A 57,536-nucleotide genomic window follows, 5' to 3' on the forward strand; every position below is an offset into this window, starting at 1 on the left:
GGTGCCGGCGGCCGCGGCGCGGCAAGCCAGGACCGTCATCGAGCAAGCCGGCGGCCAAGTTCGATCGGAAGCCCCTTGAGTTTGAAGCGCCGGGCCGCAGGGCCCAGGCGTTTTTTTGCGTCCTCTTCCGCGAAGCGTGTATAATGAAGGTCAATGAACCGTCAATCGGAGTGCCGTTTGAATCAGGGAGGAAAAGCTGTGCGTTGGTTTGAAGTGACCGTCTTCGCGGCGGAGGATTCGCAGGATATTATCGCCAATTATCTTCACGAGCTGGGGGCGGGAGGCGTATCGATCGAGGAATCGTGGACGCCCGACAAGCCGAGGGATACGTCTTACGGCCAATGGTACGACAAGCCGCTCAACGACATCCCTGCGGGCTACGCTTATATTAAAGGTTATTTTTCGGAGGACACCGATGCGAACGGGGTCGCCGCGGAGCTTGAGAGGCTGCTGCCCGGATTGCCCGAATTCGGCTTCGACGCGGGACAATTCCGGATCGGCGTAGCCGAGGTGGACGAGGAAGACTGGGCGCATGCGTGGAAGAAATATTTCAAGCCGATCGCGGTAACCGATCGTTTGACGATCAAGCCGACGTGGGAGGAGTACGAAGCGCGGCCCGGCGAGCTGATCATCGAGCTCGATCCGGGCATGGCGTTCGGCACGGGAACGCATCCGACGACCGCGCTTTGCCTGCGCACGCTCGAAGGCGCCATTTCCGGCGGGGAGACGGTGATCGACGTCGGCACGGGGTCCGGCATCCTCGCGATCGGCGCCATCCGGCTCGGGGCCGAGCGGGTGCTGGCCGTCGACCTCGATCCGGTGGCGGTGACGAGCGCGGAGCAAAACGCGGCGCTGAACGGCCTGGAAGGCGCAATCGAAGTCAGGAAAAGCGATCTTCTCGGCGTGCTCCGATCGGCGGAGAGGGAGGAGACGCGGGAGAGCGGCTCCGTTCGCCCGCCCGTCGATATCGTCGTGGCGAACATTCTCGCCGAGATCATTCTTTTGTTCGTTTCCGACGTGATGGACGTGCTGAAGCCGGGCGGGATTTACATTGCCAGCGGCATTTACAAAAACAAGGAAGCCGACGTGGAAGCCGCGCTGCTCGCCGCAGGCTTCGAAATCGTCGACCGGGTCCGCCAGGACGACTGGATCGCGTTCGTGGCGGGCAAGCCGAAGGGAGACGCGGAATGAATTTTCTCTGGTACCCGCTCGAGCATCTGCCGTTCATCGTCCTGACGATGCTGCTTGCTTTTACGGTGCACGAATTCGCGCATGCGTGGACGGCCTGGAAGTTCGGCGATCCGACCGCCTACGAGCAAGGCCGGGTCACGCTCAATCCGATGGCCCATCTGGATTTGTTCGGCATCTTGTTTTTGCTCATTGCGGGGTTCGGCTGGGCGAAGCCGGTTCCGGTCCGCAGAAGCCGGTTTCGCCGTCCGAGGCTGATGAGCGTCGCCGTGACGGCCGCGGGACCCGTCAGCAATTTGCTGCTCGCCTTTCTGGGACTTCTCGTCCTTTATGTTCTGGTTGCGGTCGGGGCGCTGGAAGCCCCGTCGCAGGCGATGCTGGAAACGGTGTCGACTTTCATGTCCTACTGGCTTCATATTAACGTCATCCTTTTTTTGTTTAATCTGATCCCGCTGCCGCCGCTGGACGGCTACCGGATCGTCGAGGAGTTCGCGCCGCTTAACGTACGTCTTAAAATGAGCCAGAACGAGCAGTGGGGGATGTTCGTCTTCTTGCTGCTCGTGTTCATTCCGCCGCTGCGCAACGCCACAATCACGCCGTTGTTTTCGCTGGCCGCGCCGATTCAGGAGGCAATGAACGGGCTGCTCTCGAGCCTGTTCGGAAACGCCGGAAATTCGGTCATCGTCCGGACGCTGGGCTATATGCTCGGCTGGGCGCTCTAATCGAAGGTGGCGCCATATCGGCAAACGAGGTATGATGAAGGGTAGAAAAAAGCGGGGGGCTTGAGACATGCAGCGCTATTTCGTCGCTCCCGGCCAATTCGGCGAAGCCGGCGTGACGCTGGCGGGCGAGGATGCCCGTCATTTGAGCGCGGTGATGCGGGCGAAGCCGGGGGACGTTTTTATCGCTTGCGACGGTGCCGGACGGGAAGCGAAGGTTCGGATCGATACGATCGGGACGGGCGCCGTTGCCGGCACGTTGCTCGAATGGATCGATTCGGGCTCGGAAATGGCGTGGCGCGTCGCCGTCGCCCAAAGCTTGCCGAAAGGAGACAAGCTGGAAACCGTCATTCAGAAGGGAACCGAGGCGGGCGCCGCCCGGTTTCAGCCGTTCGTTTCCAGAAGGACGATCGTCCAGTACGACGAGCGCAAGGAAGGGAAGCGGCTCGCGCGTTGGCGCACGATCGCCAAGGAGGCGGCCGAGCAATCGCACCGCTCGATCGTGCCGGAGGTTAAGCCCGTCATCTCGTGGAAGGAGCTGCTGGCTTCGTTCCGCGAATTCGATTCGGTGCTGCTCTGCTACGAAGAGGAAGGGCGAAGCGGTGCGGGACTTCAGCCTGCGCTAGCCGCTTTGAAGAACCGGTTCGCCGCGGACGGCCGGAACGATCCGAGCGTTCTGCTCGTCGTCGGTCCCGAGGGCGGCTTCGACCCCAGGGAGGCGGAGGAAGCAGAGGCCAACGGGGCGACGGCGGTCGGTCTGGGCCGCCGCATATTAAGGACGGAGACGGCCGCGCTTGTGGCGCTTGCTTGCATCGCGTACGAATCCGGAGAAATGGGAGGATGATCCGCCATGCCTAGCGTGGCATTTTATACTTTGGGCTGCAAAGTCAATTTCTACGATACGGAAGCGATGTGGCAGCTGTTCAAAAACGAAGGCTACGAGCAGGTCGATTTCGAAACGAAGACCGCGGACGTCTACGTGATCAACACCTGCACCGTAACGAACACCGGCGACAAAAAAAGCCGGCAAATTATCCGGCGGGCGGTGCGCCGCAATCCGGACGCCGTCATTGCCGTCACCGGCTGCTACGCGCAGACGTCGCCCGCGGAGATCATGGATATCGAGGGCGTCGATCTCGTCATCGGGACACAGGATCGCGACAAGCTGATGACGCTTATCGCGGACATTCAGAAGGAGCGCAAGCCGGTCAACGCGGTCCGCAACATAATGAAGACGCGCGAATTCGAGGAGCTTGACGTGCCGGCCTTCGCCGACAAGACGCGGGCATTCCTGAAAATCCAGGAGGGCTGCAACAATTTTTGCACCTTCTGCATCATTCCGTGGTCGCGCGGCCTTTCGCGCAGCCGGGATTCCGCAAGCGTGCTCAAGCAGGCGCGGCAGCTCGTCGCCGCTGGCTACAAGGAAATCGTGCTGACCGGCATCCATACCGGCGGCTACGGCGACGACCTGGAAAACTACCGGCTAGCCGATTTGCTGGCCGACCTCGACAAGGTCGAAGGGCTGGAACGGATCCGCATCAGCTCGATCGAAGCGAGCCAGATCGACGACAAGATGATCGCCGTGCTCAATTCGTCCCCGAAAATGTGCCGGCATTTGCACATCCCGCTGCAAGCCGGCGACGACGCGATTTTGAAGCGGATGCGGCGCAAATATACGACCGCCGAATTCGCGGACAAAATCGCCCGCATCAAGGAAGCGATGCCGGACGTCGCGATCACGACCGACGTGATCGTCGGGTTTCCCGGAGAGACGGACGAGCAATTCGAGAACGGCTACCGGTTCATGAAGGAAATCGGATTTGCCGAAATGCATGTGTTTCCGTATTCGAAGCGGACGGGAACGCCGGCGGCGCGCATGGATGACCAGGTCGACGAGGAGCTGAAGCACGAGAGGGTGCACAAGCTGATCGACCTGTCCGAGTCGATGCAGGCGGAATACGCGCGCAAATGGGCCGGACGCGAGCTTGAGGTTATCCCCGAGCGAACCGGCAAAGCGCGCGAAGGCTCCGGCTTCATTGCCGGGCACGCGGACAATTATTTGCTCGTGGCGTTCGAAGGCGACGAGTCGCTCGTCGGCAAACTGTGCCGCGTGCGCGTCACGGAAACGGGCGTCAACGAGTGCAAGGGCGAGCTGCTCGAGGTGCTGGAAGACAGCTTTCCGATGGCGATGCGGGCTTGAGGTTTAAGTCGAAGGAGAAGAAAGATTTCAACCCGGCGATGGGCGGACGGCAGCGGCTGCCGCGTTGCCGGGATGGAATCTTTTGTCGTACATAAGTTGCAGATTCGGATATTTGGCAGGGGGAGTCGAAAGTGAAGGAAATTTCCGCGGGGGGCGTCGTCTACCGGAATCGGAACGGGAGCCTGGAAATTCAGTTGATTAAAGACCGATTCGGAAAAACGACGCTGGCTAAGGGGAAGATGGAGGAAGGCGAGTCGATCGAGCAGACGGCGCTCCGCGAAATTTCGGAGGAAACGGGCATTTCCGGCCGAATCGTGGCGCCGCTGTCGGTCATTCGCTACCAGTACGAATCCGCCGATCGGGAAGCCGTTCAGAAGGAAGTGCATTACTTCCTGGTCGAAGCCGGGGACGGCTCCTTGAAAGCGCAAACGGAAGAAATCGCGGGCGTCGCCTGGCATACGCCGGAAGAAAGCTGGCGGCTTCAGCGCGAAGGCGGTTACGACACGAACGACGAGGTGCTGCGCGCGGCGCTTCGCAAGCTGGGGTTCGAGCCGGCCGATACCGAGCCGGCGCCGCCGGGCGGCCGCTTTCCGATCTGGCTGCCGGGCCAGTCGATGGCGCCGTTTATCGACCATACGCTGCTGAAGGCGGACGCGCGCGCGGACGATTTCGCGAAGCTTTGCGACGAGGCGCTTGAATACGGGTTTTACAGCGTATGCGTGAACGGGCGCTGGGTTCGGATGTGCCGGGAGAAGCTGTCCGGAACCCCCGTCAAAGTGTGCGCCGTCGTCGGCTTTCCCCTCGGCGCCATGGCGACGCGGGCCAAAGCGTTCGAAGCCGCGGCCGCCGTCGAGGACGGCGCTTCGGAAATCGATATGGTGCTGCCGATCGGCAGGCTGCTCGACCGGGATTTCGACGCCGTGGAACGGGATATCGCGTCGGTCGTGCAGGCGGTGCAGGGAGGCGCGCTCGTCAAGGTCATTCTGGAAACGGGAGCGCTGCCTTCGGAAGAGCTGAAGCGGGAAGCGTGCAAGCTGACGGAGGCGGCGGGCGCCGACTACGTGAAGACGTCGACCGGATTCGGGCCGGGCGGCGCGACGGAAGCGGATATACGGCTAATGCGCGAAGCGGTGTCTCCGCGCCTGGGCGTGAAAGCTTCGGGAGGCGTGCGGAGCGCGGAAACGGCCGCCGCGATGCTGCTGGCCGGCGCGAGCCGGATCGGCACGAGCTCCGGCGTCGCCATTGCCGGGGGATCGGCCGCCGCTTCCGGCGGGTATTAAGCGAACCGAGCCGGCGAGCGGCGCTCGGCGGACGTTACTTGCCACGCGCGAGAGGCGACTGCGGAGGTTCGAGCGCGCGGACGCCCAAATACGCGATCGGCAGGGCGAGCACGGAACAGGCGACGTTGAACAGCGTCTGGGCATGCGCGATTTGGGCGGCCGGGTGGCCCGGGGCGATCGCGGCGGAAACGGCGAGCAGCTCCCCCTTCAACGGGTAGAACAGCATCGTCCCGCCCACGTTCAGCGCGATTTGCGACAGCGCGACGAACCGGCCGCCCCTGCCGCCGGCAAGCGAGGCAAGCAATCCGGTAAAGCACGTGCCGACGTTCGCGCCCAGCACGACGGCGACGCCGGTTACGGCCGGCAGCGTTCCTGTATCGGCGAGACTCATCGCCATGCCGATGACCGCCGAGCTCGAATGGACGAGCGCGGACAGCGCCGCTCCTCCGAGCAGCCCCCATACCGGCCTTTGCTCGGCGAACGCCATCCATTCCGCGAACGTGCCGTTTTGCTGAAGGGCGGGGCCGATCGACTGCAGCGAAGCGAACCCGACCAGCATGAGCGCGAAGCCCGCCGTCGCCGCCGAGCCGTAGCGCAACGCTTCCGCGGCATGGCGGGGAAGAGGAGGCGCCAGGCGGGCTTCCAGCGACAGAAACGTCCATAGCCAGACGACGAGAGAAGCACCGAGCAGGGGCAGGCCGAAGCGGTGAATGCGGAGGCCGATCAATTCGGTCGTCAGGGTCGTGCCGACGTTGGTCCCGAGCAAAATGCCGAAGCTGTTGGCGAGCGGCAGCATGCCGGCGTTGACGAGGCCGATCGTCAGCAGCGTCACCGCGGTTCCGCTTTGCAGCAGCCCGGAAGTCACGGTTCCGGATACGAAGCCGCGCAAGGGGGTCGAAGTCGTTCGTTCAAGCGCGGCGTTCAGCCGGTCCCCGGCCCAGACGCGAAGCGCCGTTTCCGTCATTTTCATGCCGCCGAGCAGCAAGGCCAGTCCGAAAATCGAAGCGGCGACGAGCGGAACCCACATCGTCTCATTCCTCCCGTCATCCCATGAGAAATTTACATATCATTTTATGCTCAGACCGGACAAGTAATGTCCTTAAAGAAAGGCGTGATCGACATGTCCAATGAGGTTCAAGCCCGCGTCGTCCTGAACCGCTCCCGCCGTCCGAGGCTGGAGCAAGGCCATCCGTGGGTGTTTCGGAACGAAATCGAAAAGCTGGAGGGAGAAGCCGAACCCGGAGCCCTCGTTCAGGTGTTCAACCACCGTGGCCAATTTCAGGCCGTCGGGTACTGGAACCCGGCTTCCCAAATTTCCGTCCGGATCGTCTCCTACAAGCCGCTTGAGCGGTGGGATACGGAATGGTTCAAGGCTCGATTCCAAACGTGCGCCGACCACCGCCGCCGGTTTTCCGGCTCCGAGCCGTCCTGCCGGCTCGTGTTCGGCGAAGCGGATTTTCTCCCTGGACTCGTCGTCGACCGGTATGCCGACGTACTTGTCGTGCAGGTGCTGACGCTCGGGATGGACAAGGCCCGCGAGCTTTGGCTGCCGGCTTTGATCGACGTGTTCGCGCCGCGCGGCATTTACGAGCGCAGCGACGTCGGCGTCCGCACGCTCGAAGGGCTGGAGGAGCGCATCGGCGTTTTGTACGGCGAATGTCCCCGCTACGTCGTCATCGAGGAAAACGGCCTGAAAGTCGAAGTCGATATCGAAGGCGGGCAAAAAACGGGATACTTTTTCGACCAACGGGAAAATCGCGCCGCCATCGCGCCGCTGATGACCGGATGGGGCGCAAGGAGCGGCATCGTCGTGGAGCGCAGAGAAACGGAGGAAGGCATCCGGGACGTTCCCGTCAATGCCAACGGAAATCCGGTCACGTTCCCTTATTGGGACGGGGCGACCGTGCTCGAATGTTTCGCGCATACCGGCAGCTTTTCTCTGCATGCCTGCAAATACGGCGCGAAAAAAGCGACCTGTCTCGATATTTCGGCGCATGCGATCGAAACCGCAAAGCGCAACGTCGAGCGGAACGGCTTTTCCGACCGGGTCGAATTCGTGACGGCCGACGCTTTCGAATATTTGCGGCAGCAGGTCAAGGGCCGGGAAGAACGCCTGCAAAGAGCGGCCGGAGGCAAGGCGGATACGTCGAAGCCGCTCGTTTCGGAAGGCCGGACGTGGGACGTCGTCATTCTCGATCCGCCGGCGTTCGCCAAGACGAAGCGGGCCGTGCCCAGCGCCATACGCGGCTATAAGGACATCAATTTGCACGCGATGAAGTTGGTCAACGAAGGCGGCTATTTGGTCACGGCGAGCTGCTCTTATCATGTGCGGCCGGAGCTGTTCATGGAGACGCTTCTGGAGGCCGCCGCCGACGCCGGCAAAATTCTTCGCTGCATCGAATGGCGAGGGCGGGCAAAGATCATCCGCAGCTCGGCGGTGTCGAAGAAGGTCATTATTTGAAATTCGGCATCTTCGAGGTCCGCACCCGAAAAGCGCTTTGAGGACGGGCTTCTGGGTCTTCGGACAGGAAGCGGACTGGGTTTTTTAGACTAATTGTTAAGAAAGTATGAGTCGCGCAACCTGTAACTTTTCTAAAATCTCTCCTGTAATCTGTAAACATAGATAAAGGAGAGAGGAAGTGAATGATGATGGATGTGCTGCGATTCGGAAGGCGCTCCGTGCCGCTGCGAAACAAGGCGAAACGGCTCGAAAGCCGTCAGCGATTGAACAAACGCATGCGCGAAATGGCGCTCGATCTGGAATTCCGCCGCAAATGGAAGCAAGTGATCGATGTCGAACTGTGGTCGGACGCGGCGATATTCTGGTTCGAGGACGGCACGAAGCTTTATTTGAATATTTCGTGAATCTTTCCCGATGCGCCCGTTCGCAGCGTTGGGGGAAATTCGGACCTATAAGGGCCTTGGGGCGTTTTCCCCGCGGTCCTTTTTTGCATATCGGATGGCAGATTCCGAATCTGCGAACGCCTGTGCGCCCTTGTCCGCGATATGGTACAATGAATCGGAAGATGAGAAGTTTCGGAGATTTTCCGCGTATTTTCGGAGCAACGGAAGGAGGCGGCAGCAAATGGCGCTTCGTTTGATAACGGGACGATCGGGCAGCGGCAAAACGCGTTTCTGCCTCGATGAAATCAGGCAGCGGCTGCGGGAAGACCCGCTGGGTCCGCCGATGATTTTGCTTGTGCCGGAGCAGGCGACGTTTCAGATGGAGTACGCGATGGTATCCACGCCGGGGCTGAACGGGTTCATGCGCGCCCAAGTGCTCAGCTTTCGGCGCCTCGCCTTTCGCGTCATGCAGGAGACGGGCGGGACCGCCGCCGTTCCGATCGATGAAACCGGCAAAGCGATGCTCATCCACAAATCGCTCGAAACCCGAAAAGGTCAATGGAAGCTGCTGCTCGGCGAAACCGCGGGCCAAGGACTGGTCGGCAAGCTGAGCGAGCTGTTGACCGAATGGAAACGGTACGGGGTCGACGGGGCAAAGGCGGAGGAGCTGGCGGAAAGCGCCGCGCGATCGGATCCGGGAGCGGCGCTGCTTGCCGACAAGCTGCACGATTTATCGCTGTTAAGCCGCGACCTGGATCGGGAAATGGCGGGAAAATGGCTGGACGGCGAAGACGCGCTCCGCTGGCTCGTCGGCGGGGCCGCCGAATCGGCGCTGCTCGCCGACGCGGAAATTTGGCTCGACGGCTTTCACGGCTTTACGCCGAACGAGTACGAAGCGATCGAGGCGCTGCTGCGCCGCTGCCCCCGAGTGTCGGTCGCGCTTTGCCTCGACCGGCCGAGAGGCGCGGGCGAGCGTCCGGACGAGCTGGAGCTGTTCCATCCGACGGCGGAAACGTCCGCCCGGCTCTGCGAACTGGCCGAAGCCGCCGGCGTCGCGATCGAGCGGCCCGTGACGCTCGATCGCGACGTTTTGCCGCGATACAAGGCGAGCCCGATGCTCGCGCACCTGGAGCGCTCGTTCGATGCGCGTTTGCGGTGGAACGGGGAGGCCGCATCGCTCTCGCCCGATCACCCGTTATGCGGCCTGTCGCTTCACGAGGCGGCCAACCGCCGGGCCGAAGCCGAAGGAGCGGCGCGCGACATGCTGCGCCGGGCGCGAGAAGGCGAATGCCGCTGGCGGGACATGGCGGTCTTCGTCCGCAAGGTGGAAGACTACGCCGATCTGCTCGCGGAAGTGTTCGACGATTACGACATCCCCTACTTTCTCGACGGCAAGGTGACGGCGGCGCATCATCCGCTGGCGGAGTTCGTCCGCTCGGCTTTGGAGGCGGTGGCGGGCGGCTGGAAATCCGACGCCGTCTTCCGCTGCGCGAAAACGGATCTGCTGCATCCGGGCGATAAGGAGCTCCTGAGGGCGGAAGTGGATATGTTGGAGAACTATGCCCTGGCCGCGGGAATCGAGGGCTGGCGGTGGCACGACGATCGGGCCTGGCAGCCGTTGTTCCGCGGGGATCTGGAGGACGAAACGGAGCCGTCCCGCTACGAACGAGGGATGGAGGAAATCCGGCGCATCCGCGATGCCGCGCTGGAGCCGTTGCTCCGGCTGGAGCAACGGGTCAAAAAGGCGAAAACGATGCGCGATTTGGGCTCGGCGCTGTTTTCGCTGCTGGAGGAAACGCGGGCAGCCGACCGGCTGGAGCGCTGGAGCGCGGAAGACGAGGCCGCGGGCGATCCCGGCAAGGCGCGTCTTCACCGGCCGCTTTGGGACGGCGTGCTCGGGCTGCTGGACCAGCTCGTCGAATTAATGGGGGACGAGCCGGCCAACCTTCCCCTGTTCGCGGGAATGATCGATGCCGGAATCGAAGAGATGAAGCTCGGCGCGGTGCCGCCCTCCCTGGATGCGGTGCTCGTCGGCAGTCCGGAGCGGACGAGGTCGGACCGGGTAGCCGTGCTGTATATGCTCGGAGTCGGCGACGGCGTCATGCCGATGGCCGTCCGCGAGAACGGGCTGCTGTCGGAACCCGAACGGGAGCGCCTGGCGGAGGCCGGGCTGCAGCTCGCGCCGGGAGCGCGGCGAAGGCTGCTGGACGAACGTTTTTTGGCTTATTTGGCCTTGACGACGCCATCCCGGCATTTGTGGGTCAGCTACCCCGCGTCGGATGAAGAGGGGAAAGGCCTGCTGCCGTCGGAGTACATTCGCCGCATCCGGCAGCGCTTCCCCGGTCTGTCCGTCGGGACGTTGCAGGCCGAACCGCAGGAAAGCGAAGACGAGGAGCGTCAGCTGCGTTACGCCGTCCATCCCGGCAAGGCGCTTACGTTTTTGACGGCGAGGCTGCGGCGCTGGCGGCAGGGCGGCGAGCTTGCCGGGGGCTGGTGGTCGGTCTACCGCTTTTTCGCGGAGCGGGACGAGTGGCGGCCGAAGCTGCAAAAAATGCTGTCCTCGCTCCATTACCGCAACGACGAACCGCCGCTGGGCGCGGCCACGAGCAGGCTGCTTTACGGCGATCGCCTGATCGCCAGCGTCTCGAGAATGGAGCGTTTCGTCGCCTGCCCGTTCCGGCATTTCGCTTCGCACGGATTGAAGCTTCGCGAGCGCATGCTGTATCGGGTGGAAGCTCCCGATATCGGCCAGCTGTTTCACGCCGCGCTTCGCCAGACGACGGAAAAGCTGCTTGCCGAAGGGCCGGCCGGCCAATCGATGGCCCGCTGGCAGCAGGAAGCGGCCGCGGCCGTCGAGCGGCTGCTGCCCAAGGTGCAGTCCCGGATTTTGCTGTCATCCCTCCGTCATCAAGCGATGGCCCGCAAGCTGACGGACATCGTCGCCAGGGCTTCGGCCATGCTGGGCGAGCACGCGAGGCTGTCCCGGTTTCATCCCGTCGGGCTGGAGGTGACGTTCGGCCCCGACGGCATGTTGCCGCCGCTCTCCCTTGACCTCGGAGGCGGACGCTGGATGGACATCGTCGGGCGGATCGACCGCGTCGATGCCGCGCAGACGGAAGACGGGCTGCTGCTGCGCATTATGGATTACAAATCGAGCCCGACGAAGCTGAAGCTGGAAGAGGTCGCGCACGGATTGTCGCTGCAAATGCTGACCTATCTCGACGTTGTCGTCTCGCATGCGCCGAGCTGGCTTGGACGGCCTGCGGAGCCTGCCGGCGTTCTGTACTTTCACGTACATAATCCGCTTCTGCACAGCTTGAACGGCATGTCCCTCCAGGAAGCGGAACGCGCGATGAAAAAAGAGTTCCGCATGCAGGGTCTGGTGCTGGCCAACGGGGAAACGGTCCAGCTGATGGACGAGTCGCTGGCGACCGAAGGCAAGTCGGCCGTCATTCCGGTCGACTTCAAAAAGGACGGCACGTTTTCGGCGCGATCGCAGGTAGCGGATCCGGGGCAGTGGAACGTGCTCCGCAAATCCGTCCGCGGCAGCATACGGACCATCGGCCGCCGGATCGCGGACGGGGACGTATCGATCGCCCCATACCGGATGGACAAGCGAAGCCCGTGCGAACGGTGCGAATACCGCCCGGTGTGCCAATTCGACATGCTGATCGAAGGCAGCGGGCATCGCCCGCTGCCCAAGCCGTCCAGCCGGGATCAGCTGTGGCAATGGCTGGAAAACGGATCGGAAGGGGGAGAAAAGACGTGAGCGTATCCGGGCGGTTTTTGCAGGCTACCTACGCGAAGCCCGAAGGCGGCCGCTGGACGGACGAGCAATGGGCGGCCATCGCCGCGCGGGGGACCGACATTCTCGTCGCCGCGGCCGCGGGTTCGGGCAAAACCGCCGTGTTGGTCGAGCGCATCATTTCCCGCATAACGGACGAAACGGACCCTTTGGACGTGGACGCCCTGCTCGTGGCGACCTTTACGAAAGCCGCCGCCGCGGAGATGAAGGAACGGATCCGAATCGCGCTGGAGGACGAACTGGAGCAAAAGCCGGAATCCGCGCATTTGAAGCGGCAGCTCGCCCTGCTCCCCCGGGCGTCGGTCACGACGCTGCACTCCTTTTGCCTGGAGGTGGTCGAGCGGTACGCCCCGCTCATCGGCCTCGATCCGGGGTTTCGCATCGCAAACGAGACGGAAGCGGAATTGCTCCGGATGGATACGCTCGACGAATTGTTCGAGGAGCGGTACGGGGCCGAAGGCGAGCGGGGAGCGCTCGCGCGGCTTGCCGATCTGTTCGGCGGAGAACGCAGCGACGAGCCGCTGCACCGGCTCGTGCTCGAATTGCACGAATTCGCCCGAAGCCACCCTTGGCCGGAGCGATGGCTGCGGGAGGCCGCGGCTTTCATCCGCGAAGCCGGCGAAAACGGCATCGAGGGCGCCCCCTGGATGGAAACCGTGCGCGAAGACGCTTCGCTCGCGCTGCGGGGCGCGCTCAGCCAGCTCGAGGCCGCCCTTCGGGTCGCGGAGAGCCCCGGCGGGCCGCTGCCTTACGCGGCCGCGCTCCGGGAGGATGCGGCGGTCGTCGGCCGCTTGCTGGACGCGATCGCGCATGAACCGCCGGAAGCCTGGAACGAGGCGTATTCGGCCTGCGCGTTCGGACGCCTGAAGGCGATTCGCAAGGATGAGTGCGACCCCGATTTGCAGGAACGCGCGAAGAAGCTTCGGGAAGAGGCGAAAAAGGCGGTGTCGAAGCTCGGAGACGAGTGGTTTGTCCGTTCGCCGGACCAGTATGCGGAGGAACTGCGCAAGCTCGCCCCGGACATGGAGGCGCTGGCCGAGCTCGCGATCGAATTCGGCCGCAATTACGAGGCAGCCAAGCGGGCGAAAGGCTTGCTCGATTTCGGCGATCTGGAGCATTACGCGCTGGCCGTTTTGCGGGATCCGGGTTCGAAGCCCGGCGAATCGCTGCCCTCCGCAGCGGCGCTCGACTACCGGGAACGGTTCGCGGAAATATTGCTGGACGAGTATCAGGATACGAACGAGGTGCAGGAAGCGATCGTGTCGCTGATTGCCCGCAAGTCGCCCGGCAACGTGTTTATGGTCGGAGACGTGAAGCAAAGCATTTACCGGTTCCGTCTTGCGGAGCCGGGCCTGTTTCTGGCCAAATACAAATCGTTCGGCGTCTGGAAGCCCCTCGGCGACGGGGAGGCGGAGGAGGCCGCCTTCCCGGAAGGCGGCGCAAGCCTCCGGGGCTTGCGCATCGACCTGGCGCGGAATTTCCGCAGCCGTTCGCGGGTTATCGAAGCGGTGAACCACGTTTTTCGCCTGATCATGCGCGAGCCGGCGGGGGAAATGAATTACGATCGGCGGGCCGAGTTGATTTACGGTGAAGGCTATCCCGAAGAGGGCGGCGAAGCATCCGGCGGCGCATATGCCGTGGAAATGATTCTGCTCCAGCCGGGAAGCCCGGAGGCCGGGAGCGCGGCGGCCGGGCGCGAAAGCGGAGAGGCGCCGGAGCCGGCCGGGGACGACGAAGAGGGAGCGAGGCAGAGGCAAGAAGAGGAAGAGCTGGAAACCGCGCAGCTCGAAGCCCGCTGCATCGCGGACGAAATCCGGCGGCTGACGGGGACGGACGGCAGCGGCCGGCTCCCGTTTGCCGTCTACGACGGCAAAAGCAAGCTGCACAGGCCCCTCCGGTTTCGCGATATCGTCATTTTGCTGCGAGCGACGTCGGCGGCCGCGCCGGTCGTGCTGGAGGAATTGAAGGCGGCCGGAATACCGGCCTTCGCCGACATGTCCTCCGGCTATTTTGCCGCGACGGAAGTCGACGTCATGCTGTCCTTGCTGCAACTGATCGACAACCCGGACCAGGACATTCCGCTGGCCGGCGTTCTCCGCTCGCCGCTGGTCGGCTTTACGGCCGAAGAGCTCGCGCAGATCCGGCTGCGCGATCGGTCCGGCTCGTTCTGGCAAGCCGTTCGGGCCGAGGCCGGCGAAGCGGCCGAATCGGCGGCGGCGTCCCGGGAGGGAGGACCCGACTCCTTGCCGGGCCGGCCGGCGGGCGGGGACGCGCAAGCCGACGGCCGGCGATCCCGGCTTCGCGCCTTTTTGGCTTCGCTTGATCGCTGGAGAACGCTGGCGAGACGGGAGCCGCTCGCGCGGCTGCTGCTGGCGCTTTACCGGGAAACGGGCTACTACGACTTTGTCGGCGGGTTGCCCGGAGGCGCGCAGCGGCAGGCGAACTTGCGGGCTCTCGTCGACAGGGCCCGGCAGTACGAGCAAAATTCGAGCTACAGGGGGCTGTACCGTTTTCTCCGTTTTTTGGGCAGAATGCGGGACACCGGAGCCGATCTCGGCGCCGCCCGGGCGCTCGGGGAACAGGACGACGTTGTCCGGCTCGTGTCCATCCACCGCAGCAAAGGCCTGGAGTTTCCCGTCGTCTTTGTCGCCGGTCTGGGCAAGACTTTCAACCGCCAGGACTTGAACGGGCTGTTTTTGAAGCATAAGCGGCTCGGCTTCGGTCCGAAATTCGTCGATCTCGACACGCGCGCGGCGTATCCGACGCTCCCGCAGCTCGCGATACGCAGAAGGCTGCGGGCGGAGCTGCTCGCCGAAGAAATGCGCGTGCTATATGTCGCGCTGACGAGACCGAAGGAAAAGCTCTATCTGATCGGCACGACGAAAGACGCGGCCAAGGATGTCGAAAAATGGCGCGAGCTGGCCGCCTTGTCCGGCGGAGGCATGCCCGATTACGCGATCGCCGCGGCAAGCCGGTACTTGGACTGGCTCGGTCCGGCGGCGGTTTTGGCCGGGGCGGACTGGAGCGCGGAAGGGACCGGCGGCGAGCGCTCGGGCCGGCCGAACGGCGGGACTCCGCCGTGGTCTTGCCGGATCGTGTCCGGATCGGCTTATACGCGGAGTCCGGCGTCCCCCGAACCGCTTTCGGGGGACGAGACGCTGTGGAACCGGGTTCAGCGGCTCGAGCCCGTTCCGGTTCCCGCGACGGCCGCCGGGCTTGCGGCTTACGAGGCGCTGTCGTGGTCCGATCCCCATGCGGGAGCGTCCCGTCTTGCGGCCAAAACGTCCGTATCCGCCCTGAAGGCGAAACCCGGCTTCCGCCCGGACGCCGAAACGGCCGAATCGACGCCTGCAACGGCGGAGCCGGGCGGCCGCGAGCCGTTGGAAGATTCCGACGAAGACCGGCTTTCCGTTTACGGCTCCGGGGACGGAACGGACGGGACGTCGGCGGCATCTCCGACGTTCAGGCTCCGGAGGCCGCGTTTTTTGTCGGACAGGCGGCTGACGCCCGCGGAGCGGGGAACGGCGGTTCATTTGGTCATGCAGCATTTGCCGCTGCGCCTCGGAACGAACGAGGCCGATATCGCGGAGCTGCTGTCCCGGATGGAGGCGTTGCGGATGATGACCCCGCAGACGAGACAGGCCGTCGACGCGGAGGCGATCGCGGCCTTTTGCCGGACGCCGCTGTACGAGCGGATTTGCCGGGCGGACCGGGTATGGCGGGAGCTGCCGTTCAGCTACGGGCTCCCGGCCCGAAAAGCCCACGCGGAGCTGGCAGCTTCCGATTCGGAAGATACCGTTCTGCTGCAAGGCGTGATCGACTGCCTTTTTTCCGAAGGCGACGGTTTCGTGCTGGTCGATTACAAAACCGATTACGTGCCGGACGGCAGCTTTGCACCGGCGGCCGAAAAACACCGGTTTCAGATGGAGCAATACGCCGAAGCGATCGAAGCGATCGCCGGCCGGCCCGTAACGGAAGGGTACGTTTATTTCGTGTACGGCGGCGGCGAAGCGGTCCGGCTCATTTGAACGGTGCCGAGCAGGCGCTGTTCCCGCAAGGAATGAGCCGGCATCCGCGGGCGAAAGCTTCGGAACGGAAAGGAGTACGAATATGGCCAAAAGATCGTATATGGCGCCGATCGTCGTCATTTTGCTGACGGTCATGGGGATATTGCTCGTGCTGCTGTATTCCCGGGTCCTGCTGGACGACCAAAGCCGCAAAACCGAGCAGGGAAAACGACTGGCATCCAATTATACGTATTGTCAGTATTATTCTTCGCTGTTGCAGGAAGGAGCGGAGGCGATGCTCGCCGCGGCCGAGCCGTGGGAGAGGCTGCCGGCGGCCCAATCGTTCGGCAAGCTGACGGTCGTCGGGGCGGAATGCTCCCCCGCGCTAATCCAGTCCGGAACGCTCTCCGGGCAGGATCAGGCCGCGGCAACGGATGCGGTGACCGTCCCGATTCAAAAAATAAACGAAACGGCCGCTTCCATAGGCGGCCACGACGGCCCGCTTGCCGAAGCCGAAACGACGATGCTGCGGCGTCTAGCCGAAGCGGGAGCGAAGCTCGAAGAGACGCTGGCGTCTTATTCCGTCCCGACGAAGGACGCGAGCTTTCGGCTGATGGCTTCGGGAGCCGATTGGACCGAACCGGCGCAGGAAGCGGCGAAGCAGTTGAAGGAGCTGGCGGATTCCTTGCCTTGACGAAACGGAGGGGTCGCAAGCCGCACGCCGAAAGGCTGACCGCGCCGGCATTTCCCGGCGGATTCCGGGTTCGGGGCCGGCGGGGCGGCATGCCTTCCGCCAGGTTGGACGAGCCCCCGGTTTTTCATGTATGATAGTACCATATCCCGTCTTGCATGGAGGTTGTACATACCCATGGATTGCCTTTTTTGTAAAATCGTCGAAGGCACGATTCCTTCCGCCAAAGTGTACGAGGACGAGCACGTGCTCGCCTTTCGGGACATTCAGCCTCAAGCGCCCGTTCATACGCTGATCATTCCCAAAAAGCACATCCCGACGATGAACGACGCTGCGCCGGAAGACATGGAGCTGCTCGGCCGGATCTTGCTCGCCGCCCAGAAAGTCGCTCGCGACGCCGGGCTGGCGGACGACGGGTATCGCTTGATCAACAATTGCGGCCGCGACGCCGGACAAGTCGTCTATCATCTTCATTTTCATGTGCTGGGCGGGGAGAAACTCGGTCCGCTTAACGTGAAGGAGCAGCCGGACCGCTGACCCGACGGGACTTGCGGGCGGAAGTTGACACCCCCTTTCTTCATCACCTATAATGAAGTTTGATAACCGTGTGTTGGGGTCTGTTCCGGAGGGAGGGAAAACTGGTGTCCGAAACTAAAGTACGTAAAAATGAAACACTCGACGCTGCACTCCGCCGTTTCAAGCGTTCCATCGCAAAAGACGGCGTTCTCGCGGAACTGAAAAAACGCAAGCACTACGAGAAACCGAGCGTCAAGCGGAAGAAGAAATCCGAAGCCGCCCGTAAACGCAAGTTCTAGGAGGAATCCGCACCATGAGTCTCGCGGAACGTTTGAACGAAGACATGAAGCAGGCGATGAAGAGCCAGGACAAGTTCCGGCTTTCTACAATTCGAATGGTTCGTGCGTCGATCAAGAATCAGGAGATCGAATTGGGTCGCCCGCTTGAAGATAACGAAGTGCTCGAAATTTTGGGCCGCGAAGTCAAGCAGCGCAAAGATTCCCTCCAGGAATTTCTCAAAGCGGGCCGGGACGATTTGTCCACGAACTTGACTGCAGAAATTGATATTATTTCCCAATACCTTCCCGAGCAACTAAACGAAGAAGAAATTAAGGCTATCGTTACGCAGACCATACAAGAGACCGGTGCTTCTTCCAAGGCGGACTTAGGGAAACTGATGGGCGCTTTGATGCCCAAGGTAAAGGGACGTGCGGACGGCAAACAGGTCAACCAAATCGTTCAGCAGTTTCTGCAATGATTTCTCGCAAACAACAGGCACTCCCGAGCAGGGGGTGCTTTTTGCGTTTTTTAGCCTGTTCCCGTGCATCTCGGGAATTTCCGCGTTTTCGGAGCGTTTTTTTGCCGGATGGCCGAAATTGACCGAAATTTGTCGAAAATGAAACGTTTTCGGGCTTTTTGCGTAAACGACTAGTGTGAAGCAGAAGCTATAGAGGGTGTTTTGCGAGAGCGTCTGCGACAATCGGCGAAAGGGAGGAATGCGATTGGCTCGCTCGAAAACGATGAACGATTTACAGGGTGCGCGAAGCGGCGGGAAGAGGTGGGCTTTGTCGCTGCTGATGGCGGTCGTTGCCGTCCTGGGATTCGCTTTGCCGTTCGCCGCGGCGAACGGCGCGGACAGCGGAGAGTCTTCCGGCCCGGGCTCCGGGAGCGTTTATGTCATTCCGGTCAAAAACACGGTGGAAAGCGGCCTGGCTTCGTTTCTCGATCGGGCTTTGACCGAAGCGGAGGAAGCGGAAGCGTCGCTCGTCGTGTTGAAAATCGATACGCCCGGAGGCGAATTGCTCAGCGCCGAGGAAATCGGCATCCGGATACGCGATGCGAAAATCCCGACGCTGGCTTACGTCGAAGGGAATGCGGCGTCGGCCGGGGCGTACATCGCTTTGTCCGCGGACCGGATCGTAATGGCCCCCGGATCGGCGATCGGCGCGGCCATGCTGGTAAACGCGAGCGGGCAAGCGGTGGAAAGCCCGAAAGAAGTTTCGTTTTGGAGCAGCAAGATGCGATCGGCCGCCGAAACGAACGGACGGAACGGGGAAATCGCCATCGGGATGGTCAACCCGGATCTGACCGTCGAAATGGAAGAAATCGGCCGCACGAAGGAGAAAGGAGAAATCATCTCCTTGTCGGCGGAGGAAGCCCTTAAAGTCGGTTTCGCGGACGCGGTAGCCGGATCCGTGGACGAAGCCATATCGTGGTCCGGGTTGAACAATTGGTCGACGGTCGAGATCAATCCGACCGCCGCCGAGCGTCTGGCCAGCTGGCTGACCGGCATTTCGACGCTGCTTCTCATCATCGGCATCGCGGGAATCGTCATCGAAATGATCGTGCCCGGCTTCGGAGTGCCGGGAATCGCCGGCATCGTGGCGTTCGGCCTTTATTTCTTCGGCCAATATATCGCGGGCTTCGCGGGAATGGAATCGATCGTGTTCTTTATTCTCGGCATCGTGCTGCTCGTTCTGGAGATGTTCGTGCCGAGCTTCGGTTTGCTGGGGCTGCTCGGCGCGGCCGGCGTCATCGCCGGCATCGTCATCGGCGCCTACGACACCGGCGACGCGTTGACTTCGCTGGGCATCGCGGCGGGGGTGGCGCTGGTCGTCATCGCGATTTTCGTTTACATTTTCCGCAAGCGCGGGATATGGAACCGGTTCATTTTGAAAGAGAGCCTGACGACGGAACAAGGATTCGTGCCGAACGGAAACCGGACGGCGTGGATCGGAAAAGAAGGCGTTACGCTATCGCCGCTCCGGCCGGCGGGAGCCGCCGAGGTGGACGGACAGCGAATCGATGTGGTAAGCTTGGGCCAATTCATCGAGGCCGGACGCCGCATTCGGGTGACGGCGGCGGACGGAACGCGAATCGTCGTAACCGAAATCGAATAAGCTCGTTAACAGGCTCGTGGCATCGCCGGTTTTGAACTCACTTTTTTTGGAGGGATTGTATGGAACTCGATATTCAACTGTTGGTGATCATCGCGGTCGTCGTTATCGCCCTGGTCGTGTTTTTCAGCTTTTTCCCGTTCATGCTCTGGATTTCGGCGCTCGCGTCCGGCGTTCGGATCAGCATCATTACGCTTGTCGCGATGCGCCTGCGCCGGGTCGTTCCGAGCCGGATCGTCAATCCGCTCATCAAGGCGACGAAGGCCGGCCTCGGCTTGTCGATCAACCAGCTCGAAAGCCACTTTCTGGCCGGCGGCAACGTCGACCGGGTCGTCAACGCGCTGATCGCGGCGCAGCGGGCGAACATCCCGCTCGAATTCGAGCGCGCCGCCGCGATCGATTTGGCCGGACGCGACGTGCTGCAAGCCGTGCAAATGAGCGTCAACCCGCGGGTGATCGAAACGCCGTTCGTTTCGGCGGTTGCCAAGGACGGCATCGAAGTCAGGGTTAAAGCCCGCGTGACGGTTCGCGCCAACATCGATCGGCTCGTCGGGGGCGCCGGCGAGGAAACGATCATCGCGCGCGTCGGGGAAGGCATCGTCAGCACGAACGGTTCTTCCGCTTCCCACAAAGAAGTGCTCGAAAATCCGGACCTGATTTCCAAAACCGTGCTCAGCAAAGGGCTTGATGCCGGCACCGCATTCGAGATCCTGTCGATCGACATCGCGGACGTCGATATCGGGAAAAACATCGGCGCCCATCTGCAAACCGAACAAGCGGAAGCCGACAAGCGCATCGCGCAGGCGAAGGCCGAGGAACGCCGCGCGATGGCCGTCGCCCAGGAGCAGGAGATGACTGCGCGCGTCGTCGAGATGAAGGCGAAAGTCGTCGAAGCCGAATCCGAGGTGCCGCTCGCCATGGCGGAGGCGCTGCGCAGCGGCAAGCTCGGCGTGATGGATTACATGAATTTGAAAAACATCGAAGCCGATACGCACATGCGAGATTCGATCGGCAAATTCGACGACTCCCGAAACGACGGAAATGAAGGGCGCTGATCGCCATGGATCGGCTGATCGACTTCGTTTTCAACAATATTCATTTCATCGTGATCGTCGTCGGGATCATTTACGCGATGTTTTTCCGGAAATCGCCGCTCGAGAAAAATCCGCCGGGCCGGATGCCCGATTTCGGCGGCGGGAGCGGGCGTCCGCGGCAGATGCAGCCGCCCCGGCCGCGTCCTCAGCCGCAGCAGCCGCCTAGGCAAGCGCGCGAGGAGACGGCCGGGCACCGGCCGCCGCCTGCGCCGCCGCTCGAGCGGGCGCCTGCGGCTGTCCCGGCCGAGCCGCCGCGGCAGCCGGCGGCGTTTCCGGCGGCTTCCGAGGCGCCTCGCGCGCCGGAGCGGCAAGCCGAGCCCGCCGCGATAAGCGACGCGCTGCCCGCGAAGGAAGTCCTTCGCGACCGGCCGGCCGCCGCCGCGCTAAAAGCCGCCGCGAGCGCTTCCATGGCACAGCGGCAAGAGGGCGTCCCGGGAAACAGGCCGGAGCTGTCGCGCGAAGAGCTCAAACGCGCGATCGTCTGGTCGGAAATACTCGGCCAGCCCCGATCGCGAAAAGCTTATCGCCGCTGATCCCGATGGAGGCACTCACGCGAAAAAGGCGGCGCAGAGGAGAAGATCCCCTGCGCCGCCTTTATTCGCGTCTAGGGATAGTGCCAGGGGCGATGCGATTGCGGGATACAGGAATCCTGCATTTTTACAGTACCGCACCCGGCTGCCTTTGCGCTATCGTTAGGATGCGAGCGTCCGCCGAAATTCGATTGAATCGAATTCAGGCAGGTCATTTTGCCCGAAAGGTTCGGGTCTAAGAAGGAAGCTTTCATCATTTTCATTGGCGGGCGCAGGCCCGGATAGGAGAGGGTATGGATATGATTCCGGCTTTTCATCGGATGCGCGCCGCGATTCTGGCGGTAAAGGAGCGGCCGGGGGATCTGGCCGGCGGTCCGCTTTCGCAGGCCGATCGCCAGGCGCTGCGGCAAGCGCCTCATCTGGCCGGTTTGTTGGCCGAAATTCGCGAGGAAGCGGGGCGGGCGAAAACGGAGCCCATTCCGGCATTGCCGTTTGCCCGATTCGGCAAGTTCCACGCGGAGGGTACGCGCAAGGAGTTCGAAACGCCCTATTTCGAGCGGAGGGGGCGGCTGCTGGCGCTGACGCTTAAGCTGCTGCTTGACGAGGACTCCGCCTGCGTCGAGCCGCTTGAAGAGCTGATCTGGGAAATTTGCGGCGAGTACAGCTGGGCGGTGCCGGCGCATTTGGCCTACGAACGGGACGAGACGGGCGGTTGTCCGCTGCCGTCGCCGTTCATGGTCGATCTGTTCGCCGCCGAGACGGCGCACGCGCTGGCCGAGACGCTGTATCTGATCGGTGACCGGCTCCATCCCTGGATTCGCGAACGGATCCGGCAGGAAACGGAAAAGCGGATTTTTCGTCCGGTATTCGAAAGCGAAAGCTACTTTTTCTGGTTTTCCATGACCAACAACTGGTCGGCCGTCTGCGGCGGGGCGGTCGGCATGGCGGCGCTGCTGCTGATCGACGACAAGGAACGGCTGGCCGCGATGCAGGATCGGGTCGCGACCGCGATGGAAAGCTTTCTCACCGGCTACGGGGAGGACGGCTGCTGTCCGGAGGGGCTCGGCTATTGGAATTACGGCTTCGGCTATTTCGTCTATTGGGCGGAAATGCTGTACGCCTACACCGGCGGTGCCGTCGATGTCCTGAACGGCGAAAAAATCCGGCGAATCGCCGAATTTCCCGGCGCTGTCGTTCTAACGGCCCCGACCTGCGTCAACTATTCGGATTGCAGTCCGGTTTACGTCTCCCACACGGGATTGGCCAGCAGGCTCAGCGCCCGTCTCGGCATCGCCGCCCCGGAAATGAAGGACGTGCCGTCCTTTCATTCGGATCATTGTTACCGTTGGCCGCACCAGGTCCGCAACCTGCTGTGGACGCGTCCCGGCTGCATGGGCCGGGAGGGCGGCGTCGGAACCTTTTATTTTCCCAGCACGGAATGGCTGGTCGACAAACGGCGGACCTCGCGCGGACTTTTCGCTTTTTCCGCCAAGGGCGGGCATAACGGAGAACCCCACAATCATAACGACCTTGGGCATTTTCTGGTCCATGCGGCGGGAGAAACGCTGCTGGTCGATCTCGGCCCCGGCGTCTATACGCGGGATTATTTCGGCCCCGGCCGGTATCGTTATTTGCACAACGCTTCGTCCGGACACTCCGTGCCGGTCATAGGCGGCTGCGAGCAGGAGGCGGGGGAAGCGTTTCGCGCCGTTGTCGTCCGCAGGGAAACGGAAGGAGAGCCCGGAGAAGAGGAGGAAAAGACGATATTCGAGCTGGATTTGACCCAAGCTTACGGCGCGGAAGCAAAGCTCGAAGCGTTTCGCCGAACGTTCGTCTGGGAATGCCGGGAAGCGGAGCGTACGGCCAGCCTGACGCTGACGGATTCGTTTTTGTTTGCGAACGGGGCGGAGGAAACGGATCGCCGCGTGACGGAACATTTCATCAGTTACGCGGAACCCGCCGTTTCCGACGGAACGATCGTCTGGAAGGGCGAACGGGGAATCGTCGCCATGCAGTTCGAGCCGGCCTTGCTGCGGCCCGAGATCGAAGTTCTGGAGACGCGCCGGCATGATGCGAGCCCGGTCCGCGTGTACCGGACGGCGTTGCGCGGAGAAAGGCTGCCGCTATCGTTCGCATGCCGATTTACGATGGTTTGCTGCGCGCTGACGTAACGGAAGGCCGGCGCTCCCCGCGTGATTGCAGGAAAGTCCGCGAATGCCGCGGACTTTTTTTTGCATATAGAAAGTTTAAGTTCTTCACCGTACGAAATCGTTTTGTTGAGAATGAGGGGACAAGGAGGGGGCCGCCCAAGCGGTATGAAGGCGGAGGGAGCCTATGTTGGATTTTGTCCAATCAAGAGAGCGGATAACGGGGAAGCCGGGGTCTAGAGTGGATTTTATCCAACGAAGAACATGGAATTCGGGTGAAAACACAAAAAAAGCCGTGCCCGATTGGACAAAATCCAACGAAGCCGAAATGTTTCGCGAAAAAGCCGATTTTGGTTGGATAAAATCCATCCAAGATTCGCCGAGTCCTTCGTCATCCCTTCTTCATGTTTGGCGCAATGATGGTTTTCCTATCGACCGTGGAGTTTGGAGAAAGCTTCGGAACGCGGCACAAGCTTTTTTGGAACATCAGGAATCGCCCTCCGATGGCTAACGGAGCAAGAGTTCGTGATTTTGCCGGATCGCCCGTTTTCGAATGGCAACGTCCTTTATCGTCCGCTTCATAAAAGGCGGCTCCCTCGCATATGTTGTACCGAACGGGAGGGGGGGCGCTCCATGCCACGAGTCGGGCGCAAGCTGCGCAGATGGACCGCTCGCATCCTGGACCTGCCTCAGGATGTCGTTCTCGACTTGCCGAGAGTGACGATGATCGGCGGGCTGCAGCTTACGGTGGAAAATCATCGCGGCGTCCTCCATTTCTCACCTGGTTCGCTTCGTTTGGCCATGGAGCGGGGGGAGCTGGAGATCACCGGAAACGACCTGGTCATTCGGGCCATCGGGACCGAGGAAGTATTCGTGGAAGGGACGATTACCGGCATTCTGCTGCGGTCCGGGACGGGCTCCGGTTCGAATCCTTCGGGTTAATCGACAAACGCAAACGCCCGGGAACGGCCGCGAACGGCTTTTTCCGGGCGGCAGCTTGCTCCCGTTTGCCTAGATGGGACAAGCATAGAGGGGGATGATCGGCGATGAAGGGAAGCTGGATCCATAACTTGCGGGGGAACGTCAAAATCGAGCTGGCCGGCGGCGACGCCGAGCGGTTTCTTAACGAGGCGACGGCATCCGGGCTGCAGCTGTGGGATATCGCGTATACGAAAGACGGGAGGCTGGCTTGTCGGGTCGCCGTTCCCGATTTTTTTCGCTTGAAGCCGCTTTTGAAAAGCAGCGGATGCCGCACGCGGATCGTTCAGCGGCGCGGCGTGCCGTTTCAAATGGCAAGGCTGTCGCGGCGCAAAACGTTTGCCGTCGGCATGGCGGGCTTCGTCGCCGCCCTGTTCGTTTTGTCCGCCCTCGTGTGGGACGTGCAGGTGGAAGGAAACGGAACGATCGCGGAGGAGACGGTGCTCGAAGCTGCGCGCCAGGAAGGGCTGCATCCTTTACAGTGGTCGTTTCGGCTCAAAGACTCCTCCGAGCTTGCCAAGCGCCTGGCGAGCCGGCTGCCGGATGCGGCCTGGGTCGGCGTGGACAAGGTCGGGACCAAGGTGTCGATCACGATCGTCGAATCCGCCAAGCCGGAGAAAAAAGAGCCCGAAAGTCCGCGCGATCTCGTCGCCTCTGCCGATGCGGTCATCACGAAAATCGTCGCCGAAAACGGGCGCCCGAAGGTGAAGGCGAACGAGCGCGTGCGCAAAGGGGACGTGCTCATTTCCGGCATTCTCGGCGAAGGCGAACGGACGAAGGCGGTCGTGTCGAAAGGCGAAGTACGCGGCCTCGTGTGGCACGAATATAAAATCGTTTCCCCGCTGGAACGCCAAGCGAAGACGCTGACCGGCGAGTACCGCGACCGCTCGTACATCGTCATCGGCAATCGGGCGCTGCAAATTTCCGGTTACGGCCTGCCTTCTTTCGACAGTTCCGTGACGGTCGGGGAGCTGAGACGGGTGGAGATCGGAAACTGGGCGCTGCCGTTGGGCAAACTGACGGAGAGGGAAAAGGAAACGGGTCTCGTCGCGGAAAAGCTGACGCCGGAACAGGCGAAGGAAGCGGGACTCGCGCAGGCAAGGGAGCAAGCGCTTGCCGCAGCCGGCCGGGGAGCGGTCATCAAGGCGGAAAAACTTTTGCATGAACATACGGACAATGGTAAAGTGGTGTTGAATGTACTTTTTGAAATCGAACAATCGATCGCGCTCGAACGTCCAATCATTCAAACGCCGAACTGAGAGGGAATGAGGCTTTTTGTCGGAAAAGAACCAAGTGATCGCAATTCCTCTCCGCAACATGTCGGAGGGCTTCGCGCTATTCGGTCCGCAGGATAAGTTTTTGCGCCTGATTCAGGAAGAGACCCGGGCGGTCATCCACTCCCGGGAGGCGGAAATCGTGCTGGAAGGCGAGCCGGACGAGGCCCGTACGCTGCAGCAGCTGTTCGAAACGCTGCTCGAGCTGATCCGCAGCGGCCTGCAAATCGGAGAGAGGGACGTGCGGTATGCCCTCGATCTTGCCAAAGCGGGAAAGGCGGACGAATTGCTCTCCTTGTTCAAGGGAGAGATCGCCTTGACGTTCCGCGGCAAGCCGATCGTGCCGAAGACGCTCGGACAGCGGCATTACGTCACGATGATCCGCAAAAAGGACATCGTGTTCGGCATCGGACCGGCCGGAACGGGCAAAACGTACCTCGCGGTCGTATCGGCCGTAGCCGCGCTCAAGCAAGGGCGCGTCAAACGGATTTTGCTCACCCGTCCGGCGGTCGAAGCGGGGGAAAATCTCGGCTTCCTTCCCGGCGATCTGCAGGAGAAGGTGGACCCGTATTTGCGCCCGCTGTACGACGCGCTCAACGACGTGCTCGGGCCGGAAGGCGTGGCGAAGGCGCTCGAACGCGGCTTGATCGAAATCGCCCCGCTCGCCTATATGCGCGGACGCACGCTCGACGATTCGTTCGTCATCCTGGACGAAGCGCAAAATACGACGCCCGAACAGATGAAAATGTTTTTGACGCGGCTCGGCTTCGGTTCCCGGATGGTCATTACGGGCGACGCCACGCAGATCGACTTGCCCAAAGGCAAAAAATCCGGCCTGATCGAAGCGCAGCGCATTTTGGCGGGCATCGACGATATCGCCATCGTCTTTTTTTCGGAGCAGGACGTCGTGCGCCACGCGCTTGTCCAGAAGATCATTGCGGCCTACAACAAGGAACAAGAACAGCAGCAACAATAAACGCCGTAAAGGAGGGAACGCCGGATGAACCGGAAACGAAGCGGCCCGGCGGGAGAAACGCTATCCTTCTATACGTCGGGCTGGAAGCACAGCGGAGCAGTGCGCGCTATTTTGCTGCTCGCGTTTGTGTTGCTTTTTTATTTCAGCTTATCCTCGCGGCTCGTGCCGGAAACGTACGATATTACGCTCGGGGCCAGAAGCGAGCACGACATCAAGGCTCCCTATCAGGAAGTGGATCAGAACGCGACGCTCCGGGCACAGGAAGAAGCCGCCGAAAAAGTCGGCTCCGTCTACACGACCGTCGCGATTCACAACGAGACCCTGCTCGACGAAATTTTGCTCCGGATCGACCAATTGAACCAGGACGACCAGGTAACGACGGATAACAAGGTGGAAATTTACCGCGGGGAAATTCCGGGCCGGCTCGATCAATACATCGAGCAGTTCACGCGGAACAATACGGGGACGGCGTATTCGGAAAGCCTGCTCGCGGAAATGAAGCGGGTCGTCGAAATCCAGGTGTACATCATCCCGGAAGAAACGTACTACAAGCTGCCCAGGCTGACCAGCGAGCAAATCTCCGAAATGCGCGTCGTCGGCCGGGAAATCGTGCGCAAGCTGACGGCAGAATCGCTGCGGGACGCGGAGACGGCCCGCGCCCAGGTGGCGGAGATGATCAATACGAGCACGCTCGAGCAGCGGACGCAGCGGGAGACGCTGCAGGAGCTGGCGCGTTTCGTTATAACCGCCAACCGGTTTTACGACCAGGAAGCGACGGAAAGCGCCAAGGCGGAAGCGAGGCAAAACACGCCGCAAGTCGTCATCAAGCAAGGCGACGTGATCGTCAAGGCGGGCACGGTCATTACCGAGGAGCTGTACGATCGCCTGGACAGCATGGGGCTGCTGAAGGAGCAGCGGACGTATTGGCCTCAGCTCGGCGTGCTTCTGCTTTCCTTGCTGTTCGTGCTGGCGATTTACGGCTATGTGGAGCTGACCGCGGCTTCCGCCTCGCCTTCCGCGCCGTCGCTCAAGCGAACGAATACGCATTGGCTCATGCTGCTGCTCATTTTCGCGCTGAACTTGCTGCTCATGCATCTGGTGGCGCTGGCGCGCAGCGACGACTGGCCCTACGTCGGCTATCTGGCCCCCGTCGCCCTCGGCACGATGCTCGTCACGCTGCTGCTCGACATGCATTTGGGCCTCGTCAGCGCCCTGATGTTCACGGTCATTTCCAGCATCATCATGAACGTCGGCAGCGGGGATGTTTTCGATTTCCGTTACGGGTTCGTGGCGGCGGTCGTTTCGTTCACGTCGGTGCTGGCGATTCACCGGGCCAGCCAACGGTCGTCGATATTGAAGGCGGGCATCATGGTCAGCCTGTTCGGCTCGATCGCGGTCTTCGCGCTCATGCTCGTCGAATCGAATCCCGACCGGCTGCTGCTGATCCAATCGGTCGGCTTCATGTTTGCCAGCGGCCTGCTGACCGCCGTCCTGGTCATCGGGCTGATGCCGTTTTTCGAAATGACGTTCGGCATTTTGTCCGCGCTCAAGCTGGTCGAACTGTCCAATCCGAACCATCCGCTGCTCCGCAAGCTGCTTACCGAAACGCCGGGCACGTACCATCACAGCCTGATGGTCGGCAACTTGTCGGAGGCGGCGGCCGAAGCGGTCGGCGCGAACGGGCTGTTGTGCCGGGTCGGCTCGTTTTATCACGACGTCGGCAAAACGAAAAGACCGTCCTATTTTATCGAAAATCAAAACGGAGGCGTCAATCCGCACGACAAGCTCGACCCGAAGGTGAGCGCCTCCATCATCATCGCGCACGCTCGCGACGGCGCCGAAATGCTCAAGCAGCACAAGCTGCCCAAGCCGATTCGCGACATCGCGGAGCAGCATCACGGCACGAGCTTTTTGAAGTTTTTCTACTACAAGGCGGTCAAGCAGGCGGAGGAACAGGGCACGGAGAACCAGTGGACGGAAGACGATTTTCGGTATCCGGGTCCGAAAGCGCAATCGAAGGAGGCGGCGATCGTCGGCATCGCGGACAGCGTCGAGGCGGCGGTGCGCTCGCTGAACCATCCGACGGTCGAGCAAGTCGAAACGCTGATCCGCAAAATTATCAAGGACCGGCTGGACGACGACCAATTCAACGAATGCGATCTGACGCTGAAGGAAATGGACAAAATCGCCGAAACGCTCAAAGAAACGGTCATCGGCATGTTCCATTCGCGGATCGAGTATCCGGACGACAAAGCGCTTAAAAATCGCAAGGAAGCAAAGGAGTAAGCGGCATGGCACTGACGCTGGAATGGGTGGACGAGAGGGAAGAAGGCGCGGTTTTCGACGACAAGTGGCGGGAGCTGCTCGACAGGCTGATGAAAATCGCGGCGGAGACGGAAGGCGTCGAGGACGGAGTCGTGACGCTCACCCTTACGGACGAGGAAGGCATCCGGGAGCTTAACCGGGAGTATAGAGGTTTGGACAAACCGACCGACGTGCTGAGCTTTCCGATGCGGGAGACGGCGGAACCGGCCATTCGTTACGACGACGATTACGAAACGGTGGAAATCGACGGGGAGGAGGAGCCGGCGGGAAGCGAAGCTCCGGACGATTACGATCCGTTCGCGGAACTGCTCGGCGACATCGTCATCTCCGTGCCGCGCATGTACGCGCAGGCGGAAGAGTACGGGCACAGTCCGGAGCGGGAGCTCGGATTTCTGTTCGTGCACGGCTTTCTGCATCTGCTCGGTTACGACCATGGCGACGAAGCGGAGGAAAAAGAAATGTTCGCCAAGCAGGAAGCGGCGCTGGCGAAAGCGGGGCTGACCCGTTGAGCCGAAAACAGTCGGAGCTTTCCTCGTTTCGCAACGCGCTGGCCGGCATCGCCCATGCGCTCCGGACCGAGCCCCATATGAGGTTTCATTTCGGGGCGGGCATCGCCGCGTTCGCCGCGGCGGCGCTGCTAAGGCTGCCCGGCGGGGACTGGCTCTGGCTGCTCGCCGCGGTCGCGGCCGTCTGGACGGCGGAGCTGTTCAACACCGCGATCGAACGGACGGTGGACCTTGCGTCGCCGGAGCGCCACGAGCTGGCGAAAGCCGCGAAAGACGCGGCGTCCGGCGCCGTTCTCGTCGCGTCGCTGTTCGCCGCCGCGGTCGGGCTGATCGTGCTCGGGCCGCCGTTATGGCTGGCGGTTTTCGGATCGTGACGAGGAGAATTATACATAATAGCGCCGACAAGGGAGCGTAAGAAGATGGAATGGAACGGTTGGACAAAGGAGAAGCTGCTTGAAGCGGCCGCCGAAGCGAGGCTTCGCGCATACGCGCCCTATTCGCGTTTTCGGGTCGGCGCCGCGCTGCTCGACAAGGACGGCCGCGCGCACTACGGCTGCAACGTCGAAAACGCCGCCTACGGCCCGACGAACTGCGCCGAGCGGACCGCGCTTTTCCGGGCGGTGGCCGACGGCCACGCGCCGGGTTCGTTTGCGGCGATCGCCGTGATCGGCGACACGGCCGAACCGATCACGCCTTGCGGCGTCTGCCGGCAAGTGCTGTCCGAGCTCTGTTCTCCCGATACGCCGGTCGTCATGGGCAATTTGAAAGGCGATATCCGCGTGGCCACGGTGGCGGAGCTGCTGCCGGGCGCTTTTTCCATCGGCGACTAGAGAGGAAAGAAGGAATCTCCATGAAGAAAGGGTTCAAGTCGGGCTTCGTCGCGATCGTCGGCAGGCCGAACGTCGGCAAGTCGACGCTGATGAACCAGGTCATCGGGCAAAAAATCGCGATCATGTCGGACAAGCCTCAAACGACCCGCAACAAAATTCACGGCGTCTACACGACCGATGACGTTCAGATCGTGTTTCTGGACACGCCGGGCATCCACAAGCCCAAATCGAAGCTGGGCGATTATATGATGAAGGCTGCGGAAAGCGCGCTGGCGGAAGTCGACGCGGTGCTGTTTCTGACCGATGTCAGCGAGGAGCTCGGCGGCGGGGACCGCTTCATCATCGAACGGCTCAAAAAGGTGGACACCCCCGTCTTCCTCGTGTTGAACAAGATCGACAAGGTGCATCCGGAGGCGCTGCTTCCGATTATCGAAACGTATTCCGGCCTGCATTCGTTCGCCGAAATCGTCCCGGTGTCGGCGCTCCAGGGCAATAACGTCGGCACGTTGCTCGAGCAGTTGTCCAAGTATTTGTCCGAAGGTCCGATGTATTACCCGGCCGACCAGGTAACGGATCATCCCGAGCAGTTCGTTTGCGCCGAGCTCATCCGCGAGAAAATTTTGCAGCTCACCCGGGAGGAAATTCCGCATTCGATCGCGGTCGAAATCGAAAGCATGGGCACCGGGGACAACGGGGTCGTCAACATCGGCGCGGTCATCTACGTCGAGCGCCCGTCCCAAAAAGGCATCGTCATCGGGAAAAACGGGGCGCTGCTGAAGGAAGTCGGCAAGCAGGCGCGGCTCGACATGGAGCGGCTGCTCGGATCGAAAATCTTTCTCGAACTGTGGGTCAAAGTCAAGGAAGACTGGCGCAACCGCGAATCGGTGCTGCATACGCTGGGATTTCGCAAAGAGTGATCCGCCCCGGGTCCGAACGCGCCCGGAATCAAAAAGTTGTCAGGCATACCCCGGCGGCGAAGTGGCATCCTAACGGTGGAAGCAAGTCATTTCCGTCGGGGGAGGATGAGTGCGCGGTGCGGAATTTCACGTGGCACGTATTTACACAGACCGGCGATATCGAGGCCTACTTGCTGTATAAGGAGATGGACAAGCTTGGAAGGGACGAACACGACCTGGAGCCGCCGTCCCTGCCCGAGGACGGAAATGTCGTACTCGGAGCGGAGCCGTTAGGCTAGCCGTCACTTGCCATGCGGTTTCGAAGCGAGCGGCTTCTTGCGCCCCGGCGATGGGGAGCGGGAAGCCGCTCGACGGTTTTAAGGACGGGGGAGGAGCCATTGCTGTACCGGGTGGAAGGCATCGTCATCAGAGGCACGGATTATGGGGAAGGCAACAAAATCATTACGCTGCTGACGGCTTCGCACGGGAAGCAGGGCGTCGTCGTGCGCGGGGCGCGAAAGCCGAAAAGCCGGCATGCTTCGCTGGCGCAGCCGTTTACGTACGGCGATTTTTCATACTTTAAAACCGGACAGCTCGGCACGCTCAGCAGCGGCGAATTGATCGAGCCGTTCCGGCCGCTGCGGGAGGATTTGAATTTGGCCGCATACGCCGCTTATGCCGCGGAGCTGTGCGACCGGGCCGTCGGGGAAGAAGACGCGGGAAGTTATTTGTTCCACCAGCTGAAAGCATGCTTCGAGGCGCTGGCGCAGGGAAAGGATCCGCAAATCGTCATTCGGGCGTTCGAAATGAAAATCGTGCAAATCGCCGGATACGCTCCGCAGACGGACGAATGCGCCCATTGCGGGCGTCCGGAAGGACCGTTCCGGCTAAGCCCCGCGGCCGGCGGCGTGCTTTGCTTTGCGTGCCGGAATCGCGACCCGGGCGGGACGGATTTGGACGAGACGGCCTGGAAGCTGCTCAAGCTGTTCGCCGCGCTCGATCTTCGGCGGCTCGGCAACGTCGACGTGAGCGAGCGCCCGAAACGGCAGCTCGCGCAGGCGATGCGGCTCTGGATGGACCATCATCTCGGCATCAAGCTGAAATCCCGTCATTTTCTCGACCAGTGGGAGCGCATCAGCGGGGATCTGCCGGACGTTTGACAGAACCCCGCCCGATTGTGTAAAATGAATCATCATTGGAATTGCTCTCGACGAAGGAGAAAGTAACCGGTTGCCGTCGCAACCTATCAGCGAGCCGGGAAGGGTGGAAGCCCGGCGCGACGAATCGGCGAACAGGGCGCTCCGGAGAGGCGGCCAACGGGCAAAGAGCGGGCTTGCGACACGGCCTCGCGCGCGGATGATGCGCGTGCCGAATCGAAGCCAAGTAGGGTGGAACCGCGGGAATGACGCTCCCGTCCCTACGTCTGCGGAGGCGGACGTAAGGACGGGGGCTTTTTGCGTCCCATTCTTCCCTCTCCTCTGCAATCCGACATCGATCGTGACAAAGGAGCGAGAACGAAACATGAATTTTCAGCAAATGACGCTGACGCTTCAGCAGTTTTGGGCGGAGCAGAACTGCATCGTCGTGCAGCCTTACGACGTGGAGAAGGGAGCGGGCACGATGAATCCGATGACCTTCCTGCGCGCCATCGGACCGGAGCCATGGAACGTCGCGTACGTCGAACCGTCGCGCCGGCCGGCGGACGGCCGTTACGGGGAAAACCCGAACCGCCTGTACCAGCACCATCAGTTTCAGGTCATTATGAAGCCGTCTCCGGACAACATTCAGGAGCTGTACCTGGAGAGCCTCGCGCGGCTGGGCATCGATCCGCGTCATCACGACATCCGCTTCGTCGAGGACAACTGGGAATCGCCGACGCTGGGCGCCTGGGGGCTCGGCTGGGAAGTTTGGCTCGACGGCATGGAAGTGACCCAGTTTACGTATTTCCAGCAGGTCGGGGGCATCGACTGCCATCCGGTCGCCGTGGAAATTACGTACGGAATGGAGCGGCTGGCGTCCTATATCCAGGACAAGGAAAACGTATTCGACCTTGAATGGGTGGACGGCGTCTCGTACGGCGACGTGTTCAAGCATCCGGAGTACGAGCATTCCAAATATACGTTCGAAGTGTCGGACGTCGCGATGCTGTTTCAGCTTTTTTCGACGTACGAGGCGGAAGCGAACCGGGCGATGGAACAAAATCTCGTTTTCCCGGCTTACGATTACGTGCTTAAATGCTCGCATACGTTCAACCTGCTGGACGCCCGCGGGGCGATCAGCGTGACGGAGCGGACCGGCTACATTTCGCGCGTGCGCAATCTGGCGCGCCAAGTGGCCGCGACGTTCCTTCAGGAGCGCGAACGGCTCGGCTTCCCGCTGCTGAAGAAAGGGGTGGAAGCGAATGGCTAAAGATTTGCTGCTCGAAATCGGGCTCGAGGAAGTGCCGGCTCGCTTCATGCGCGGCGCGATCGATCAGTTGAAGGACAAGACGGAAAAATGGCTCGCGGACAGCCGGATTGCGCACGGGCCGGTTCGCGCTTACGCGACGCCGCGGCGCCTGGCGGTGCTGGTCGAAGCCTTGGACGAAAAACAATCCGACGTAAGCGAGGAAGTAAAGGGGCCGGCCCGCAAAATCGCGGTGGGCGAAGACGGGGCCTGGACGAAAGCCGCGCTCGGCTTCGCCCGCAGCCAGGGCGTCGAGCCCGACGCGCTGTACTTCAAGGAACTGGGCGGCGTCGAGTACGTGTACGCGAATAAATCGAGCCTCGGGCTCGCGACGGCGGACCTTCTTCCCGAAGCGCTGCCGCAGCTCGCGGTCTCGCTGAGCTTTCCGAAAAACATGCGCTGGGGAGATCACGAGCTCCGCTACGTCCGGCCGATTCGCTGGCTGGTCGCCCTGTACGGTTCGGAAGTCGTTCCGTTCGAAATCGCGGGCGTCGCGAGCGGCAACGTGACGCGCGGCCACCGGTTCCTGGGCGGGGATGCCGCGATCGCCGAGCCGAAGCAATACGCGGACAAGCTGCGCGAACAGCATGTCATCGCAGATATCGCGGAGCGGCAGCGGGCGATCGAAGCCGGCATCCGGGAGCTCGCGGACAAAAACGGCTGGCAGATCGCCGTGAAGGAAGATCTGCTGGAGGAAGTGCTTTTCCTGGTCGAAACGCCGCAGGTGCTGTCCGGCTCGTTCGATCCATCGTTTTTGAACATTCCGCAAGAAGTGCTCATCACGTCGATGCGGGAGCACCAGCGTTATTTCCCGGTGCTGGACGAGAGCGGCAAGCTGCTGCCTCACTTCGTCACGGTGCGCAACGGCGACGCGCTTTCGCTGAACACGGTGGCGAAGGGCAACGAGAAGGTGCTGCGCGCCCGCCTGTCGGACGCGAAGTTTTTCTACGAAGAGGATCAAAAAGTCCAGATCCCGGCTTTTCTCGCCAAGCTGGAAAATATCGTTTATCACGAGGAACTGGGGACCGTCGCGGACAAAGTCGCGCGGACGCGCGCGATCGCCGATCGCCTGGCAGAACGGCTTCGCGCGGACGGCCAGACGCGGGCGGACGTCAGCCGGACGGCCGACATTTGCAAATTCGACCTCGTCACGCAAATGGTTTACGAGTTCCCGGAGCTTCAGGGCATCATGGGCGAAGACTACGCCCGCAAAGCCGGCGAGCGGGAAGCCGTCGCCAAGGCGATCAACGAGCATTACTCGCCGCGCAATGCGGGGGACACGCCCCCGGCTTCGCTCGTCGGGGCGATCGTCGGCATTGCCGATAAGATCGACACGATCGTCGGCTGCTTCTCGATCGGCATCGTGCCGACCGGCTCGCAGGATCCGTACGCGCTGCGCCGGCAAGCGGCGGGCGTCGTTTCCACGCTGCTCGCCCATGAGCTGGAGCTTCCGCTGCCGGAGCTGTTCCAACTGGCTTTGAGCGTCCACGAAGAGCGCGAGCTGAAGCGCGAAGCGTACGAGATTTTGCGCGATCTGAACGAGTTTTTCGCGCTCCGCGTCAAAAACGTGCTGACCGAGCAAAGCATCCGCTACGATGTCGTCGACGCGGTGCTGGGCGCGGGCTGCGACGACGTGCGCCGCACGATTTTGCGGGCGCGGGCGCTGCAGGCGGCAACGGGAGACGCCGCGGGCAAGGAAGCGTTCCGCCCGGCCGTCGAGGCGTTCAACCGCGTCGGCAATCTGGCCGCCAAGGCGGACGACAGCCGGCTAATCGACGCGAACCTGTTCGCCGACCCGGCCGAAGGCGCGCTGTACGAAGCGTGGCAAACGGCGCACGGCCGATTTGTCAAGTCGACGATCGAAGGCAAGCTGGATGCGGCGCTGGAGGCGCTCGCTTCGCTTGCCGAGCCGGTCGGGGCGTTTTTCGAAGCGGTTATGGTCATGGCCGAGGACGAGGCGGTCCGGCGCAACCGGCTATCGCTGCTCGCCGCGATCGCGGACGATATTCGAACGTTCGCGGATTTCGGCAAGCTGGCGGGCTAAAATATTCGGGGGAGGAATGGGGGATGGCTTCAAGCAGCGTAACCGTATTCGTCGCTTCCGATTCGGCCGGGGACACCGGAGAGCAAGCGGTGCGGGCGGCGGCCGCGCAGTTTCATCCGCTGCAGGTGCAAATTCGCCGGATCGGCTTTATCCAGACGATCGAGGCCATCGATATGGTGCTCGACATGGCGCAAAACGACGGCATCGTGCTGTACACGCTCGTCATTCCGCAATTCAGGGAGCATATGGCGAAGCGGGCCGCGGCGCGAGGCATCCCCGCGGTCGACCTGCTCGGTCCGCTGATCGATTACATGGAGCAGCGGTTCGGCCGTCCGTCCCGCCACGAGCCCGGGCTTAACCACTTGCTCGACGCCGGTTACTTCCGCAAGGTCGAAGCCGTCGAATTCGCGGTCCGTTACGACGACGCGAGAGACGTGACCGGCATCGGCAAAGCCGATATCGTGCTGACCGGCGTTTCCCGGACGTCCAAGACGCCGCTGTCGATGGTGCTGGCCCACAAGACGTTCAAGGTGGCCAACGTTCCGCTCGTGCCCGAGCTAGCGCCGCCGAAGGAATTGTTTCAGGTGGACCCGCGCAAAGTGATCGGCCTCACGATTCGGACGGACGCCTTGAACGCCATCCGCAAAGAGCGCCTGAAAGCGCTCGGTCTTCCGGATTCCGCTTCCTACGCGACGACCGAGCGGATCGAGCAGGAGCTGAAGTTCGCGGACGGCATCATGAAACGGATCGGCTGCGTCGTCATCGACGTTTCCAACAAGGCGGTCGAAGAGACGGCAAGCCTCATTTTGGAGCATTTCAATAACGAATAGCGCTTCCGGCAACCAGCTTTCCGCAAAGCTGGTTGCCGGACGTTTTGACGGCAAGCGGAATTTTTTACGAATTGTCGACACGCAAAGCGAAGCAAACTATTGACATCTTCGGCCATAAGGTTTATTATCTTAAAATTTAATGAGCCAAAGGCAGGATTTTGAACCCTTTTGACGTATATAATATTACGGCAAACTTTGGGTGGATGAGCGGTGGTGTCGGATGCTCCCGATTCGAAATCGGGTGGTGGTGGACGGAGACGCTTGTCCCGTCAAGACGGAAATCGGTCAAACCGTGCGGCAATGCGGGGCGACGGCGTTGCTCGTTAGTTCCAACGCCCACGTTCTGGTGCCGGAAGCCGGCGTCGAGGTGGTAACGGTCGATGCCGGTCCGCAATCCGCAGACCTGTACATCGCGAACGCGCTGAAGCCTTCCGATGTGCTGGTCACGAGCGACTACGGATTGGCCGCATTGGGAATTGCCAAAGGCTCGGCCGTGCTGACGCCCCGGGGGCGCCGGATCACGGAAGCCGACATCGACGGGCTGCTGGCGCAGCGGCACGAGTCGGCCAGATTGCGACGAGGAGGCTTGCGCACCAAGGGACCCAAACCTTTTACCAACGAGGATCGCGTCAGATTCCAACAAAAACTGACACAGCTCCTGCTGGGAAGGCAGGAGAACAAGGAACGTTAGCGAATAGGATAATAGATCGGCTCGCACTAAAAGAAGGTGGACGCAAGATGAACAACGGCATGATCCCGCAGCAGGCGATCGACGAAGTATTGAAGCGATTCGAGATTGGGGAAACGGTCGGGCGTTACGTTCATTTGTCCAAAAGAGGCAAGTATCTGGTCGGGCTGTGTCCGTTTCATTCCGAAAAGACGCCTTCGTTTACGGTTACGCCGGAAAAGCAGATTTTCCATTGTTACGGCTGCGGGAAGAGCGGCAACGTCATCAAGTTCATGATGGAAATGGAAAACGAAACGTTCCCTGAAGCCGTCAAACGAATGGCCGAGGAAGCCGGGGTGCCGGTCACCTGGTCCCCGCATCGGGACGAGTCCTCCCCCGCCAGCGGGAAAAGGAGGTTCTCCACGAAGCGCACGCCTACGCCGCCAAATTGTACCACTACGTGCTTCGCAACACGCAAGCGGGAAAGCCGGCCATGGACTATTTGCGCTCGCGGGGAATCCATGACAAGCTGATCGAGGAATTCGGCATCGGCTACGCACCGCCGAGATGGGACACGCTGTCCCAGGCGCTGGAGAAGAAAGGCTTCTCGCTTTCCGACATGGAACGCGGCGGTCTTCTGTCCAGGCGTCAGGAGGGCGAAGGGTACGTCGACCGGTTCCGGGACCGCATCATGTTTCCGATTCGCGGCGGCGACGGAAATTTCGCGGCGTTCGCGGGAAGGCTGATGTCGGACGGCCAGCCGAAATATTTGAACTCGCCCGAGACGACGCTGTTCAACAAGAGCCGCACGCTGTACAGGCTGCACGAAGCCCGGAGCGCCATTCGCAAAACGCGTCAGGTCGTTTTGTTCGAAGGGTACGTGGATTGCATCAAGGCATGGCAGGCCGGGGTGACCAACGGCGTGGCCACGATGGGCACGGCGCTGACCGCCGAGCATGCCGCGCTTCTGCGGCGTTTTGCGGACGAAGCGATCGTTTGCTACGACGGCGACGACGCCGGACAAGCCGCCGCCTACAAGAGCATTCCTTTGCTGGAGGCCGCGGGACTTTCCGTGAGGGTCGGGCTCCTGCCGGGACGCATGGATCCGGATGAATTCATCACGGAGAAGGGACCGGAAGTGTTTGTCCGGGAAATCATCGAAGGCGCCGTATCGACGATCAAATTTCAACTCATCTATTTAAGGAAATCCCATATACTCCTAGAAGAAGATGGAAGGATACGGTATTTGCGGGATGCCGCCCGCCTCGTTGCCGGTCAGCCTTCGCCTACGGAGCGGGAATTGGTCCTGAAAGAGCTGGCCCAGGAGTTCGACGTATCGCTCGACACGCTGAAACAGGAGGTCGCCGAAATCCGCCGCCAGGAGAAAATGGGAACGGCTGGGGATATTCCGGACGGATCGTGGAATAATGTATGGAATGAAAAGCGAACTTCATCCCGGCATCCTGCGCTCGCTCCCGCTTACGTGCGGGCGGAACGTCAGCTGCTCTCCTGGATGATGCAGGACGGAGAAGCGGCGCTTGCCGTCCGCGATCGGCTAGGGGACGGCTTTCATATAGAGGATCACGCAGCCATTGCTGCTTTCTTATATGCTTATTACGCGCAAGGCAACGATCCCGATGTCAGCCGGTTTACCGCTTTTTTGCAAGACGACCGCCTTGAGCGCACGGCCAGCGCCATCGCGCTAGAGGAATACCCTTTCGACGAAAGGGCTATGGAAGATTGTATCCGTACGATCGGTCAGGCCGCGCTTGCCCGCGAAATCGAACAAAAAAAAGAAGAGATGCTTCGAGCGGAGCGGGCCGGAGACATCATGCTTGCCGTACAAATTGGAACAGAGATTATCGCCCTGGAGAAACAGCGCAAGGATGCTTGATGCTTTTATCCGGGGAGGAGGGAGTCGGTAATGGCGAACGATCAACACACCGGGTTGGAAACGGAAGCGACACTGGAGCAGGTAAAAGCCCAGATGCTCGAACAGGGCAAAAAGAAAGGCTCTTTGACCTATAAGGACATTATGGAGAAGCTATCTCCTTTCGATCAGGATGCCGATCAAATCGACGAATTTTTCGAGCAGCTGGCCGATCTCGGCATCGAGGTCGCGAACGATCACGACGAAATCGGCCGCGGCAGCGACGAGGAAGGCCACGACGATTTCAACTTCGACGACGACCTGTCGCTTCCGCCCGGCATCAAAATCAACGACCCTGTCCGGATGTATTTGAAGGAGATCGGACGAGTTCCGCTGCTTGGCGCGGACGATGAAGTCGAATTGGCCAAAAAAATCGAAATCGGCGGCTTCGACGGAGAAGAAGCGAAAAAGAGACTGGCGGAAGCCAATCTCCGTCTTGTCGTCAGCATTGCGAAACGTTATGTCGGACGAGGCATGCTGTTTCTCGATTTGATTCAGGAGGGCAACATGGGCCTGCTGAAGGCCGTCGAGAAATTCGACCATACGAAAGGCTATAAATTCAGCACGTACGCGACGTGGTGGATTCGCCAGGCCATTACCCGGGCGATCGCCGACCAGGCACGGACGATCCGGATTCCGGTGCATATGGTCGAAACGATCAACAAGCTGATCCGCGTATCGCGTCAGCTGCTTCAAGAGCTCGGCCGCGAGCCGACGCCGGAAGAAATCGCGGAGCAGATGGATCTGAGCGTGGACAAAGTGCGAGAAATTATGAAAATCGCGCAAGAGCCGGTTTCGCTCGAAACGCCGATCGGCGAAGAGGACGATTCCCACCTGGGCGATTTCATCGAAGACCAGGAGGCGCTCGCGCCGGCGGACGCCGCCGCTTACGAATTGCTGAAGGAGCAGTTGGAAGACGTGCTGGACACGTTGACCGAACGGGAAGAAAACGTGCTGAGGCTGCGGTTCGGACTGGATGACGGCCGTACCCGGACGCTTGAGGAAGTCGGCAAGGTGTTCGGCGTCACCCGCGAGCGGATTCGCCAAATCGAAGCCAAGGCGCTGCGCAAGCTGCGTCATCCGAGCCGGAGCAAACGGCTAAAAGATTTCCTGGAATAAGCCGATACAGGTATTGAGCCTGTTTAGGGAGACCTTCTGCCGAGACGGTTGGAGGTCTTTTTGCACGGAAAGGAGCCAATGCCTGTGTCGGATGACGAGAAAAAGAAGCTGATCGTAAAAGAAATTGAATCCTGGCGAAGAACGAAGCTGCTCCCGGAACAGTATTGCGATTTCCTGCAAAATCTGTATTTGGATGATTTGGCGAATCGGCCGAAAAGCTTCGCCGGCGAAGCGGTCCGGAAAATCGGGCAGGCGACGAGCAAACAGTGGCTACTTGTATTTGGAATATTTGCCTTGATTTGCTTGATTGTGTTTTATTTTAGCGCGTTTCCGCTGCCATTGCAAATCGGTCTCGTCGCCGTCGCTTCGGCCGGACTTACGGCGGGGGGAGTCCGCTGGCGGGAGAAGCTGCCGTATCGTTGCTTTCTGTTGCTTGGTTCCGGTATGCTGCTTATGATCGGAGGGGGAGCGGCGATTTTGCAGCTTCACGGCTGGACGACCGGAGCCGGACCTTTGCTTCTGCTGATCGTCTGCGCCCTGTCCTGGATCGTTTGCGGCGTCGCGCTCCGGTTCGGCATGATGCAGTGGTGCGGCTGGATGGCGGTCGTCGTCCTGTACGCCTGGCTGCTGGCCCGCCAAATTTCCGACCCGTCGTGGATTCAAGTCCAGGCGTTTTGGCTGCCGGCCGCGTTTTTGTTTTTTTGGCTGAGCTGGTTCGTCAGCGTAAAAATCCGTTCCACGGGAACGGTATTGTTCGCGACGGCGCTCGTGCTGTGGTTTATGCCGGAAGTGTATTCGGCGCTGTACGGCGTCGATTCGCAGTGGATCCAAATCGAAATTGTCGCGAAGATCGCGATCGCGGGCATTTGTCTTTACAAATGGAAAAAACAGTGGATGGAATGGGTTGCATAATCGATGCCGAACGAACAAATGAAAAACGCGGGCGTTAAATTGTCCGCACGTCTTGCCGCGCTGGCCGATTTGGTGCCCGAAGGCGCCCGCCTGGCCGATATCGGCACCGATCATGCGCTGCTGCCCGTTTTTTTGGCGGCAACCGGCAAAATTTCTTTCGCCGTGGCCGGCGACGTCCATGCCGGACCGGTGGAGGCCGCAAGGCGCCAGGTGGCGGAGGCGGGCCTGGACGGGGCGATATCGGTGCGCATGGGGGACGGAATGTCCGTGCTCGATCCCGGGGAGGTCGATGCCGTCTGCATCGCCGGCATGGGAGGCAGCCTGATCGTGCGCATCCTGGAAGCGGCCGGAAGCCGCCTGGACGGAGTCGATACGCTTGTGCTGTCGCCGCACGTCGCGGAGGATCAGGTGCGCCGATGGCTGCGGGAGCGCGGTTTTGTGCTCGACATCGAAGAGCTGCTGGAGGAAGACGGGGAAATCTACACGCTTCTTCGCGCAAAACGGGCGGGCGACGGCGCGGATGCGGAGCGGCGGAACGCCGAGCTGTACGGCCTGTCGGTCTCCTTCGCGTCAAAGGGCGAGCGGTTCGAATTGCCGCCGGACATTGCGTATGCGATGGGGCCGCTGCTGCTGCGGGAGGGCGGCGAGCTGTTCCGGCGCAAGTGGAGCGGCGAAATCGCGAAGCGCGACCGGATTCTGGAACAACTACGGCTGTCCGAAGCTCCGGAAACGGCGGAGAAGGCAAAGGAATGGGAACGAACGACAACGCTTTATCGGGAGGTGCTCGCATGTTTGCCCGCGGAGAAACGGTTATCCAATTGATGGAAAAGCTCGCGCCGAAAGCTTACGCGGTTCCGGACGACCGCATCGGCCTTCAGGTCGGAACCTTGCAAAAAGAAGTCCGTCGCGTGCTCGTCGCGCTCGACGTTACGCAAGCCGTGGCGGAGGAGGCGGCGGCGATCGGGGCCGAGCTGATTATCGCGCACCATGCGCTGATTTACCGGCCGCTCAAGACGCTTCGGACGGATACGCCCGAGGGAGCGCTGGCGGCGTCTTTGCTGCGCGGCGACATTGCGGTGTACGTGGCGCATACGAATCTGGATACGGCCGAAGGCGGCATGAACGATTGGATGGCGGAAGCGCTCGGACTCGAGGTTCGCGGAGTGCTGGAAGAGGTCCATACCGACAAGCTGTTCAAGCTGGCCGTATTCGTGCCGCGGGAGCATCAGGAGGCGGTCCGGTCGGCGATGTTCGCCGCCGGAGCCGGCGCAATCGGCAAATACAGCCATTGCAGCTTCAACATCGAAGGCACGGGGACGTTTCTGCCCGGCGAAGGCGCGGATCCTTTTATCGGCAAGCAGGGCAAGCTCGAAGCCGTAGCCGAGACGCGCATCGAAACGGTCGTGCCGCAAAGCGCGCTGAAAGCGGTGACGCAGGCGATGCTGAAGGCTCATCCCTACGAAGAAGTCGCTTACGACGTATATCCGATGGACTTGAAGGGCCGCGCGTTCGGCCTCGGGAGAGTCGGGACGCTGGCGCGGCCGGAAACGTTGGACGAATTCGCGGAACGGGTCAAGCGCGCCTTCGACGTCCCTTTCGTCCGCACGGTCGGCGACGGCTCGCGCTTCGTTCGCAAGGTGGCGGTGCTGGGCGGATCCGGTTCCCGTTACATTCGCCATGCCAAATTCGCCGGCGCCGACGTGCTCGTCACGGGAGACATCGACTACCACACGGCGCACGACGCCGACGCGATGGGGCTCATGCTGATCGATCCGGGGCATAACGCGGAAAAAATCATGAAGCCGAAAACGGCGGAATGGCTGCGGCAGCGGCTCGCCGAAAAGGGATATGCGACAGAGGTATTCGCTTCCGAGGTGAATACGGAGCCGTTCAAGCTCAAGTGAATTGGCTTTTCGGCCAAGGATTGCCGTTGTGCCGGAAGCCGATTCGCGGTATACTGGTGTAACGAATCGGAAAGTTTGACAGACAATCGCTGGCGGCTTAAGGCCGCGAGAGGAAAGTCCGGGCTCCATAGGGCAGGATGCTGGATAACGTCCAGTCGGCGCGAGCCGAAGGATAGTGCCACAGAAACGGACCGCCGATGGCCGCCTTGCGCGGCACAGGCAAGGGTGGAACCGTGGTGTAAGAGACCACGAGGGGCACTGGCGACTTTGCCCCTGGTAAACCCCATCTGGAGCAAGACCGAAGAGGAACGCGGCGGCTTTCGAGGCCGCAGCCCTTGCCCGGGGCGCGTTCGGGTTGGTCGCTTGAGCCGTGCGGCAACGTACGGCCTAGAAAGATGATTGTCGCTTCCACACGTGGGAGGATCGCAAGGTCCGTCGCACCACCGGAAGTACAGAACCCGGCTTACGGCAAGCTTTCCGATCCCAACCATTCAATTTGCGAAAGCCGATGCGGCGAGGTAGAGATACCCGCGTGCATCGGCTTTTTTAACGTTTCAGCAAGTATAAGTTTCGCGGACATTTTCTAAACCGTCTCCGATGATCCTGAGCCGGTTAACCCTATATGGCCGGAGCGAGTTGAGTAAATATTACGCATCTGAATCGGTTAAACCTGCTTGGCCGGAGCGAATTGAGTAAATATTACGCATTTGAACCGTTTAAACCTGCTTGGCCGGAGCGAGTTGAGTAAATATTACGCATTTGAATCGGTTAAACCTGCTTGGCCGGAGCGAATTGAGTAAATATTACTCATCTCGCCGCCTTCGAACGTACTTACACGATCCGGTTGGGTCGCAGTTGCTCATCTCGACCCGCCGGTAGCATGCCTTTATCGTTCTGCGGCCTAGCCAGCCGAAAAAACCGTTCCCCCGGCATGCGCTATCGCACGCAACGGGGGAACGGTTCGAATCGGGATCTTAATCCTCGATTTCGTCTTCTTCGTCGGCGGCATCGGCCGCCGCTTTTTTTCCGAGGGAGAGCGCGACGATGATCAGGATGAACGCGATCAGCGCGAGAAGCGGAATGGTGATGACGCCGAACCAGTCCAAATAATCTTTATCGCAGGGCACGCCGCTCGAGCAGGGAAGCATTTGGGCCAGGCCCGGAATTTTCTGTTCTGCGTAGTGGTACAGCGAAATGCAGCCGCCGATAACGGCCAGCGGAAGGGCGTAGCCGATCATGCGCCGGTCGTCGCGGATCGCCGCGCGGCCGAGCAGGATGACGAGCGGGTACATAAAGATCCGCTGGTACCAGCACAGACTGCATGGAATATAGCGCATCACTTCGCTAAGAAAAAGGCTGCCTCCCGTCGCGACCAGCGACACGACCCATGCAAGATAAAGGCTATACGTCCGAATCCAGGCTATCAAGAAAGTGTCACTCCTCGCTCGTACCATCATGTTGTCCTAATAACGTATTCAGATTGTAAAATAGGCAAATTTCAAAAATTGGTTGTTTCTCAATGTTTTAATCATCACTGGATTTCCTAAAAAATACTATAACCTAAAAAGTATTAATTTTATTAGTATAATTGTACAACTTCTCCGCAGCTTTATACAAGTTATTCTTAAAAAATAAACAGCTATCGTCCGAATGAAACAATTTACTTATATGTTTGTTTTTGGTTTATTTAAAAGGATAAAGTGAAATAATAAATTAATACTATTCGCCTACGACACGTTACCATTTACTTGGACAACTGAGACGCTTGTATTATTATCGACTTCGAATATATAAGAACCTGCACTTAAATTATTGAAATCCCTGGCAGTACTAAAGCCTACATCTGCATTGAATGTCCCAATACGTGTAGCAAAATTAATGTCGGTTCCTTTATATAATGAAACTTGAACAGAACCGGTTGCATTTGGAGGCAAAAGTAAATTACCATCAGAATCTCTAATTGATGAAACTACAAGGTGGAGATCGTAACCTGTCATCAGCCACTTTAATTGACGGTAGATTCGGAACCGCCAATGACGGTGGCTTTTTGCTTTCCTCACCGCCGTTTCGGAGACAATTATATTTCGCCTTTGTTTGTCGGCGTAAAAAAACTGCTCCGAAGAGCAGTTAGAACAGCGGTCGGACGCGGTACTTGGCATGTCGGTGGAGCCAGAACTTCGAATTTCCAAACTTCACGTACCAGTCCGTATCGAGCTCAAGGTTGGATGGCAAGAAGTGCTTTCCTACTTGAATCATCACGGCATCACCACAACGTAGCGAGCAAAGCAACTCTTCTCCATCGTACACGTTCCAACGCTCGGTATCTCCATGAAATCGTATCTCATTCATATTTGTCATCCCTCACTGTTCCTTAAATTCAGCTAGGATCCTCGTCACATGGACGGTATCAATCATTTTGTCTTTTCGCAGCACTGCATCCAGAAGCGCAGCGGTGCAGACGTTATTTATCTCTCGGCATATCCCCCGAGCATGCGCGTATATGGCGTCCATCGCTTCTGTCGTAAACACCGGCCCTGTACTTCCGGCAACCTCCAATTGGTGGGAGATGTAATCGCGGCACTCCTCGAGCGACAAGCCTTCCAAATGAAAACGCACGTTCATCCGCTGTGTAATCGGCTTGAAGATTCTCAGTTGCAACGTGGCCTGTAGTTCCGGCTGTCCAATGAGCAGCAGGGCAAGCGGCGAAATCGAGTCCATACGAAAATTCGTCAAAAAGCGTATTTCTTGCAGCATGTCTCCTGAAAGCAGGTGCGCTTCATCCACGACAATAACGGCGACCTTCTGCTGGTTCTCGTACAAATCCCATACGAGGTGCTGGAATTGCCGTTTGGCTTCGCTGCGCAGAAACTTGGGCGGCAAGCCGAAGTGGTGGAGGAGTTCACGGTAAAAGTCCCTTGGTTTCAGATTCGCATCCGACAGATAGATAAACCGGTACTTGTTCGGATCCAGTTGGTCTTTCAAGTAGCGAACGGCTGTCGACTTGCCGCAGCCAATTTCACCGGTGACGCAGCCAATCGAGCGAGTCATCACCATATACTGCATCCGTGCTACACATTCTTCGAATCGCTTGGAGCGGTGCAGATGCCGTGTTTCAATCTCCCGGGTGAACGGAACGCGCTCCCACCCGAAGAAACCACGAATCATGAGCGTTTCACCTCTTTCATCGCTCGCGAAAGCGCAGCGCCTTGCGCTTCGCGGGTCTGCCGTTTCTGTTCTTCCACCAATAATTCCACATAGTTGAGGCCCGTCTTCGGCGGTTGCATGACGGCCTTCGGTTCATCCTGCTTCGGCCGGTTTTTCGGATCGCGGAGCTTCATTGGCTTCGCGTCTTCATAGCGCTGGCCGTCCTTCCACACCTGGATGACGGACAGGTCGTGCGGATCGAATCGCACCTGAATCTTCGAGCCGGCAAGCTCTGTCTGGACCTCGAATATCGTGCCCAGCAGCGAGATGCATCCCGTTTTGTCCACTTTGCGGGATTCCTCCAGCAAGAATACTTCTATGAGTTCATGCGGCGGCAACATGCGAATCGGGTGGTCGTCTTTTTGGTATCGGTCGACTGGGCGCTGCTTAAAGCTGTTGTGGACTTTCTGGTGGTAAGCAATCTCAAGCCACGCCGAGAAGAATCGATTCAAATCGTTAAGCGTCTGGATCTTCCCTTGTTCAATCAGGTCGTATGCCTCCGGCACAAAGCTCTGGTCGACAAATCGGAAGAACTTTTCTTGCTTCCCGCGTCCCATAGGACGTCCGGGGCGAGTATGCTTAAGCTCTGCCCCCAGTCGCCCGCAAATCCGCTCAAAATGGTGTGAAGAATAGATGGCGCCGTTATCGACATAGATCATTTCCGGCACTCCGTTCTTTAAAATCGCCTTCTTCAGGCAATCCTCCAGCCGGGCCACACGTTCCTCGAAATAGAACTGGCCATGCACAACGAAGCGAGAGTAATCGTCAATGAAAATAACCAGATAGGCCATGACCTTCTTGCCGGGCTTGTCCGGATGCGGAAGGTAAAGGGTATGCTGCACATCGCCTTGCCACATGCTATTTCGGTGCGTGGCTTCAAACCGGCGAAAGTGGCTCCACCCCGTATTCAGTAACGCTTTGCGCGTGACGCCGCGGCGGCGAAGCTGCTTGCTAAGCGTGCTTTCTTTCAGGGTGCCGGGGGCCACGAATGCCGCCAGTTCCAGAATCGCAATAATCTGCCTGACGCTTCGGCCGGGTTGCTCCTGCTTTAAGGCAATCGCTTTGGCAAGCACATCCTCGGGGATTTCCCTGGTCGTGAGTTTGTCTGCTCGGACGGAGGGCAACAGCGCCTCCCATCCGCCTTCGCGATACGCTTTTAAATATCGCTCAAGCGTTCGTAGACTAATTCTCCTTCGCTGTCCCGACGACGTTTCATACTCATGGCTTACAATTTCGCGCATCAACGCCATCTGTTCTCCGGGATCCAATTTGCGGCTAACCAGTGATGCAATTAAGCCATAACGGAAGTTGGCTTCTTGCTGCCTTGCTTGCTCATCCATGCTAAATCTCCTCTCCCTGTGGTCTATGAGAGTATCGCATAGACGCTAGAAGCCAGGGAGGGCGCATATTTTGTGGGATCAGGAGGGCAACTTGCCGTCCAGGCGATTTTTAAAGCAATTTTGGAGGCGATTTTCGTTTGCCTTGCTCCTTGGCGGTGGATGCTGAAGGGATTTATAAGCGTGATGCTACAGGTAACCTCGCATTTAGAAACGTCCAATAGCCCCGTCTGGATGCGCCAGCGGGGATGAATCGGGGTAACAGTTTGTCCAGCCAATCCAATGTATCCATTGGCGTTGGGTTCATCATGGTGGGGTAAAGGTGGAGCATATCCGTGTCGTCCCCCTGGGCTACGAGTTTCCCAGCAACCCATAGTGCTGCATCCGCTGCGCGGCGCAGATGTCTTGCCCACCAGCGTTTCAACGTACGGCGGCTATAACGCACGGCAGGAGTTGTTGTGCTTTCTGTCGTCTGCCGCCAAGAGAATCCCTTGTGCTTGCGCTTTAATGCCGCTTCTCGCACCCAAGTCGCATACCGGGCCCATGGAATCAGGAACTCCGGCAGGAGGGAGATTGTTATTCTACAGGTAGGACAATATCGACGGTAGATCGGGATCTGGATGACCTCATGCTTCGTCACAATTCCTCGCCAATAACGACCGTGTTTATGGAGAAGCCGACCGCAGTTTTCACAGCAGAGCTGGACGTCAGGAGATTGATTTCCGAATGTGCGTAAATAAGCCTTGCAAGAAAGGCCGAAATAAAGTATTTTTGACATGATGAAGTGAATGCTCCCGGGGATCCTCGCCAAAGGTTCGGGAGCATTTTCCTTTTTAATCGACAATAGCCTAATCCACCGTCATTGTACAGAAGGGATTAGGCTATTGTCGGCTGTTTATTCGGTTTGGCTCCGCCACACCGAATGGCGAATTCATGCCTTTTTCCCGCCATAAAGTCAGGCGGCGAACAGTAACCACTGGGGACGTCGAAACACCTTGAAGTTCCAAATCTTTCAATAGTAATAGTCCATGTAAAATCAGGATCATCACAGGCTGCTGATGCAGATTCTGAGTAGACAGGAAAAATACTTAAAAACATTGCAAATGCAGCAAACAACATTAAAAACTTCTTTTTCATAAAAACTCCTCCTCCCACAAATAAATGTGGATTTAGTAATTGGTGGAATAATATCACCGAAAAAAATAATAACAAATATGGTAATATCAAAACATAGACTTGAATTCCTATATTTACAAAACAATTATTCAATTTAAATCAAAATTAAACAAAATTCGCTAAACCAGATATGCTGCTATGCGCTGATAACGGAAAATACTGATACCGAAGTGGTTGAAAGAAACACAGATTGGCTGTGTCCTGGCAGACCTAGACCGGCAACAGGGAACGGTGGGATCGCCGTCTTTTTGCCCCCTGCGCGCTCACGTCAATGCACAGTGATCTCGATACTGACGGGCTGAATTCCATCTTCGATTCGCTTCAAATATCCCTTTGTGGACCTCATAAAGGGATCTTCGCGCTAGGATCTTCGCGCTATTGGGTGGGGGAGGCCCTCTTAGCTAGAGCGGTAGGGTCAAAATCGGACAAGGGAATTGGTATAGATGCTTCACTCCGCGTTCTCTTTCTGTTGCCGCATAAAAAAATGCCCAAATGGGCAGACTGGTTGCTGGACAAGGGAATTGGTACAGATGCGAGCGATGCGTGGCTCCATGCTGGTGCCCGTTCTTTTTTTGTTTCCGGTCTTAATGTGATCGTCGCGCTTCAAGTGCAGGCAAACGAAGCTTATTGGCCGTCATGTATACCATGGCGATCAAATTCTCGACATTGCGGTAGCCACGCGCTTTGCGCTTGGATGCTTGAACGAGGCCATTGATGCCCTCCAAAAGCCCGTTGGTCATTTTGCTGTGGAACCAGCGCAAGATGCCTTCCTCGTGCCGCTTGATCGTTCTCGCCAGATCCACCATTGGCGTTAGCTGGGACCGATTCGCCCACCCCATCCACTCCCGCAGGTACACATCCGCGAAGATCTGCGGCGTGCTCCAGAAATCCTGCAACGCCAGCTTCAGGCGATAGGCACGACCGGTTTGCAGGTGCGTACCTTTTAATCGCGTCAACGTTTCCCGCTGCGCCTCCGTCAGGTTGGATTCGTTCTTCAGCCAAATGTACTGGTATGCTTCAGTTCCCTCGTTTGCTTTTGCTCGGCAATTCGCACATCGTCTACGGCCTCGTTCACCAGCTTCATGACGTGGAATTTATCAAACGTGATCTCGGCTTTCGGGAAGAAGTCCTCAATCCCCCGTATAAACGCCGGAGACATGTCACAGCAGACTTCCTCAATCTGCTCCGCGCTCGCGCCTATTGGCAGCCAGCCGTTCCTTGAAGCGACCCAGCGTGTCCATCCCTTTGCCTTCTGTCGCAAACAGGACGATCATGGTGTCGGCGTCTACAAACAGCGTGATGTATCGGTGGCCGCGGCGGGAAGACGTTTCGTCGATCGCAATCCGCTTTACACGCGTCAAATCCAGTTCGGCCATCGCTTTATCCACGTAGTGATGGAAGATGCGCCACATCCGTGTGTCATGCTCGCGCAGTTCGCGTGCGGCAGCATTGACCGGCATTTCGGCCATCAGCCGCATGGCCCACGCATCAAACTGCAACGTAAAATGCGATTTCACGCGTGCCCAAGGAACCGGCACTTGCGTGATCTTCTTACAAGCATGACAATCCGTTCTTGGTACGCGTGCATGCATGTACGTTTTCCAGTCCCAGAAGTCGAGATGGCGCCACTTCTTCGTTTCCGTATCGTGCGCGGTGCACGCCGCACCGCAAATCGGACAAGCGAAGGTCGATCCGCGTTCGAAGTCGATGAACAAGTGCCAGGTGTTTTCCTTGTCATCGAATTCCACGTGCATTAACTTCGGCCATCTGTTTGGCGCGATCGGCATTCTGGAAGGCTCCCCACTCAAATGGTTCTGCCTGCCCTTGTTCATGAATTTGTAGGACGGCGTCAAAACCATCTTCGGCTGGGACGCTTCGTCCGAGCAGCGGCAGGATTCCCACGTGGTACAAATGATCGATCAAGCGTTCCACGCCGCCCGTTCGTTTGGCGGAGCCTTGCTTCTGCTGGATCGTTACTTCCTGTCCATTCCGGCACTGAAGTGTTTGGGTGAAGGCAATCTCTCCGGCGAGAGCTGGATGTACATCGTGACCAAGGCAAAGATGAATGTCGTCGCCTATGAGCGCCCCGTCCGCAAAACCGGCCGGGGACGGCCCGCCCAAGCAGGGAAAGATGCTCAAGCTCGCCGAGTTATTTCACACGCGGGCAACGGAATTTCAACCGGTCAACGTGACGATTTACGGGAAGGAAGAAACGCTCTCTTGCCTGTGCCTGGACTTGCTCTGGGGACAGGGCCTGTACCAAGGGCTTCGCTTTGTTTTGGTCAAACAAGGCGACCGCCATTCCATCTCGTCAGCACCGACCTGTCCCTGGAAGGGGCGGAGATCATCACGCTGTACGGGTATCGATTCAAGATCGAGTGCACCTTTCGCGAAATGAAGCAGGTGATCGGCGCATTCGGCTACCGATTCTGGAGCCGCTCTATGCCAAAGCTGAAGCGATACTTGCGCAAAGACGAGCCGCATCCGCTGGAGCAGGTGAAGCGCGAAACGGATCGCTTGCGCATTCGGCAAACCCTGCAAGCGATTGAGGGCTTCGTCATGTGCAGTGTCATTTCGACAGGTATTATCCAATTGATCACCCTGCGGTTTTCCGGACGGACTCCCGCGCTGTTCTTTCGATATCTTCGCACGCCTTCCAAAGCGATTGTCTCGGAAGCGACGGTGACGGCCCATTTACGTCATTCGATTTTTCGGCTATTTGCCCAAAACAGGCATCTTTCCGTAACCCAAATTATTCGTTCCAAGCAAGATTTGTCCGCTGCTGACGCAGATTCATGGGCTTCTTAAGGTTGAGAACTTTTCACTGTCCAGTTATAAACTTCCTTGTTTATTTTTCCATCTCATTTAAAATTTTATCAATTTCTTTTTTTAAATTATCATAATTTAGTGCTGTGCTATCATCAAGTTTTCGTCCGTTAATTAAAATAGTAGGTGTTCCAGTAAAACGATTTTCTTTTGCAATTTTAACTTGATTATCCACTTCTTCACTGTATGTTTGGCTATCAATGTCTTGTTTTAACTTGTCATAATTAATATTTAATTCTTTTTCTTTGGCTAAATTCACCAAGAATTCTGATGTTGCCCATTCGATTCTTTCATCTTGCTGGTGTTCAAAAACAGCATCATAAAATTTCCAAAACTCTTCATTACTTTGGTGAAAAACAGCTTGCCCAGCCAAAGCTGCTGTATAAGAATCTGGCAAAAAAATCGTAAAATTTTGAAATGAAAATGATACTTTTCCAGTGTCGATATACTCAGCTTTTAATTTAGGCATGATCTCTTCACTGAAATATTTGCAGGCAATGCATTTAAAATCACCGAATTCGACAATTTTAATTGGAGCTGATTCGGAACCAATTGTTGGAGCTCCATTGTAATTAATTGCTATTGGCTTCGGTTCGGGCTTTAATAAAATGGCGGCCACGACAAGGGCAATGAAGCAGACGACCGTCGCCCATATGATGATTCTCATTCGTTGCTGTTTTTTTCGTTGTTGCTCCTGGCGTATTTTTTTGGTTGTCGCCTTCCGTTGCGATTTGTCCATATTCTGCTCCTCTGCTTGTATTAAGTAAGAAACTAACGCATAATTTCAATCTCTAATTGTAACCGATAAAGCTTAAAAAATCATGAAAAACGTCAAAAACCCTCAAATCCGTATATTTGCCCGGATTTGAGGGCGAAGCTCACGATGATACTTTTCGTTTGTCGACTCGCTTTCCTGACTCGCGCCGCTTTCGAGGCGGCTGCCGCGCCGTCGCGGCTCAGGACCCCTTTTGCAGCGATCGGCGAACTTCTTCGCGGACTCGGTCGGGGTAAAGCTGCAAGGAGCCGAAATTTCCGTCCGTCGTCCAGGGAAAGCCTCCGTCGCCTCCGACGGCCCCGCCATTGCCGTAGCCGATGCCGTCAACAGGCGTTCCCGTTCCGTTGCCGGCGTTTCCGCCGCCGCTTGCGGCATGAACGGCGGCGTCCACGTCGATCTGGCCGTAGCCGAAGTCGTTATCTTTGCCGGCCGGCCCGAGGTCTCTCGCGGTCGAACGGACGATTTCCGCGATCTCGTCGACGCCGAGTCCGGGGTTGGCCGCCTTGACGAGCGAGACGAGCGCCGCGACGTGCGGCGTCGCCATCGACGTGCCGGACAGGGCGGCGTACCGGCTGCCCGGATAGGTGCTCGCGATCGAGCTGCCGGGAGCGGCCACGTCGATATAATCGCCGAAGTTGGAATATTCGGCTCTCGCTTCGCCCGGATCGGTCGCCGCCACGGCGATCACCTCGGGATAAGCCGCCGGATAACCCGGGCGATCGGTATTGTCGTTGCCGCTGGCCCCGACGAGCACGACGCCCCGGTCGTACGCGTACTTGACGGCATCGTGCAAAAACTGGGCTTCGGCATAGTTGCCCAAGCTCATATTAATGACGTCCGCGCCGTGGTCGACGGCCCAGATGATGCCTTCGGCGACGGAATAGGTTGTGCCGGCGCCGGTGCTGTCGAGCGCTTTGACGGGCATGATTTTCGTATACCAGGTCATGCCGGCGACGCCCTCGCCGTTGTTCACCTGCGCGGCGATGATGCCCGCGACGTGCGTTCCGTGGCCGACGTCGTCATCGGGGGGCTGGAAGGGTCGACGATGTTGATTCCTTCCACGAGGCGCCCCTGCAGATCCGGATGATCGAGCTGCACGCCGGTATCGACGACGGCCACGACGATTTCGTCTTTCCCGCGGGTGACGTTCCAGCCCTTCTCGGTGGCGATTTCGGGCAAATTCCACTGATAGTCCCCGTAGAGCGTATCGTTGGGAATGACCGCCGCCGGTTCGGTCCCGTCGTCCGGTCGGGCGGCGCCCGACGTTTCGTTCGTCAAATACAAGTAATGAGGCTCCATGAACGACGGATTCCATTTGGCAAAGTACGTTTTCAACTGCTCCATCTTGTACTTTTTGGAACGGAACAAATACGTAGGGCCGCGATGGCGGACGACGGTAATGTGCAGGTCTTTCCTAAGCTGCAGCAGCTGCTTTTCCGAAAGCGGCCGTTTGAATTTGACGACCAGCTCGTCGACGGCGTAATGGCTGACGTTTCCGTTGTCGTCTCCTTTCCGCACGGTCGTGTCTTTGTTCGTGTTGGGCAGGACCGATTCTACCCGGTATCTTCCTTCGGCGGGATAGGGAACGACGCGCAGGTTTTTTTCCTGATGCCGCTGCACTTCCTCTACGATGTCGGAGTGAACGAGAGCCGCCACGCCTTCTCCGGGCTTCGTCCCCGGAACGGCGACGACGAAATTCGTTTCGTTCCCGCTTGCAAAAGAAGGAGAATGATAATTTTTTCCCTTGAGCAGGGCGGCATTGGCTTTCGCCACGTAAGGAGCGGCCTTGCGCTTCAATTCCGCCGGCGCCGAATCGGCCTCGTACGTCCGGCCATCCGTTTTCCACCAAACGGAAACGAAATGGCCGTGCGTTTTCGTCATCCGTTCCAGCTTGGCCTGGCGCTCCGAGGCTTTTATTTTATTGCCGCCGGAGAGCAGGAGCCGCAGATCGCGCTCGCTGTCGAGGCGGCTGAGCCTTTCCGTAGCGAGCTTGTCTTGCGCGATCGTTTTGTGTTTGAAGGACGCTTCTCTTTTTGCGGACGGAACGAAAGCCCGTCCCTCGTTCGCCGCCGGGGAGGGGGCGGGAGGCCCCGGATCGTTTCGCGGAGGGACGATCAGCGGCAAGGCGAACAAGACGACGGCAACGGCAAATAACGGGCCGAACCACGATTTGCGGTTCATGCTGCGGCACCTCCTGGTTTCGAATCGCGTATAACGCAGGTTTAACGATAGCTTTCAGCACAGGGACAAAATTAATACGATCGATTTTGGCGGGAGCCAGTACCGTTTCATTGGAATTTATGGTACGATGGGGGTAAGTTTCGCCGACGTCAAGCCTGCGAAACGTTTTTGCTTATGACTACGACAACGAATGTGTCCGTGTGAACCGAAAGGAGCAAGTGAGTGATGCCATCCGCCAAAGCCAGGGGCCTCGCCGAATCCAGCCGAGACAAGTTGAAAGCGGCCTGCGCCGAACTGGAAGCTTTTTTGAACGCTTATGCGTTGCCGCAATTGAACGAAGAACAGGATGAGAAGCTGAACGCTTTTTATGCCGGCATGCTTTCCGACCTTCGTCATTTGCTCGTCTTTTCCGAAGTGTCGTACGAAAAGCTCGGCGCGCTGCTGCGCCGGCCGAATTTCGACGCGGAAGCGGCGGAAAAAGCTCTTTACGAGGTGTACCACAATTGCGTGAACGCGTTTTTCTATCCTAAAAACGAAGGCTATTCCGAAGACGGAAGATATGCCTATACCGGACAAGACGCGATCCGTTTCCGCTTGAAGCCGGTTCGCGCCGTGCGCGATATCGTGCTGAGCGTTTCGCACGTGTATGAGGAACTGCGCGACGAGCTATCGTATTACGAAAGCGAATACTTGATTCAACGGCGCTTGCACAATCAACAGAAATAGGCTTATTGCCGGCGAACTTCCTGCAACCCCCGTCCTTCCGGCCGCATACCGCATAACGCGATGCGCACACTACTACCGGAGGTGAGGCGCCATGCCAAACGGGGTGTTATGCAGCGTCAGCAATTGCTCGTTCTGGAACGAGGGCAACCGCTGCGGAGCGCAGGAAATCGCCATCGAAATCGACGCTCACGCGCGTTTGAACGCGGAGAGCGAGGAATTCGCCGACGAGTTTGGCGAAGAACATCAGGACACGGCCGGAACGTCGGCGGTAACCTGCTGCTTGACGTTCAAGCCGAAAAGCGAAGGCTGACGGCCGCCTCGCGGTAGGCCCAAAGGCGCGTTTTGCGTTTCCTGCCGGCAAATTCGCCGGTTTCGGCTTTTCACGGCTTTCGGGTTTGATGTACAATGTGAAGAGACAGGCATCATTTTCCGGGAGCGATACTGCACAATGATCGACATGAAAATTTCGACGGACCCGCGGGTCATCAAGGAATTGCTGTTGTCGCAATGGTTATCCGGAGCGGATCCGCTTGGAAACGACGCGAGTTCCGCGACATCGATTCGATCGAACGACGACGATCAGATCTTCAGTCAGCTTTTGGCGCAAATGCTCGGTCTGGACTCGTCGGCCGCCAACGGATTGTACGGGGACAGCCTCGAATGGGCCGGTTCTTCCGGGTCGGTCGGCTTGCTAGGATTTAGCGGTTTTAATCCTTCAGGCAGCACGTCCTGGGGACTGGGAAGCCTGGGCCTGGGAAGTTTGGCTGACGATTTGGGCCGTACGGGATCGTACGACGCGATCATTCATGAAGCTTCCGCGCGCTACGGCGTGGATCCGGCCTTGATCAAAGGCGTGATCCAAACGGAATCCTCTTTTCGCGCCGACGCCGTTTCTTCGTCCGGAGCCAAGGGCTTGATGCAGCTGATGGACGCGACCGCGCAAGGGCTTGGCGTAACGGATTCCTTCGACCCGGTGCAAAATATCGACGCCGGAACCCGCTATTTATCGTACCTGCTGCGCAAATATGACGGCAACGAAATGACGGCGCTTGCGGCTTATAACGCAGGGCCGGGGCGCGTCGACCGGCTGGGCCTCAGGACGAACGAGGACGTGACGGCACGTTTGCGCGAGCTTCCCGCCGAAACGCAAGCTTACGTCGCCAAAGTTTTGAATGCGAGAATCGGCTGGACTTCTCCTTTGTAACGAAGAACGCCGCTATTATAAGGTTTTATCCGACGGGGATCAAATAGGGATGACGACATCCCTTTTGATCTTTTTTTTCAGCGATTCAGACGTTTTCGGAGGATATTGCGAATGGAAATGCTTTATTTTGACAATGCCGCGACGACCGCTCCCTATGAGCAGGTCGTACGGACGGTCGGCGAGCTGATGACGCGGCATTACGCCAACGCGGCAGCCTTGCACCGCTCGGGTGCCGAAGCGATGAAGCTGGTGGAACGGGCGCGCGCGAACGTAGCGGGCCTGTTCGGGGCGAAAGCGGAAGAAGTGGTGTTCACGTCCGGCGGCACCGAAGGCAACAACTACGCGATGAAAGGAACGGTGCTCGCGTCCCGCAAACCGACGAAGCATATTGTCACGACGGCCGTCGAGCATCCTTCCGTTTTTTATTGCGCCAAACAGCTGGAGGAACAGGGCGTGGCCGTCACGTTTCTTCCCGTGGACCGGCAGGGCTTCGTCCGGGCGGCCGACGTGGCCGATGCTCTGCGCGACGATACGGTTCTCGTCAGCGTCATGCACGTTAACAACGAGACCGGCGCCATCCAGCCGATCGAGGAAATCGGCCGTTTGCTGAAAGACCGGCCGCAGGTTCGTTTTCATGTGGACGGCGTTCAGGCGATCGGAAAGGTTCCGGTCCAATGGAAGGAATGGGGAATCGATCTGTATACCGCATCCTCCCACAAGTTTCACGGGCCGAAAGGCGCCGGCTTCGTGCTTGCCCGCGAAGGGCTGAAGTTGAGCCCGCTTCTTGCCGGAGGCGGGCAGGAGGACGGCAGGCGCAGCGGAACCCATAACGTGCCCGGCATTGTCGGTACGGCGCAAGCGCTCAGGCTTACGATGGAGACGATCGAGGAACGCCGAACGCGCATGTACGGGTTAAGACGGAAATTGATCGAACGGCTGAAAAGCATTCCCGAACTCGTGCTCAATGTCTTGGAGGACGAGAGCCGATTCGCTCCTCATATCGTAAACGTCTCCTATCCGGGCATGAGGCCGGAAGTGCTCGTGCATATGCTGG

55 protein-coding genes, 1 other RNA gene and 2 pseudogenes (2 of these 58 cut by a window edge) are annotated in these 57,536 nt (G+C 59.3%); 45 read left to right on the forward strand and 13 right to left on the reverse strand.

Translation table 11 applies throughout. The features are described 5' to 3' along the window. The 6 genes from JW799_RS19095 to deoC all read left to right on the forward strand — a co-directional run. Nucleotides 1-79 carry the 3' portion of a hypothetical protein gene (locus tag JW799_RS19095; protein ID WP_080840547.1) on the forward strand. 206 nt of this gene lie to the left of the window's left edge, so only the last 79 of its 285 coding nucleotides appear in the window; its start codon lies off the left edge, out of view; its stop codon occupies nt 77-79. 119 nt (nt 80-198) lie between these two features. After that, nucleotides 199-1,191: a 50S ribosomal protein L11 methyltransferase gene (gene prmA / locus JW799_RS19100; RefSeq protein WP_205431199.1), complete on the forward strand. Its 993-nt coding sequence runs from the start codon at nt 199-201 to the stop codon at nt 1,189-1,191. Continuing rightward, a complete protein-coding gene (locus JW799_RS19105; RefSeq protein ID WP_205431201.1) occupies nt 1,188-1,910 on the forward strand; it encodes a site-2 protease family protein in 723 nt (240 codons plus the stop codon). The genes prmA and JW799_RS19105 overlap by 4 nt, the downstream gene beginning before the upstream one ends. A 67-nt stretch (nt 1,911-1,977) precedes the next feature. Next, entirely contained in the window at nt 1,978-2,751 is a 774-nt protein-coding gene (locus tag JW799_RS19110) for an RsmE family RNA methyltransferase (RefSeq protein WP_080840544.1), read from the forward strand. A 6-nt stretch (nt 2,752-2,757) separates the two neighbouring features. Further along, entirely contained in the window at nt 2,758-4,107 is a 1,350-nt protein-coding gene (gene mtaB / locus JW799_RS19115) for a tRNA (N(6)-L-threonylcarbamoyladenosine(37)-C(2))-methylthiotransferase MtaB (protein ID WP_080840543.1), read from the forward strand. A gap of 131 nt (nt 4,108-4,238) precedes the next feature. Then, nucleotides 4,239-5,387 (forward strand): deoxyribose-phosphate aldolase, encoded by a 1,149-nt coding sequence (deoC, locus tag JW799_RS29730; RefSeq protein ID WP_080840542.1) that lies wholly within the window; start codon nt 4,239-4,241, stop codon nt 5,385-5,387. 34 nt (nt 5,388-5,421) lie between these two features. Here the strand turns inward: deoC and JW799_RS19125 are convergent, their stop codons facing one another. After that, nucleotides 5,422-6,414: a Na/Pi cotransporter family protein gene (locus JW799_RS19125; protein WP_080840541.1), complete on the reverse strand. Its 993-nt coding sequence runs from the start codon at nt 6,412-6,414 to the stop codon at nt 5,422-5,424. Nucleotides 6,415-6,507: 93 nt separating this feature from the next. Here JW799_RS19125 and JW799_RS19130 point away from each other — a divergent pair. The 34 genes and pseudogenes from JW799_RS19130 (at nt 6,508) to rnpB (ending at nt 43,534) form a co-directional block, all read left to right on the forward strand. Next, nucleotides 6,508-7,889 (forward strand): annotated as a pseudogene (locus JW799_RS19130) (class I SAM-dependent rRNA methyltransferase). 141 nt (nt 7,890-8,030) lie between these two features. Further along, nucleotides 8,031-8,252: a hypothetical protein gene (locus JW799_RS19135; protein ID WP_080840539.1), complete on the forward strand. Its 222-nt coding sequence runs from the start codon at nt 8,031-8,033 to the stop codon at nt 8,250-8,252. Between the two features lie 220 nt (nt 8,253-8,472). After that, nucleotides 8,473-12,000 (forward strand): helicase-exonuclease AddAB subunit AddB, encoded by a 3,528-nt coding sequence (gene addB / locus JW799_RS19140; protein WP_205431203.1) that lies wholly within the window; start codon nt 8,473-8,475, stop codon nt 11,998-12,000. Continuing rightward, nucleotides 11,997-16,064: a UvrD-helicase domain-containing protein gene (locus JW799_RS19145; RefSeq protein WP_338026298.1), complete on the forward strand. Its 4,068-nt coding sequence runs from the start codon at nt 11,997-11,999 to the stop codon at nt 16,062-16,064. Before addB ends, JW799_RS19145 begins: the two co-directional genes overlap by 4 nt. Before the next feature lie 82 nt (nt 16,065-16,146). After that, on the forward strand, nt 16,147-16,737 hold the full coding sequence (locus JW799_RS19150) for a hypothetical protein (RefSeq protein WP_080840536.1): 591 nt from the start codon (nt 16,147-16,149) through the stop codon (nt 16,735-16,737). A gap of 174 nt (nt 16,738-16,911) precedes the next feature. Beyond that, a complete protein-coding gene (locus tag JW799_RS19155) occupies nt 16,912-17,271 on the forward strand; it encodes a histidine triad nucleotide-binding protein (protein ID WP_205431207.1) in 360 nt (119 codons plus the stop codon). A 104-nt stretch (nt 17,272-17,375) separates the two neighbouring features. Further along, nucleotides 17,376-17,549 (forward strand): 30S ribosomal protein S21, encoded by a 174-nt coding sequence (rpsU, locus tag JW799_RS19160; protein WP_080840534.1) that lies wholly within the window; start codon nt 17,376-17,378, stop codon nt 17,547-17,549. Between the two features lie 14 nt (nt 17,550-17,563). Further along, nucleotides 17,564-18,007, forward strand: coding sequence for a GatB/YqeY domain-containing protein (locus JW799_RS19165; RefSeq protein WP_080840533.1), 444 nt, complete (start codon nt 17,564-17,566; stop codon nt 18,005-18,007). 244 nt (nt 18,008-18,251) lie between these two features. Then, nucleotides 18,252-19,649: an NfeD family protein gene (locus JW799_RS19170; RefSeq protein WP_240353338.1), complete on the forward strand. Its 1,398-nt coding sequence runs from the start codon at nt 18,252-18,254 to the stop codon at nt 19,647-19,649. Between the two features lie 59 nt (nt 19,650-19,708). Further along, nucleotides 19,709-20,701: a flotillin-like protein FloA gene (gene floA / locus JW799_RS19175; RefSeq protein ID WP_080840532.1), complete on the forward strand. Its 993-nt coding sequence runs from the start codon at nt 19,709-19,711 to the stop codon at nt 20,699-20,701. Between the two features lie 5 nt (nt 20,702-20,706). Continuing rightward, complete coding sequence (locus JW799_RS19180; protein ID WP_205431208.1) at nt 20,707-21,273, forward strand: hypothetical protein; 567 nt, start codon at nt 20,707-20,709, stop codon at nt 21,271-21,273. Nucleotides 21,274-21,569: 296 nt separating this feature from the next. Next, complete coding sequence (locus JW799_RS19185) at nt 21,570-23,441, forward strand: heparinase II/III domain-containing protein (RefSeq protein ID WP_176220915.1); 1,872 nt, start codon at nt 21,570-21,572, stop codon at nt 23,439-23,441. A gap of 163 nt (nt 23,442-23,604) precedes the next feature. After that, nucleotides 23,605-23,928: a hypothetical protein gene (locus tag JW799_RS19190; protein WP_080840529.1), complete on the forward strand. Its 324-nt coding sequence runs from the start codon at nt 23,605-23,607 to the stop codon at nt 23,926-23,928. A 122-nt stretch (nt 23,929-24,050) separates the two neighbouring features. After that, nucleotides 24,051-24,359, forward strand: coding sequence for a sporulation protein YqfC (yqfC, locus tag JW799_RS19195; protein ID WP_205431213.1), 309 nt, complete (start codon nt 24,051-24,053; stop codon nt 24,357-24,359). Between the two features lie 104 nt (nt 24,360-24,463). After that, the gene (yqfD, locus tag JW799_RS19200) at nt 24,464-25,654 is read left to right on the forward strand and encodes a sporulation protein YqfD (RefSeq protein ID WP_080840527.1); all 1,191 of its coding nucleotides are present in this window, start codon (nt 24,464-24,466) and stop codon (nt 25,652-25,654) included. 58 nt (nt 25,655-25,712) lie between these two features. Next, entirely contained in the window at nt 25,713-26,645 is a 933-nt protein-coding gene (locus JW799_RS19205) for a PhoH family protein (RefSeq protein WP_080841050.1), read from the forward strand. Nucleotides 26,646-26,669: 24 nt separating this feature from the next. Next, entirely contained in the window at nt 26,670-28,931 is a 2,262-nt protein-coding gene (locus JW799_RS19210; RefSeq protein ID WP_080840526.1) for an HD family phosphohydrolase, read from the forward strand. A 5-nt stretch (nt 28,932-28,936) separates the two neighbouring features. Further along, on the forward strand, nt 28,937-29,479 hold the full coding sequence (ybeY, locus tag JW799_RS19215) for an rRNA maturation RNase YbeY (protein WP_080840525.1): 543 nt from the start codon (nt 28,937-28,939) through the stop codon (nt 29,477-29,479). Further along, nucleotides 29,476-29,850: a diacylglycerol kinase family protein gene (locus JW799_RS19220; protein ID WP_080840524.1), complete on the forward strand. Its 375-nt coding sequence runs from the start codon at nt 29,476-29,478 to the stop codon at nt 29,848-29,850. The genes ybeY and JW799_RS19220 overlap by 4 nt, the downstream gene beginning before the upstream one ends. A gap of 45 nt (nt 29,851-29,895) precedes the next feature. Further along, nucleotides 29,896-30,306, forward strand: a complete 411-nt coding sequence (cdd, locus tag JW799_RS19225) for a cytidine deaminase (RefSeq protein WP_080840523.1) — start codon at nt 29,896-29,898, stop codon at nt 30,304-30,306. A gap of 20 nt (nt 30,307-30,326) precedes the next feature. Further along, nucleotides 30,327-31,223, forward strand: a complete 897-nt coding sequence (era, locus tag JW799_RS19230) for a GTPase Era (protein WP_205431219.1) — start codon at nt 30,327-30,329, stop codon at nt 31,221-31,223. Nucleotides 31,224-31,339: 116 nt separating this feature from the next. Beyond that, nucleotides 31,340-31,501 (forward strand): YqzL family protein, encoded by a 162-nt coding sequence (locus JW799_RS29735; protein WP_205431220.1) that lies wholly within the window; start codon nt 31,340-31,342, stop codon nt 31,499-31,501. A 99-nt stretch (nt 31,502-31,600) separates the two neighbouring features. Beyond that, nucleotides 31,601-32,362 carry a DNA repair protein RecO gene (recO, locus tag JW799_RS19240; RefSeq protein WP_080841048.1) on the forward strand — a complete coding sequence of 254 codons (762 nt, stop codon included), beginning with the start codon at nt 31,601-31,603 and terminating at the stop codon, nt 32,360-32,362. 361 nt (nt 32,363-32,723) lie between these two features. Beyond that, nucleotides 32,724-33,611 carry a glycine--tRNA ligase subunit alpha gene (gene glyQ, locus JW799_RS19245; protein ID WP_080840520.1) on the forward strand — a complete coding sequence of 296 codons (888 nt, stop codon included), beginning with the start codon at nt 32,724-32,726 and terminating at the stop codon, nt 33,609-33,611. Continuing rightward, nucleotides 33,604-35,691 carry a glycine--tRNA ligase subunit beta gene (glyS, locus tag JW799_RS19250; protein WP_205431221.1) on the forward strand — a complete coding sequence of 696 codons (2,088 nt, stop codon included), beginning with the start codon at nt 33,604-33,606 and terminating at the stop codon, nt 35,689-35,691. Before glyQ ends, glyS begins: the two co-directional genes overlap by 8 nt. Before the next feature lie 23 nt (nt 35,692-35,714). After that, nucleotides 35,715-36,521: a pyruvate, water dikinase regulatory protein gene (locus tag JW799_RS19255; RefSeq protein WP_080840518.1), complete on the forward strand. Its 807-nt coding sequence runs from the start codon at nt 35,715-35,717 to the stop codon at nt 36,519-36,521. A gap of 220 nt (nt 36,522-36,741) precedes the next feature. Next, nucleotides 36,742-37,212 carry a YaiI/YqxD family protein gene (locus tag JW799_RS19260; protein WP_205431222.1) on the forward strand — a complete coding sequence of 157 codons (471 nt, stop codon included), beginning with the start codon at nt 36,742-36,744 and terminating at the stop codon, nt 37,210-37,212. Nucleotides 37,213-37,259: 47 nt separating this feature from the next. Next, nucleotides 37,260-37,721 carry a CHC2 zinc finger domain-containing protein gene (locus tag JW799_RS29740; protein ID WP_338026299.1) on the forward strand — a complete coding sequence of 154 codons (462 nt, stop codon included), beginning with the start codon at nt 37,260-37,262 and terminating at the stop codon, nt 37,719-37,721. Then, the gene (gene dnaG, locus JW799_RS19265) at nt 37,637-39,082 is read left to right on the forward strand and encodes a DNA primase (protein WP_338026300.1); all 1,446 of its coding nucleotides are present in this window, start codon (nt 37,637-37,639) and stop codon (nt 39,080-39,082) included. Before JW799_RS29740 ends, dnaG begins: the two co-directional genes overlap by 85 nt. A gap of 30 nt (nt 39,083-39,112) precedes the next feature. Beyond that, nucleotides 39,113-40,237 carry an RNA polymerase sigma factor RpoD gene (gene rpoD, locus JW799_RS19270; protein WP_080840515.1) on the forward strand — a complete coding sequence of 375 codons (1,125 nt, stop codon included), beginning with the start codon at nt 39,113-39,115 and terminating at the stop codon, nt 40,235-40,237. A gap of 84 nt (nt 40,238-40,321) precedes the next feature. Beyond that, on the forward strand, nt 40,322-41,149 hold the full coding sequence (locus JW799_RS19275; RefSeq protein ID WP_205431223.1) for a hypothetical protein: 828 nt from the start codon (nt 40,322-40,324) through the stop codon (nt 41,147-41,149). 3 nt (nt 41,150-41,152) lie between these two features. Beyond that, nucleotides 41,153-41,971, forward strand: a complete 819-nt coding sequence (locus JW799_RS19280; protein ID WP_205431225.1) for a tRNA (adenine(22)-N(1))-methyltransferase — start codon at nt 41,153-41,155, stop codon at nt 41,969-41,971. Continuing rightward, nucleotides 41,938-43,053, forward strand: coding sequence for a Nif3-like dinuclear metal center hexameric protein (locus JW799_RS19285; RefSeq protein ID WP_205431235.1), 1,116 nt, complete (start codon nt 41,938-41,940; stop codon nt 43,051-43,053). The genes JW799_RS19280 and JW799_RS19285 overlap by 34 nt, the downstream gene beginning before the upstream one ends. Before the next feature lie 70 nt (nt 43,054-43,123). Continuing rightward, an RNA gene (gene rnpB / locus JW799_RS19290) (RNase P RNA component class A) lies at nt 43,124-43,534 on the forward strand. Between the two features lie 493 nt (nt 43,535-44,027). Here the strand turns inward: rnpB and JW799_RS19295 are convergent. The 9 genes and pseudogenes from JW799_RS19295 to JW799_RS19335 form a co-directional block, all read right to left on the reverse strand. Further along, entirely contained in the window at nt 44,028-44,507 is a 480-nt protein-coding gene (locus JW799_RS19295; protein ID WP_080840511.1) for a disulfide oxidoreductase, read from the reverse strand. Between the two features lie 673 nt (nt 44,508-45,180). Continuing rightward, entirely contained in the window at nt 45,181-45,411 is a 231-nt protein-coding gene (locus JW799_RS30275; RefSeq protein WP_080832308.1) for a DUF5348 domain-containing protein, read from the reverse strand. Between the two features lie 3 nt (nt 45,412-45,414). Further along, nucleotides 45,415-46,218: an ExeA family protein gene (locus JW799_RS19305; RefSeq protein WP_080832318.1), complete on the reverse strand. Its 804-nt coding sequence runs from the start codon at nt 46,216-46,218 to the stop codon at nt 45,415-45,417. Continuing rightward, nucleotides 46,215-47,597: a DDE-type integrase/transposase/recombinase gene (locus JW799_RS19310; RefSeq protein ID WP_205431237.1), complete on the reverse strand. Its 1,383-nt coding sequence runs from the start codon at nt 47,595-47,597 to the stop codon at nt 46,215-46,217. The genes JW799_RS19305 and JW799_RS19310 overlap by 4 nt, the downstream gene beginning before the upstream one ends. A 172-nt stretch (nt 47,598-47,769) precedes the next feature. Further along, nucleotides 47,770-48,372: a DUF6431 domain-containing protein gene (locus JW799_RS30280; RefSeq protein ID WP_420830679.1), complete on the reverse strand. Its 603-nt coding sequence runs from the start codon at nt 48,370-48,372 to the stop codon at nt 47,770-47,772. A gap of 98 nt (nt 48,373-48,470) precedes the next feature. Beyond that, nucleotides 48,471-48,731 (reverse strand): hypothetical protein, encoded by a 261-nt coding sequence (locus tag JW799_RS19315; protein ID WP_139787330.1) that lies wholly within the window; start codon nt 48,729-48,731, stop codon nt 48,471-48,473. A gap of 623 nt (nt 48,732-49,354) precedes the next feature. Next, nucleotides 49,355-49,929 (reverse strand): annotated as a pseudogene (locus JW799_RS30285) (transposase). Between the two features lie 16 nt (nt 49,930-49,945). Next, nucleotides 49,946-50,518: a helix-turn-helix domain-containing protein gene (locus JW799_RS19330; RefSeq protein ID WP_205431239.1), complete on the reverse strand. Its 573-nt coding sequence runs from the start codon at nt 50,516-50,518 to the stop codon at nt 49,946-49,948. Next, nucleotides 50,505-50,693, reverse strand: a complete 189-nt coding sequence (locus tag JW799_RS19335; protein WP_176220749.1) for a hypothetical protein — start codon at nt 50,691-50,693, stop codon at nt 50,505-50,507. Before JW799_RS19335 ends, JW799_RS19330 begins: the two co-directional genes overlap by 14 nt. Between JW799_RS19335 and JW799_RS19340 the strand changes: the two genes are divergently transcribed. Next, entirely contained in the window at nt 50,682-51,578 is an 897-nt protein-coding gene (locus tag JW799_RS19340; RefSeq protein WP_240353341.1) for a hypothetical protein, read from the forward strand. The two genes, JW799_RS19335 and JW799_RS19340, sit on opposite strands and share 12 nt — an antisense overlap. A 40-nt stretch (nt 51,579-51,618) precedes the next feature. Here JW799_RS19340 and JW799_RS19345 read toward each other — a convergent pair whose 3' ends face one another. The 3 genes from JW799_RS19345 to JW799_RS29745 form a co-directional block, all read right to left on the reverse strand. Then, complete coding sequence (locus JW799_RS19345) at nt 51,619-52,335, reverse strand: DsbA family protein (protein ID WP_080840509.1); 717 nt, start codon at nt 52,333-52,335, stop codon at nt 51,619-51,621. Nucleotides 52,336-52,552: 217 nt separating this feature from the next. Further along, complete coding sequence (locus JW799_RS19350; RefSeq protein WP_338026360.1) at nt 52,553-53,359, reverse strand: S8 family serine peptidase; 807 nt, start codon at nt 53,357-53,359, stop codon at nt 52,553-52,555. Then, the gene (locus tag JW799_RS29745) at nt 53,341-54,552 is read right to left on the reverse strand and encodes a S8/S53 family peptidase (protein WP_338026301.1); all 1,212 of its coding nucleotides are present in this window, start codon (nt 54,550-54,552) and stop codon (nt 53,341-53,343) included. The genes JW799_RS19350 and JW799_RS29745 overlap by 19 nt, the downstream gene beginning before the upstream one ends. Before the next feature lie 225 nt (nt 54,553-54,777). On the opposite strand from JW799_RS29745, the gene JW799_RS19355 reads away from it, so the two are divergent. The 4 genes from JW799_RS19355 to JW799_RS19370 all read left to right on the forward strand — a co-directional run. After that, the gene (locus JW799_RS19355) at nt 54,778-55,278 is read left to right on the forward strand and encodes a DUF3907 family protein (protein WP_080840507.1); all 501 of its coding nucleotides are present in this window, start codon (nt 54,778-54,780) and stop codon (nt 55,276-55,278) included. Between the two features lie 91 nt (nt 55,279-55,369). Next, the gene (locus JW799_RS19360) at nt 55,370-55,588 is read left to right on the forward strand and encodes a DUF1540 domain-containing protein (protein WP_205431245.1); all 219 of its coding nucleotides are present in this window, start codon (nt 55,370-55,372) and stop codon (nt 55,586-55,588) included. A 138-nt stretch (nt 55,589-55,726) separates the two neighbouring features. Next, complete coding sequence (locus tag JW799_RS19365; RefSeq protein ID WP_240353343.1) at nt 55,727-56,482, forward strand: lytic transglycosylase domain-containing protein; 756 nt, start codon at nt 55,727-55,729, stop codon at nt 56,480-56,482. 117 nt (nt 56,483-56,599) lie between these two features. After that, on the forward strand, nt 56,600-57,536 hold the 5' portion of the coding sequence (locus JW799_RS19370) for a cysteine desulfurase family protein (RefSeq protein WP_205433049.1). The gene runs 221 nt beyond the window's last position; only the first 937 of its 1,158 coding nucleotides appear in the window; the start codon lies at nt 56,600-56,602; its stop codon lies beyond the right edge, outside the window.

The sequence above is a fragment of the Cohnella algarum genome (assembly GCF_016937515.1).
GTDB classification, from domain to species: domain Bacteria; phylum Bacillota; class Bacilli; order Paenibacillales; family Paenibacillaceae; genus Cohnella; species Cohnella algarum.

Bases quoted from the DNA above. Each gene is read 5' to 3' on its own strand.
- JW799_RS19260 (WP_205431222.1), top strand. From the start codon at position 36,742: ATGCTCCCGATTCGAAATCGGGTGGTGGTGGACGGAGACGCTTGTCCC.
- JW799_RS19185 (WP_176220915.1), top strand. From the start codon at position 21,570: ATGATTCCGGCTTTTCATCGGATGCGCGCCGCGATTCTGGCGGTAAAG.
- JW799_RS19105 (WP_205431201.1), top strand. From the start codon at position 1,188: ATGAATTTTCTCTGGTACCCGCTCGAGCATCTGCCGTTCATCGTCCTG.
- JW799_RS19110 (WP_080840544.1), top strand. From the start codon at position 1,978: ATGCAGCGCTATTTCGTCGCTCCCGGCCAATTCGGCGAAGCCGGCGTG.
- yqfC (WP_205431213.1), top strand. From the start codon at position 24,051: ATGCCACGAGTCGGGCGCAAGCTGCGCAGATGGACCGCTCGCATCCTG.
- addB (WP_205431203.1), top strand. From the start codon at position 8,473: ATGGCGCTTCGTTTGATAACGGGACGATCGGGCAGCGGCAAAACGCGT.
- JW799_RS19280 (WP_205431225.1), top strand. From the start codon at position 41,153: ATGCCGAACGAACAAATGAAAAACGCGGGCGTTAAATTGTCCGCACGT.
- JW799_RS19155 (WP_205431207.1), top strand. From the start codon at position 16,912: ATGGATTGCCTTTTTTGTAAAATCGTCGAAGGCACGATTCCTTCCGCC.
- JW799_RS19135 (WP_080840539.1), top strand. From the start codon at position 8,031: ATGATGATGGATGTGCTGCGATTCGGAAGGCGCTCCGTGCCGCTGCGA.
- ybeY (WP_080840525.1), top strand. From the start codon at position 28,937: ATGGCACTGACGCTGGAATGGGTGGACGAGAGGGAAGAAGGCGCGGTT.
- JW799_RS19150 (WP_080840536.1), top strand. From the start codon at position 16,147: ATGGCCAAAAGATCGTATATGGCGCCGATCGTCGTCATTTTGCTGACG.
- JW799_RS19365 (WP_240353343.1), top strand. From the start codon at position 55,727: ATGATCGACATGAAAATTTCGACGGACCCGCGGGTCATCAAGGAATTG.
- JW799_RS19190 (WP_080840529.1), top strand. From the start codon at position 23,605: ATGTTGGATTTTGTCCAATCAAGAGAGCGGATAACGGGGAAGCCGGGG.
- JW799_RS29745 (WP_338026301.1), bottom strand. From the start codon at position 54,552: ATGAACCGCAAATCGTGGTTCGGCCCGTTATTTGCCGTTGCCGTCGTC.
- era (WP_205431219.1), top strand. From the start codon at position 30,327: ATGAAGAAAGGGTTCAAGTCGGGCTTCGTCGCGATCGTCGGCAGGCCG.
- JW799_RS19315 (WP_139787330.1), bottom strand. From the start codon at position 48,731: ATGAAAAAGAAGTTTTTAATGTTGTTTGCTGCATTTGCAATGTTTTTA.
- JW799_RS19205 (WP_080841050.1), top strand. From the start codon at position 25,713: ATGTCGGAGGGCTTCGCGCTATTCGGTCCGCAGGATAAGTTTTTGCGC.
- JW799_RS30275 (WP_080832308.1), bottom strand. From the start codon at position 45,411: ATGACAAATATGAATGAGATACGATTTCATGGAGATACCGAGCGTTGG.
- JW799_RS19345 (WP_080840509.1), bottom strand. From the start codon at position 52,335: ATGGACAAATCGCAACGGAAGGCGACAACCAAAAAAATACGCCAGGAG.
- JW799_RS19180 (WP_205431208.1), top strand. From the start codon at position 20,707: ATGGATCGGCTGATCGACTTCGTTTTCAACAATATTCATTTCATCGTG.
- JW799_RS19340 (WP_240353341.1), top strand. From the start codon at position 50,682: ATGATCGATCAAGCGTTCCACGCCGCCCGTTCGTTTGGCGGAGCCTTG.
- JW799_RS19285 (WP_205431235.1), top strand. From the start codon at position 41,938: ATGTTTGCCCGCGGAGAAACGGTTATCCAATTGATGGAAAAGCTCGCG.
- JW799_RS19360 (WP_205431245.1), top strand. From the start codon at position 55,370: ATGCCAAACGGGGTGTTATGCAGCGTCAGCAATTGCTCGTTCTGGAAC.
- JW799_RS29740 (WP_338026299.1), top strand. From the start codon at position 37,260: ATGAACAACGGCATGATCCCGCAGCAGGCGATCGACGAAGTATTGAAG.
- JW799_RS19310 (WP_205431237.1), bottom strand. From the start codon at position 47,597: ATGGATGAGCAAGCAAGGCAGCAAGAAGCCAACTTCCGTTATGGCTTA.
- glyQ (WP_080840520.1), top strand. From the start codon at position 32,724: ATGAATTTTCAGCAAATGACGCTGACGCTTCAGCAGTTTTGGGCGGAG.
- JW799_RS30280 (WP_420830679.1), bottom strand. From the start codon at position 48,372: ATGTCAAAAATACTTTATTTCGGCCTTTCTTGCAAGGCTTATTTACGC.
- JW799_RS19355 (WP_080840507.1), top strand. From the start codon at position 54,778: ATGCCATCCGCCAAAGCCAGGGGCCTCGCCGAATCCAGCCGAGACAAG.
- cdd (WP_080840523.1), top strand. From the start codon at position 29,896: ATGGAATGGAACGGTTGGACAAAGGAGAAGCTGCTTGAAGCGGCCGCC.
- JW799_RS19305 (WP_080832318.1), bottom strand. From the start codon at position 46,218: ATGATTCGTGGTTTCTTCGGGTGGGAGCGCGTTCCGTTCACCCGGGAG.
- JW799_RS19295 (WP_080840511.1), bottom strand. From the start codon at position 44,507: ATGGTACGAGCGAGGAGTGACACTTTCTTGATAGCCTGGATTCGGACG.
- mtaB (WP_080840543.1), top strand. From the start codon at position 2,758: ATGCCTAGCGTGGCATTTTATACTTTGGGCTGCAAAGTCAATTTCTAC.
- glyS (WP_205431221.1), top strand. From the start codon at position 33,604: ATGGCTAAAGATTTGCTGCTCGAAATCGGGCTCGAGGAAGTGCCGGCT.
- JW799_RS19165 (WP_080840533.1), top strand. From the start codon at position 17,564: ATGAGTCTCGCGGAACGTTTGAACGAAGACATGAAGCAGGCGATGAAG.
- JW799_RS19125 (WP_080840541.1), bottom strand. From the start codon at position 6,414: ATGTGGGTTCCGCTCGTCGCCGCTTCGATTTTCGGACTGGCCTTGCTG.
- rpoD (WP_080840515.1), top strand. From the start codon at position 39,113: ATGGCGAACGATCAACACACCGGGTTGGAAACGGAAGCGACACTGGAG.
- floA (WP_080840532.1), top strand. From the start codon at position 19,709: ATGGAACTCGATATTCAACTGTTGGTGATCATCGCGGTCGTCGTTATC.
- JW799_RS19255 (WP_080840518.1), top strand. From the start codon at position 35,715: ATGGCTTCAAGCAGCGTAACCGTATTCGTCGCTTCCGATTCGGCCGGG.
- JW799_RS19210 (WP_080840526.1), top strand. From the start codon at position 26,670: ATGAACCGGAAACGAAGCGGCCCGGCGGGAGAAACGCTATCCTTCTAT.
- yqfD (WP_080840527.1), top strand. From the start codon at position 24,464: ATGAAGGGAAGCTGGATCCATAACTTGCGGGGGAACGTCAAAATCGAG.